Origin of the sequence: Spirillospora sp. NPDC052269 (genome assembly GCF_040679435.1) — a bacterium.
Lineage (GTDB): Bacteria > Actinomycetota > Actinomycetes > Streptosporangiales > Streptosporangiaceae > Spirillospora.
This window is the reverse complement of the sequence record NZ_JBFAUU010000004.1, coordinates 169366-225592: the sequence shown is the minus strand read 5'-3', so window position 1 is coordinate 225592 and position 56227 is coordinate 169366. Positions and strand designations below refer to the sequence as shown.

The window sequence follows — 56227 nt, the reverse complement described above, 5'->3', positions numbered from 1 at the left end:
CTTCTCCCGGTACCTGCGCCGGTCCATTCCGCTGATGGTCGCGGCGGAAACGTCTCGTCCCATGTCCTCGCCTTCTGCCGCGGATATGGTCTTCTGAGGCGAAATGTCCAGATCTGGACTGGGGAAACCCGGACCGGGGTTACGGGCGCGCCGATAATCACGCTCCGCACGGTCACCGCCCGCCGACGTGCCGTGTTGAGGGTGGGCCGCACGCCGCGTGCGCGCGCCGCCGGGACGCCCGGCGACGCGCGTGCCGCGGGACGGCGGGCGACCTCGGGAGACACGGACGGGACGGCGGGACACGGCGCGGCGCGAGGGCCGCCGTGCCACGCTGTGGGAAAGGTGAGGGGGGACACGATGCGGTTGCGGCCACGGTCGATCAGGACGCGGGACACCCTGGTCGCCGCGGTGCTGGCGGCTGTGGTCTCCGGCGCCATCGCGATCGGGGCGGACTTCGGGATCCGGGACACGGTGCGCGCCGCGCTCGTCCAGGACACCGCGCAGTCCGCCCGCCGGACGAGCGCCGCGATCCGCGACGGCTCGCTCGGCTCGCCCATCCCGGACGACTCCGGCGGACGCGTCCTCATCCAGGTCGTCGGCCCCGGCGGCAACGTGCTCGACGCCACACCGGCCGCCGCGCGGTACGGCCGGCTCAGCGACTTCCGTCCGCCGCGCGACGAACGCGTCCGCGACTACATGCACTGCGTCGGCCACGGCCCGGCCCGGCACTGCCAGGTCGTCGAGGCGATCCGCGTCACCACCGCGCCCGACTCGGTCGTCGTGTACGCCGCGACCCCGATGCCGTGGCCGCTGGTGAACGGCGCGCTGGAGGCCCTGCTCATCGTCGCCGTCCTCGCCCTGTCGGCGCTCGTGGCCTGGGTGACCTGGCGGGTCGTCGGCCGGACGCTGCGCCCGGTCGCGCAGATCCGGGCCCAGCTCGCCGAGATCAGCGACAGCGACCTGTCCCGGCGGGTGCCGCAGCCCCCCGGCGAGGACGAGATCGCCGAGCTCGCCGCGACCGCGAACCAGACGCTCGACCGGCTGGAGAACGCCGTGGACCGGCAGCGCCAGTTCGCCTCGGACGCCTCGCACGAGCTGCGCACCCCCATCACGGGCCTGCGCGCCAACCTCGAGGACGCCGCGATGCACCCCGAGGACACCGACCTCAAGGCCGTGGTCGCGTCGGCGCTGCGCGACACCGACCGGCTGGAGAACATCGTCACCGACCTGCTGCTGCTCGCCCGGATCGGCACCGGCAACGCGGCCCGCGAGGCCGTCGACCTCGGCGACATGGCCCGCCGCGAGCTCGCCCGCCGTGAGGGCGGCCCGCGCGTCGTCGGCGCCCCGCGCCTGGTCGCCGACCTCGCGCCGGACGTGCGGGCACGTGGCGTCCGGATGCAGTTCGACCGGCTGCTCTGCAACCTGCTGGACAACGCCGAGCGCTACGCGGACGGCACGGTCGCGGTCTCGGTCAGCTCGTCCGGCGGGTTCGCGCTGCTGACCGTCCAGGACGACGGCGCGGGCGTCCCGGCGGACGACCGGGAGCGCGTCTTCGAGCGCTTCACCCGCCTGGACAGCGCCCGCAGCCGCCATGCCGGCGGCACCGGCCTGGGCCTGGCCATCGCCCGCGAGATCGCCCGCTCCCACGGCGGAACCCTCACCATCGAGGACTCCGTCCGCGGCGCCCGGCTCGTCCTGCGGCTCCCGCTCGACCCCGGGAACGCATGAAGGGACCGCCTGCGCTGTCGCGCGGGCGGTCCCTTCAAGAACAGGGGCGCGGCCTTAGGAAGCCTGCACAGCCTGGATCTCGAGCGTGATGTCGACCTTGTCACCGAGGAGGGCCTTGTCGCCGCCCAGCGGGACGTTGAACTCGATGCCCCAGTCCTTGCGGTTGATCGTGGTGGTGGCGGAGAAACCGGCGCGCGTGCCGCCCCACGGGTCCTGGCCGATGCCGTGGAAGTCGACGTCCAGGGTGACCGGCTTGGCGACGCCCTTGATCGTCAGGGTGCCCTCGACCTTGTAGTCGCCGCCGTCGGCGCGGACGCCGGTGGTGGCGAAGGTCATGGCCGGGTGGTTCTCGACGTCGAGCACGTCGGCGGTGCGGACGTGGGCGTCGCGGTCGGCGTTGCGGGTGTCGATCGAAGCGAGCTTGATCTCGGCCGTGGCGGTCGAGGCGGCGATGTCGTCGGCGACCTCGACGGCGCCCGAGAACTCGGTGAAGGAGCCGCGGACCTTGGTCATCAGGTGCCGGATCGCGAAGGTGACCTCGGAGTGCGCGGGGTCGATGTTCCAGGTGCCGGCGGTCAGGCCCAGCTCAGTGGCGGCGAGGGTCATGGCGTTCTCCTACGGGTAGTTCTTGAAACTTCAACGAACTGACTCCACGGACATTAGTTGAGACTTCAAGCAGTGTCAAGTCCGGTCCGTGCGCGATCTCGAGGCGCGGAAACATACAGGACCACCTGTTTGTTCCTTCGCTAGGCTGGGGGGCATGTCGTCACCCGTCCGCCCACGTCGTACGCAGGAGGAACGCACTGCCGCCACCCGCGCGGCGCTGCTCGACGCGACCGTCGCCTGCCTGGTCGAGTACGGCTACCACGGCACCACCACGACCCGCGTGGTGGAACGCGCCGGAGTCTCACGGGGCGCTCAAGTACATCATTTCCCCACGAAGGACGCTCTAGTCCTGGCGGCGGTCGAGCATCTGGCCCGCAAGCGCGCCGACCGCTTCCTCGCCGAGGACCTCGACCGCCTCCGCGCCTCGGCGGACCCCCTGGGCGACGCCCTCGACCTGCTCTGGCGCGCCTTCCAGGGCCCGCTCTTCGAGGCGTCCATGGAACTGTGGGTCGCCGCCCGCACCGACCCCGGCCTGCGCGAACACGTCGCCGAGTTCGAACGCCTGATCACCGCGGGCATCCTCGACATCAGCCGCGCCGTCTTCGGCGACCAGGTCGACGACCCGGACGTCCAGGGCAACCTCTACGTCGCCCTCGAGACCATCCGCGGCCTCTGCCTCCTCAACTTCGTCCACCCCACGACCCCGGAACGCCAGGAGGCCCGCTGGCTCCGCTCCAAATCCCGCCTCCGCCGCATGGTCGCCCTGGACCACTGACCCCGGCACTCCGCGTGTGATCCAGACCACCGGCGACGGCGCCGCCGGTGTCGCTATCTTCACTCCATGCGCGGCGATTCCGGACAGGTACTGGCCGACCGCTACCGGATCCTCGGGCTGATCGGCCGCGGCGGCATGGGCCGCGTCTGGCGCGCGCACGACACCGAGCTCGACCGCGAGGTGGCCGTCAAGGAACTGCTCCTGCCCGAGGGCGTCGACGACGAGGGCCGCCGCGAGTGGTACGCCCGGACGGCGCGGGAGGCGCGCGCCGCCGCCCGCCTGCACCATCCCGGCATCGTCACCGTGCACGACCGGGTGCTCGACTCCGACGGGCGGCCGTGGATCATCATGGAGCTCGTCCGCGGCCGGTCCCTCTCCGACCTGGTGCGCGCCGACGGGCCGCTCCCGGCGCGGCGGGTGGCCGCGATCGGGCGGCAGATGCTCGACGCGCTGACCGCCGCGCACGCGCACGGCATCGTGCACCGCGACGTCAAGCCGGCGAACGTCCTGCTGTCCGGCGACCGCGCCGTCCTCACCGACTTCGGGATCGCCGCGCTGGCCGGTGACGTCGCCGTCACGCGGACGGGCGCGACGCCCGGCACGCCCGGCTACATGGCGCCGGAGCAGGTCCGCGGCGAGCCCGCCACGCCCGGCTCCGACCTGTGGTCGCTCGGCGCCACGCTGTACGCCGCGGTGGAGGGCCGGCCGCCGTTCACCGGGGCCACGCCCGGCGCGATCTTCGTGTCGGTGGCCACGGAGGAACCGCCGGAGCCGGTCCGTGCCGGGCCGCTGACGCCCGTCATCGCCGGGCTGCTCGCCAAGGACCCGTCCGCGCGCAGCGACCCCGCAACGGTGGCCGCCGCCCTGACCGCCATCGCCGACGGCCGCGAACCCCCGCCCCCGTCCGTGCAGCCCACCTGGCCGGTGGCCGCACCCGGCCCACCCACGCCGGGCCCGCCCACGCCGGGCCCGCCCACGCCGGGCCCGTCCGTGCCGGGTCCACCGGCGCCCGGCCCGCCCGTGCCGGATCCCCTGGCTGTCCGCCCGACCACCCCGTACAGCCCCACCCCGGACGCCTTCGCGCCGCCGGGTGGCCCGTCCGGACGGCTCCGCCGCCGTGCGCCGCTCCTGCGTGTGGCCGCCGCCGCTGGCGCGGTGGTGCTCGTGGCGGGCGGCGTCACCGTCGCGCTGACCCTGCGCGGCTCCGGCGACACGCCGCCGCGGCGACAGCCGACCAAGGCGGCAGCGGTCGCGCCGAAGGACCTGATCCTCGGTTCGCAGGGCGTCCTCGATCTGACGTACCTGCCGGACAGCCGCGAGCTGATCTCGGTCAGCATCAGTGCGCCGAGCCGCCTGTGGGACGTCACCACCGGCCGCGTGCTCGCCAACGTGGACGACATCGTGCACGGTTCGGGCGAGTTCGCCGCCGCGTCCCCCGACGGACGCACCGTCGCCATGGACAAGGGCAGCTCGGTCGGCCTGTGGGACGTGCGCACCCAGCGCGTCACCCGCACGTTCCCCCTCCCCGGCGGCGACAAGTCGGGCATCCCCTCCACCGCCGCGTTCAGTCCCGAGGGCGACACGCTCGCCATCGGGACCTACTCCAACGACAAGGGCCCGCACAACGTCATGCTGTGGAACGTCGGGCAGAACGGCGTCGAGCGGACCTTCGACAACGGCGGCACCACCGGAATCTCACACGTCGTCTACAGCCCGGACGGCACCCAGCTGGCCACCGCCGACCTCACCCAGGTCAGACTGTGGGACCTGACCGGCGCGGGCCGCCTCATCGGCACGCTCGGCGGCGTCGACGGCGTGGTCGCGGACATCAAGTTCAGCCCGGACGGCACCGAGCTGGCCGTCAACACCACCGGCTTGGGCATCCGCCTGTGGAACCTCAAGACCCGGACGCTCACCAACGCGTTCAACGGCGGCGGCACGGACGACTCCAACCAGATGGCGTTCAGCCCGGACGGCGCGCTCCTGGCGGGACGCGACGCCGGAGACCACGACGTCGTCGACCTGTGGAACACCAAGACGGGCGCCATCGTCCGCAAGCTGAATGGCCACACCAAGGAGGTGCGCGCGGTGGCCTACGCCCCGGACGGCTCGTCCGTGGCCGCGGCCAGTACCGACGGAACCATTCGCGTCTGGCGCGTGTGACGCCTGGGTCCCGTTCGCTATCTTCGCTCCATGCGCGGTGAATCCGGGGAGTTGCTTGCGGGCCGCTACCGGATCCTCGGGCTGATCGGCCGCGGCGGTATGGGCAGCGTGTGGCGCGCGTACGACACCGAGCTCGGCCGCGAGGTCGCCGTCAAGGAACTGCGGCTCTCGGACGAGATCGACGACGCCGAGAGACAGCAGTGGTACGCCCGCGCCGAGCGCGAGGCCCGCGCCGCCGCCCGCCTCCGCCACCCCGGCATCGTCGCCCTGCACGACCGCGTGACCGGCGAGGACGGTCGTCCGTGGCTGGTGATGGAGCTGGTCGCGGGCCGTTCGCTGGACGCCGTGATCCGCGACGACGGCCCGCTGCCGCCGGAACGGGTCGCCGCGATCGGACGGCAGGTCCTCGACGCCCTGACCACCGCGCATGCGCACGGCATCGTCCACCGGGACGTCAAGCCGGCGAACGTGCTGCTCGACGGCGACCGCGCGATCCTCACCGACTTCGGCATCGCCGCGCTGGACGGCGACGCCACGCTCACGAAGTCCGGCGTCCTGCTGGGCACGCCCGCGTACATGGCCCCAGAACAGGTCCGCGGCCTCCCGGCCACCGCCGCCTCGGACCTGTGGTCCCTGGGTGCCACCCTGTACGCCGCCGTGGAAGGCCGCCCCCCGTTCGAAGGCCCCACCCACGGCGCCATCTTCGTCGCCATCGCCACCGAGCCCCCACCCCATCCCGCGAAGGCGGGCCCCCTCACCGAGACCATTACCTCGCTCCTCCAGAAGGCCCCAGAGGCCCGTCCCACAGCAGAATCCGTCCGCCTCCTCCTCACGCCCCCACCGCCCGCGCCCGCGCAGCTCACAGTCGCCCCCGCCGCAGCGTCCGCACCGACCACATCCTCAGCGCCCCCACCGCCGCCGCCCGTGCCCGTGCCACCGCCTGGGTTCACGTCGTCCGCTCCCTCTACCGAACCCCTGCACGAGACGCTCGTTGGCCCTCCCGAGCCCCGGCCCCGGTCGCTGGGGCGGCGGGGACCGATCGTGGGGATCGTGGCGGGGGCCGTTGTGGCGCTGGTGGTGGGCGGCGCGTTCACCGTGCGGGGACTCACCGCGAGCGGGTCCCCGTCGCCCTCGCCGTCCCGCTCTCCGGCCGCCCTCCCGTCCGACCGCGTTCTCGACACCGACTCCGTCGGCGTCTGGGGTGTGGCGTTCAGCCCGGACGGAAAGACCCTGGCCAGCGCCGACGACGATGCCCTGCACCTCTGGGACACCGGCACCGGGGCCCAGGTCGCGACCCTCGCGCAGAAGAGCGGCAGCCCCAGCAAGTCGCGCCACGTGGTGGCGTTCAGCCCCGACGGCAGGACTCTGGCCTCCGAAGGCGCCGACAATCAGATCCAGCTCTGGGACGTCGCCGCCCGCCGCGTCGCGACCACCCTCCCCGACCCCGACGGCTCCAACGCCGAATCCGCAGCCTTCAGTCCGGACGGCCGATACCTCGCCGTCGGCGTCTTCACGTTCGGCGAGAACGCCGCGATCATCCCCCACCTCCGTGTCTGGGACGTCACCTCCCGCCGACTCCTCTTCAGCGCCCGCGACAGCTCCGGCGGCTACATCAACGGCCCGGCCTTCAGTCCGGACGGCCGCACGGTCGCGTTCGCTGATCGTTCCCACGTCCGCCTCTGGGACGTCGCCCGGCAGAAGCTCACCGGCACCATCGATACCCGCCGCGACATCTCCTCCGTCGCCTTCAGCCCCGACGGCCGCACCATCGCCGCGACCGGCCCCAAGGTCCACGCCGGCACCTGGGACGTCACCACCGGCAAGCTTCGCCAGGACCTGCCCGGAGGCGTCAGCGGCAAGATCGCCTACAGTCGCGACGGCCGCTACCTGGCCACCTCCGCCGAGGAAGGCGGCTCCACGGTCCAGCTCTGGGACCCGAACACGGGCAAGGCCATGCGCTCTTTCGGCGCCACCAGCGGCTTCTCCGTGGCGATAAGTCCTGACGCCAAGCTGGTGGCCGGCGGTGATGACACCGGCAAAGTCCACCTCTGGCGCCTGTAACCCGCCACCCCGACGGAGGAGCCCACATGGCCGCCGAGGCAACCCTGCCCGCCGCATACCGCGCGGACGTGGAGACGCTGTGGGACTACCATCAGATGCACCACGTCGCCCGTCCCTCCGATGTCGGCATTGGCCTCGGCAGCCATGATCTCGGCGTGGCCACGTTCGCGGCCGAGTTGTACCACCGGGGCATGTTCCCCCGCATCGTGTTCACCGGGGCCAACGCCCCGACGACGGTCGAGCGCTTCCCCCGAGGCGAGGCCGTCCACTATCGCGAACACGCCCTCGAACTGGGCGTTCCCGACGAGGTGATCCACGTCGAGCCACGCGCCACCAACACCGGCCAGAACATCGAGTTCACCCGCGGGTTGCTCGCGGCCCAAGACATCGAGGTCGGCTCGGCCATCCTGATCTCCCGGCCCTACCAGCAGCGCCGTGCGTACTCCACTGCCAAGAAGCTGTGGCCGGAGCTGGAGATCATCTGCGCCTCCCGTCCGCTTCCCCTCGACGAGTACGTCGAGAGCATCGGGGACGCGAACCGCGTCATCAACATGCTCGTAGGTGACACGCAGCGGATCGTGGAGTACCCGAAGCGAGGCTTCGCCATCCCCCAGGACATGCCGGACGACGTCGAAGCCGCCTACCAACACCTCGTCGAAGCGGGCTTCACCAGCAGACTCATCTGACGGGCGGGTTGTCCGTATTGGGCAAGAGATCATGGAGATGAAGGAGGCCCCACCTTCGCCTGTTTGGGGTGAAGGTGGGGCCTCGTCGTGCGGGGTTGCTTATGCTGAGGCCTCGAGGGGCCAGCCTGGTTGGATCAGGCTGGGCCCTCCCTTATGAGACCAACAGGGCGGGTGCCGGGGACACGCTCTCCAGAGACGCATCCAGATCCAGGTCGACCCAGACCGTGTGGCCGAAGTCGCTGTTGCCGTGGACGCCGAGGGCGATCGCGAGCTCGTACAGCATCCGCAGACCGCGCCCGCTCTCGGTGGCTGAGTTGCAGTTCTCCTCGGGCAGGACGGTCGGGATGCCGTGCCCGCCCATGTCGGTCACAGCGACGTAGACGGGGTTGGCGTGGACGAGCTCGAGCCCGAACCAACCACCTTCGCCTTCTCCCGAACGCGAGTGCCGAACCGCGTTGGCAGCCAGCTCACTGACCGCCAACGTGACCACGTCCACGCACGGAGCCTCGGCGAACATCGCCTCAGCGAGCTTGCGCGCCGCCGTGACCTGATCCGCGCGGCCCGCATACACCCGCCGCCACCGCATCTGCGGCGGCGACCACAGCCAATCGGCGGCCGCGCCGCCGGACCACTTTCCGTTCTTCACCTTTGTGTACCTCCTGGGTCGCCGTCGACTGCCGGGATCCGTCAGTGCCGATTCGGTCACTCACAGCGAACACCTGCGGAACAGGGATGTCAGGAGGAAACTGGAGGAGGTGGCAGGAGGACCCGCAGGTGGCAGCATTTGAGGACCTCACAATGAGCGAAGATGACGCCAGGCCTGCATGGGCCAGGGAGATTCGCGAACGGCGACTACGGGTGTGCTGGTCGCAGAATGACCTTGCTCGTGAGCTGGAGCGCGTCGCCGACGAAAGGACGCGGGCCCAGCTCCCGGCCCGTAGCTCGATCATTCGGGAGATCCGGTTCCACGAATCGGGACAACACCGGCCGGGCCCCGTTTACGCCGAGCTGTACCGACGAGTCTGGGGACGCCAACCCGAAGCAGGTGACGTTCCAGACTCCGAACTGCCCGGCGACCACCTCTCCCTGGCCTGGGCGGTTGGGAGGTTGAACCAGCGCATGGAACGCCGGACTCTCTTGCAGTTGGCCACGACCACGGCCGTCGGGGCCGCTCTTGATCCCATGCAGCGGCTGATGAAGGCGTTGTCGGGTCAGCACCGTCCAGACGACATGACGATCGCGCACCTCGAAGCACGAACGCGCGGGTTCCATCGCCTTGAGGAGCATTACCCGGCCAAGGCCCTCTACCCGTCGCTTCTCGTCCACCTCAACGAGATCAGCGCCCTGTTGGAGAGCGGACTTCCTGAGCTGCAGCGCCGACGCCTCGCCAGCAGCGCGGGCGAGAGCGCCATCCTCGCGTCGTGGTTCGCCTGGGAGATGAAGGACCCACGCCAGGCCGCAGCGAGCGCCCAACTCGCCAATATGGCCGCGAGACGGGCCGGAGACGATGCCGTGGCGGCATGCATGACCGGCTACCGCACCTACATGACGGGCGGCAAAGGCGACCGCAGCGCCCGACTCGCCTTGAACGCCCTTGAGCGCCTCGGTGATGCGGATCCCGCAACCCGGGCCTGGCTTCTCGCACGGCACGCTGAGGAGACGGCACTACTCGGTGACAAGGCCGCCGCTCTGAGCTCGATCCGCGAGGCCGAAGACGTCTACGCCGCCGCTGACCCCAACACGCGACCCTGGACGTTCTTCCTCGACCCAGCCCGCTTCGCGTCCATGAGCCTGACCGTCTACTCCCGGCTACGCCGCGAGGACGACACGATCAAGGCGATGGACGACATCAACGTCCATCTGGGGCCGGCGACCGAGGTCAAGAAGCTCTGCGTGGTGAACGCTGAGCTCGCGCTCGGCCGCTATCGCCTGGGCGACGTGGGAGAGGCGGTCACGTTCGCGCGGTCGGCGTTGGACGCCACGACGGCGATGAGTGCTCCACTCGGCTGGGAACGGCTCGACCACGTCGCGGCGGAGCTCGGCCCCTCCCGGACCAGGACGGCCCGGGATTTCCGTGACGAGTATGCGGCGGTCAGGCCGAAGGCTGCTCAGCCGTCTGTTCTTTGATCCAGCCGAGGTAGTCCGACAGGCCTCCTTCGATCGGCACGGCCACGATCTCCGGCACGTCATAGGAGTGGGCGTCCTTGACGACCCTCACCAGGTCGTCCAGGCGGTCCTTGGTGGTCTTCATGAGGATCAGGTACTCCTCGTCGTGCTGGATCTCGCCCTCCCACCAGTAGGTGGACGCGATCGGGCCGCTGATCTGGCCGCAGGCGGCCACCCGGCTCTCGACGGCCGTTTTGACGATCTTCTCTGCCTCGTCGCGGGTTCCGGCGGTCACGTGGACCTCAAGGGGAAGCGTCATGGCACCGAGAGTACGCCGCGCGCCTCCCGCGGAACGATCACCTCCTCTCGTCTCCTCTTGGCGTGCTTCGAGCCACGGATTTCACTGGGTGTCAGCTCTCATGCACCCGTCGTAGTGCCAGCAGCATTCAACGCCCCCTCCGGACGGTGAGACGTCCGGGCATCCGTAAGAGGACCTCCCACATGCCAGTCAGTCCTTCTGTCCTGTTCGGGGGCCACCGCAGCAAGTGGAAGGAGCAGCCCATGAACGGCTCGTGTGAGGCGTGTCGTCAGGAGTGCACGGGGCCAGGTAGCTGCCCGTGCCACTGCCACAACCAGTAGACGCCCCCGGCGCTGCGACAACGGCCTCTCAGAAGGAGTCACGTTGACCGAACTGTTCGAACCGACCACGGCACAGCTCGACAGGCTGTGGCTCGACCTGACACGCAGATGCCAGCTCGCCTGCGTCCACTGTCTCAACGACTCCAGCAGGGACGGGGACCATGGCGACATGACCAGGGAGGACTGGTTCGAGGCCATCGATCAGGCCACCGAGATGGGCGTCCGCACCGTGCAGCTCTTCGGCGGGGAACCCACCCTGCACCCGCACGCGGCCGAGTTGGCTCGCCGCGTGCTGAAGCGCGGCTTGGAGCTGGAGATCTACACCAACATGGTGGCCGTTCACGGCCCCTGGTGGGAGCTCTTCGGGCACCCGAACGTGACGGTGCTGACCTCGTACTACTCCGCCGACCCGGTCCAGCACGAACTGATCACCGGGAAGCGGACGCACAGGCTGACGCACACCAACATCCGCAAGGCCGTCGAACTCGGAGTGCGTCTCAAGGTCGGGATCGTGGAAGTCAACGTCGACCAGGACGCACCCGCAGCCCAGCGGGAACTGGAGGAGCTGGGCGTCACCGCGATCAACGTCGACCGAACCCGTGAGTTCGGGCGTGGTCGCGCGGAGAGCACCCCCGACATGGCTAACCTGTGCGGCACCTGCGGGAACGGCCGACATGCCAGCGTGAGCCCCACGGGTCAGGTTTCCGCCTGCGTGTTCTCCACCGAGTGGAGCGTGGGAAACGTCCACCACCACAGCCTTGCCAGGATCCTCGGCGGTGAGTCTTTCCAGCGGCTCACCGCCGAGATCCGAAACGCATCCGAGCGGAATGGTCCGTGTGACCCTGACGTGGAGTGCAACCCCGGAACCCCTGGCAGCGAATGCAGCCCGAAAGCGTGACGGAGAGTAGATGAAGGACCTTCCCGGGCCGGACTTCACGGCTCTGATCAGCACCCACGTCGGCCAGGTCGAGGACATGCGTCGCACCACTAAGGGGAGCATGTCGGACCTGACCGCGATCGTGAACGCCGAGAACGGCCGATTCTTCGTCAAGGCGATACGAAACCGGCCGGGTGGACGTCGCGACTCCCTGGTCCGGGAAGGACTCATCAACGCTTTCGTCCGCTCTGTTACCCCCGACCTGCTGTGGGAGGCCGAGGACGACGAGTGGTTCGTCCTCGGATTCGAATACGCCGAGGCACGTCATGCCGACTTCTCGCCCGGTTCCTCGGACCTTCCGGTGGTGGTCGACCTGTTGGATCGAGTCACTGATCTGAGGACGCCAGAGATCGCTCGCGAGTGGCCGGAGACTCGGTGGGACAGGTTCGCGCCCTTTGAGGAGAGAGCCCTGTTCGCGGGTGAAGACCTGTTGCACACCGACATCCACCCCAACAACTTCCTCCTTGGGGACGACGGATGTTGGCTCGTGGACTGGGCTTGGCCGACAACCGGCGCCGGGTTCATCGACTCGGCTCTCCTGGTGGTTCAGCTGATCGCCACGGACCACACACCCGCTTCGGCCGAGTCCTGGGCATCTCGGTGCAGGGCCTGGCAGAAGGCGGTGCCCGCGGCGGTGGACGCCTTCGCCTCCGCGAACCTGCGGATGCTGCGGGCCAGCGCCGAGCGTTCTCCTGAGGCCACATGGCGCAAGGCGATGGCCGACGCCGCTCAGGCGTGGACTGACCACCGTGGACTGACCGTGGAGCCCCTCACCTTCGGAGCGTGACGGTGATCTCCAGGGCAAGCGGGCTGTGAGGCGATCTCATGCGGGGCCCGTGATGTCGGGATCGGAGGATCGCGGCCTGGGCCGCTGGGGGGCGGCCCGGACCGCTGGGGGGCGGCCCGGACCGCTGGGGGATCAGTGGGGTTGCTTGTAGAGGGTGACTACTGCGGCGCCGCCTAGGCCGATGTTGTGTTGGAGGGCGGCCGTCGCGTTCTCTACTTGGCGGGCTTCGGCTTTGCCTCGGAGTTGCCAGGTGAGTTCGGCGCACTGGGCCAGGCCGGTGGCGCCGAGGGGGTGGCCCTTGGAGATGAGGCCGCCGGACGGGTTGACGACCCAGCGGCCGCCGTAGGTGTTGTCGCCGCTGTCGACGAGCTTGCCGCCCTCGCCTTCGGCGGCGAGGCCGAGGGCTTCGTAGGTGATGAGCTCGTTGGTGCTGAAGCAGTCGTGCAGCTCGATGACCTGGATGTCCGTGGCCGAGAGTTCCGCTTCGGCGTAGGCCCGCTGGGCCGCCAGCGCTGACATCTCGGCGCCGATGATCTTGATGGCGGACTGGGAGTCGAACGTGGCGCGGGTGTCGGTGACCATGGACTGGCCGGCGATCTCGACGGCGCGGTCCCAGAGGTCGTGCTCGTCCACGAAGCGCTCGGACGCGATGACCGCGGCGCCCGAGCCGTCCGAGGTCGGGGAGCACTGGAGCTTGGTCAGCGGGTCGTAGACCATGCGGGCGGACGTGATGTCGTCGAGCGAGTACTCGTCCTGGAACTGGGCGTACGGGTTGTTGACCGAGTGCTTGTGGTTCTTCCAGCCGATCCGGGCGAACTGGTCGGCGGTCGTCCCGTACTTCTGCATGTGCTCGCGTCCGGCGGCGCCGAACATGTACGGCGCGATGGGCTCGCCGCCCCACTCGAACAGGGGGAACAATTCCTTCAGGTGGTTGAGCATGGGCTGCTCGCGGTCCTCGAAGGTGGAGCCGAGGGAGCCCTTCTGCATCTTCTCGAAGCCGAGGGCGAGGGCGCAGTCGACGACGCCCGACTTCACGGCCTGGCGGGCGAGGAAGAGCGCGGTCGAGCCGGTCGAGCAGTTGTTGTTGACGTTCACGACCGGGATGCCGGTGATGCCCAGTTCGTAGACGGCGCGCTGGCCGGACGTGGACTCGCCGTACACGTAGCCGACGTACGCCTGCTCGATCAGGTCGTAGGAGATCCCGGCGTCCTCGAGGGCCTTGGTCCCGGACTCGCGCGCCATGTCGGGGTAGTCCCACTCGCGGCTGCCGGGCTTCTCGAACTTGGTCATGCCGACGCCCACGACGAAGGTCCTGTCGGTCACGGTGCCCGCCTCTCCTCAGGATGGCTCGGACGCTAGGGCCTGTCTAAGAAACAGTCAAGCTTGTATGTTTCTATCCGGACCGCTTCGCCGCACCACCACCCGGAGGACGGACGGATGTCTCGCAGCTTCAACCTGGCCGACCTGTTCGAGATCGTCGCGGCGGCGGTGCCGGACAAGACCGCGCTCGTCTCCGGCGCGCGGAGGCTGACGTACCGGGAGCTGGACGAACGCGCGAACCGGTTCGCGCACCATCTGGCCGCGCAAGGCGTGGGTCCCGGCGACACGGTCTCGCTGCTCTCCTACAACCGCGCCGAGTGGCTGGAGGCGCAGATCGGCGTGTACAAGCTGCGCGCCGTCCCGGTGAACGTCAACTACCGGTACACCGCCGGCGAGCTCGCGCACGTGATCGGCGACTCGAACTCGGTCGCGCTGGTCGGTGAGCGGTCGCTGATCGCCCGGCTCGGCGACGCGCGCGGGAAACTGGCCGACCTGCGGCACGTCCTCGTCGTCGAGGACGGCTCGGACGACGCCCTCCCCGACGCCGTCGAGTACGAGGCCGCGCTCGCGGAGGCGTCACCCGCGGGCGACTTCGGCGAGCGGTCGGCCGACGACCTCTACCTGCTCTACACGGGCGGGACGACCGGCATGCCCAAGGGCGTGATGTGGCGGCACGAGGACATCTTCATGGCCGCCATGGGAGGCGGGAACGCCATGGGCGATCCCATCCCCACGCCCGAGACGCTGGCCGCGAAGGTCCTGGACGGCGGCCTGAACACGCTGGTCTGCGCGCCGCTGATGCACGGCGCGGGCATGTGGGTGGCCTGGGCCGCGCTGACCACCGGGTCAACGCTCGTCCTCTGGACGGGCCGCAGCTTCGACGCGGCGAAGGTGCTCGCCCTCGCGGCCGAGGAGAAGGCCGTCACGCTGAACGCGGTCGGGGACGTGATGCTCCGTCCGCTGACCACCGAGCTGGAGGCCCACCCCGGACGGCACGACCTGTCCGCGCTGCTCGTCCTCGCGACGGGCGGCGCGGTGACCTCGCCGGACGTCAAGGCGCGGCTGCACGAACTCGTCCCGTCGCTGCTGCTGATCCTCGACGCGTTCGGCGGCTCGGAGACGGGCGCGGCGGGGCAGGCGGCCGACCTGTCCGACGACGGGCACGCGCGGTTCGTGCCGCGCGCGGACGACACCGCCGTCCTGGACCACCTCCTGCGGCCCGTCCGGCCGGGCTCCGGGGAGATCGGCCAGCTCGCGCGGCGCGGGCACATCCCGCTCGGCTACTGGAACGACGAGGCCAAGACGGCGAAGACGTTCGTCACCGACGAGAACGGCGTGCGCTGGGCGCTCCAGGGCGACATGGCCCGGATCGACGCGGACGGCACGGTCGTGCTGCTCGGACGCGGCTCCCTGGTGATCAACACGGGCGGCGAGAAGGTGTTCGTGGAGGAGGTCGAGGCGGCGCTGAAGACGCACCCGGCCGTGTACGACGCGCTGGTCGTCGGCGTCCCGGACGAGCGGCTCGGCTCCCGCGTCGCCGCCGTCGTCTCGCTCGCGCCCGGCGCGTCCGCGACGCCCGACGAGCTGGTCGCGCACACCCGGACAACGCTCGCCGGATTCAAGGCGCCCCGCGACCTCAGGATCGTGGACGAGGTGCGGCGTTCGCCGGCCGGCAAGGCCGACTACCGCTGGGCCAAGGGCCTCTACCAGTAAGGAACCCCTCGATGACCGAAATGAACCAGGCCGAGCTGGGCGTCTGGAGCGCTCCGTTCGACTTCGCCGTCGACCGCGACCGGACGGTCGAGTACGCCGCCGCGACCAACGACCCGAACCCGCGGTACGTCTCGGGCGAGCTGGCCCCGCCGGTGTTCGCGATCGTCCCGGTGTTCGAGGGCATGATCGACCCGTTGTTCAAGGTCGTCCCGGACACCCTGATCCCGTTCGTCGTGCACGGCGAGCAGGACATGGTGTTCCACCGCCCGATCGAGCCCGGCATGAAGCTCGTCTCGCGGGCGAAGGTCACCGGGTACTCGTCCAAGGGCTCCGGGACGACGGTCTCGCTCAAGCTGGAGACCCGCGCGGACGACGGCGAACTGGTCAACGAGCAGTGGATGGTGTCGTTCTTCCGCGGCTTCCAGGCCGGGGAGACGGTCGGCGAGCAGGCCCCCGCGCACCGCTTCCCCGAGGAGTTGCGCGCCGCCGGGCCGGTCGCCGAGGTCACCCAGCACGTGGACGACGACCAGACGTTCCGCTACTCCAAGGCGTCCGGCGACCCGATGCCGATCCACCTGGACGAGGAGTTCGCGAAGAGCGCCGGCCTGCCCGGGATCATCGCGCACGGCCTGTGCACGATGGCGTTCACGTCCCGCGCGGTGATCGAGTCGGTGGCGGACGGCGACCCGGCCCGGCTGAAGCGCCTCGCGGTCCGCTTCTCCAAGGTCGTCCTCCCAGGTCAGGACGTCACGACCCGGATCTACGACCGCGGCGACGGGACGTTCGCGTTCGAGACCACGTCCAGTTCCGGCGATGTCGTCATCAAGGACGGCCTGGCCGAGATCGCCTGATCGTCCCGGTTCGGGGGCGGTCTGTCGGATCGTCCCCCTACGCTTCTCCGCGTGACGAAGATCGTTGACTATGGGGCGTTCGCGGAGCGGCTGAAGGCCGCGCCGAACCGCTGGGACCTGCTGCGCGAGTTCCAGGAAGAGTGGGGCTACGTGGTCAAGCCGGGCGCGGACCCCAGGGAACGCTGGCCCGAGGGAAGGTACGAGCGGTACCTGCTCGCACGGGGTGGAAAGACCGACACGGACGAGTTCGAGGGCGTCGACTTCGCCCTGCCCATCCCGGCGGCGCTGGACGAGTGGTGGGAGCTGCCGTACAACTCCTTCACCCCCGACTCCCAGCTCCACTGGGCGCACCCCTGGATGGGCACCGTGTACCCGCCGACCGCCTGGGCCGAGCCCGCCGAGGAGGGCGACATGGGCCCGATCCCGGACGACTCGGACCTGGTCCCGCCGGGCGCCGACCGCCGCGTCTGCGTGTTCATGACCGAGGGCGTGTACGCCGTCGAGTGGGGCTACCCGGCCGCCGAGGCGCACGAGCCCGACCCGCGCGTACTGGCCGCCGTCGGCTGGGACGAGAGGGAGTGGGTCCCCCAGGCGCGGTCGCTCTCGGAGTTCTTCCTCCAACTGGCCGTCCAGCGGCTGCCCATCGCGCTCGGCTGGTCGACGCAGATCTACGCCGAGGACGTCAGCCGCGACGACCTTCCCGAACTGGTCGCCAGGATCGAGGCCGAACTGCCGGCGCTCGGTTTCGAGCCGTGGCGTGAACTCGGCATGGACACGATCGTCCGCGGTGGCCCGGACGTGCTCGTCCACCTCGCCTACGGCGCGTGCGGCGGCTTCTTCCTCTCCGGCCGCACGCCCCAGGCCCTGCTCGCCCTGACCGCCCGCCTCGGCCTCGAACGCACCGAAGACGAGCTCGACGGTCCGGAGGACTACGAGCTCGACGCCCCGGAGGAGTCCTAGCCGTTCGAGACCCCGCTCGGCTCCGGCGATGTCGTCGGCCTGGCCGAGGTCGCCTGATCGCATCGGTTCGGGGGCGGTCTGTCGGACCGTCCCCCTACGATCTCCGCGTGGCTGAAATCGTTGACTATGGGACGTTCGCGGACCGCCTGAAGGCCGCGCCGAACCGCTGGGACGTGCTGCGCGAGTTCCAGGAGGAGTGGGGCTACGAGGTGAAGCCCGGCTCACCTCGTTGGGACCGCTGGTCCGAGGACGAGCACGAGGCGTACGTCCGCGCACTGCACGGCAAGCCGGACGAGGGCGGGTTCGAGGGCGTCGACCTCGCCCTGCCCATCCCCATCGCGCTGGACGAGTGGTGGGAGCTGCCCTTCAACTCGTTCACCCACGACGCGCAGCACTACGAGACGAACCCGGTGTACCCACCGACCGTGCGTCCTGACCCGTCCGGCTACGGCGTCGCGGGTGCCCTCCAGGACGACTCGGACCTGATCGCCCCGGACGCCGACCACCGTGTCGTCGTGTTCATGGCCGAGAACCAGTACTGCAACGAGTGGGGCTACCTCGCCGTCGAGGCGCACGAACCCGACCCGCGCGTGCTGGTCAGCGTCAGCAAGGACGAGTGGGCGCTCCAGGCCCGGTCGGTCTCGGAGTTCTTCCTCCAACTCGCCGTCCAGCGGCTGCCCCGCGTGCTCGGCTGGTCGGTGGATATCGAGGACGACGACGTCGTCGACGGCGACCTCGACGACCTGCTCGACCGCATCGAGGAGCGGATGCCGGAACTCGACTTCGAGCCCTGGGCCGAACTCCAGCAGGACACGATCGTCTACGGCGGCCCCGACGCGCTGGTCTACGTCGCCGACGGCGAACTCGGCGGCATCGCCATCGCCGGACGCACCCCCCAGGCCGTCCTCGACCAGGCCGGACGCCTTGGTCTCAACCTCGACGAGGACGACCTCTTCGAGCCCGGCGAGTACTAGGCCGTCCGGTTCCGTTGATGACGGTCTGAGCGAGATCAGCTGATCAATCCGTTTCGGGGGCGGTCTGTCGGATCGTCCCCTTACGCTTCTCCGCGTGGCGAAGATCGTTGACTATGGGGCGTTCGCGGAGCGGCTGAAGGCTGCGACGAACCGCTGGGACCTCCTGCGCGAGTTCCAGGAGGAGTGGGGCTACGCGGTGAAGCCGGGTTCGTCCCGCTGGACCCGCCGGCCCGAGGCCGAGCACGAGAAGGACGTGCTCGGCCCGAGCGGAGACACCGACACCGAGGACGCCGAACGCGCCCTGCCGATTCCGGCCACGCTGGACGAGTGGTGGGAGCTCCCCTTCAACTCGTTCACCCACAACCCCCGCCTCTACTGGGCGCACCTCGTGTACCCGCCGAGTGCCGCGTCCGAGCCGGACGGCGATGGCCACCTGGGCCCGATCCCGGACGACTCGGACCTGGTCGCGCCGGACGCCGACCACCGCGTCTGCGTGTTCATGTCCGAGTACCAGGCCTGCAACGAGTGGGGCTACCCGGCCGCCGACGCGCACGAGCCCGACCCGCGCGTACTGGTCGACGTCGCCGTCGGCGAGATCGAGGACGGGCTCGACGGCGAGTGGGTCCTCCAGGCGCGGTCGATCTCGGAGTTCTTCCTCCAGCTGGCCGTCCAGCGGTTGCCGCGCACGCTCGGCTGGTCGACGCAGATCTACGAGGAGGACGTCGTCGGCGATGACGACGGGGCCGAACTGGTCGCCAGGATCGAGGCGGAGCTGCCCGCGCTCGGCTTCGAGCCGTGGCAGGAGCTCGGCCAGGAGGGGATCGTCCGCGGCGGCCCGGACGTGCTCGTCCACCTCGCCAAGGGCGTCCACGGCGGCATCTTCCTCTCGGGCCGCACGCCTCAGGCCCTGCTCGACCTGGCCGCCCGTCTCGGCCTCGAACGCACCGAGGACGACCTCGAACCCCCGGAGGAGTACTAGGCGTGGCGAAGATCGTTGACTACGGGGCGTTCGCGGAGCGGCTGAAGTCCGCGACTTCCCGCTGGGACCTTCTGCGCGAGTTCCAGAGGGAGTGGGGCTACGCGATCGGGCCGGATTCGTTGCTCAAACTGGAGCGCTGGTCCGAGGACGGGTACAAGGAGTACCTGCTGGCACTGGACGGAAAGGTCGACGGGTACAGGGGTGTCGACCTCGCCCTGCCCATCCCGGCGGCGCTGGACGAGTGGTGGGAGCTGCCGTACAACTCCTTCATCCACGACGAACGCCTCTACGCGATGTTCGTCGAGTACCCGCCGACCGTGCATTCCATCCATGCGGACCTTGACGGCGTGGCCGTGGTCCCGATTCCGGACGACTCGGACCTGGTCGCGCCGGACGCCGATCACCGTGTCTGCGTGTTCATGATCGACATGGATGGCTGCAACGAGTGGGGCTACGCGGCCGCCGACGCGCACGAGTCCGACCCGCGCGTTCTGGTCCGCGTCCGCTCGGACGAGCGCCAGTGGGCCTTCCAGTCCCGGTCGATCTCGGAGTTCTTCCTCCAGCTGGCCGTCGATCGGCTGCCCACCGTGTTCGGCTGGTGTACGTCGATCCGCCCTGAAGACGTCGGCGACGACCGCATGGCCGAACTGGTCGCCAGGATCGAGGCCGAACTGCCCTCGCTCGGCTTCGAGCCGTGGCGCGAACTCGGTCGGGAGGGAACCGTCCGCGGCGGCCCGGACGTGCTCGTCAAGATCGTCAAGAACATCAACGGCCAAAGGATCCACTTCACGGGCCGCACGCCCGAGGCCGTGATCGATCTGTTCGCTCGTCTCGGCATGAGATGCACCGAGAACGAGCTTCGCGCCCCGTGGGAGCTTGGCATGGGGGAGGTCGTTGACTATGGGGCGTTCGCGGAGCGGCTGAACTCCGCGACCTCCCGCTGGGACCTTCTGCGTGAGTTCCAGGAGGAGTGGGGCTACGCGGTCGAGCCGGGTTCGTCCCCCGAAATGGAGCGCTGGTCCGAGGACGAGCACAACGAGTACCTGCTGGCACTGGACGGAAAGACGGACGGGTACAGGGGCGTCGACCTCACCCTGCCCGTCCCGGCGGCGTTGGACGAGTGGTGGGAGCTGCCGTTCAACTCCTTGACCCGCGAATCCCGCCTCTACTGCGCGAACCCTGTGTATCCGCCGACCGTGCGGCCCGAGCAGGCCGGCTACGACGCCGTGGGCCCGATCCCGGACGACTCGGACCTGGTCCCGCTGGACGCCGACCATCGCGTCTGCGTGTTCATGATCGACGAAGACCGCTGCACCTCTTGGGGTTACCCGGCCGCCGACGCGCACGAGCCTGACCCGCGCGTGCTGGCCAGCGTCAGCGAGGACGAGGGTCGGTGGGCCCTCCAGGCCCGGTCGATCTCGGAGTTCTTCCTCCAACTGGCCGTCCACCGGCTGTCCAGTGAGGTCGGCTGGGGGATAGGGATCCACCAGAAGGACTTCACGGGCGACGGCGACATGGCCGAACTGGTCGCCAGGATCGAGGCCGAACTGCCGGCACTCGGCTTCGAGCCGTGGCACGAATCCGGTCGCGCCGGGACCGTCCGCGGCGGCCCGGACGTGCTCGCCCGCCTTCCCAAGAACCCCCGCCAGGGCATCCTCCTCTCGGGCCGCACGGCTGAGGCCCTGAGTGACCTGTCCACCCGTCTCGGCCTCGAAAGCACCGAGGACGGGCTCAGGCTTTCGGAGGATTACCAGGCGTCCGAGAGCATGTCCGGTTCCGGTGATGTCGACGGCTTGGCCGATATCGGCTGATCGCACGATTTCAGGGGTGGTCTGTCAGACCGTCTTCCTACGCTTTCCCACGTGGCGAAGATCGTTGACTATGGGACGTTCGCGGACCGTCTGAAGGCCGCGCCGAACCGCTGGGACGTGCTGCGCGAGTTCCACGAGGAGTGGGGCTACGAGGTGAAACCGGGCTCGTCCCCCTGGGAGCGCTGGTCTGAGGACGAGCACAAGAAGTACGTGTGGGCACTGACCGGAAACGGCGACGCCGACGACGAGTTCGAGGGCGTCGACTTCGCCCTGCCCATCCCGGTCGCGCTGGACGAGTGGTGGGAGCTTCCCTTCAACTCGTTCACGCACGACGCGCGGTACTACGAGACGAACCCGGAGTACCCGCCGACCGTGCGGCCCGACCCGTCCGGGTACGGTGTCGCGGGCCCGCTGCCGGACGACTCGGACTTCGTCGCGCCGGACGCCGACCACCGCGTCGTCGTGTTCATGGCCGAGAACCAGTACTGCAACGAGTGGGGATATCTCGCCGTCGAGGCGAACGAACCCGACCCGCGCGTGCTGGTCAGCGTCAGCAGGGACAAGTGGGCGCTCCAGGCCCGGTCGGTCTCGGAGTTCTTCCTCCAACTGACCGTTGAGCGGCTGCCTTTCGAGTTCGGTTGGAGGGCGCACTTCTTCGGCGACAAGGACGTCGAAGGCTCTGAGCTGGACGACCTTGACGGCCTGATCGCCCGGATCCAGGAGCGGATGCCGGAACTGGGCTTCGAGCCCTGGGCAGAGCTCCAGGTGAACGAGATCGTCTACGGCGGGCCGGACGTGCTGGCCTATGTGGGCGACGGCGACATCACCGTCTCCTTCATCGGCCGCACGAGCCAGGCCGTCCTGGACCTGGCCGAACGCCTGGGCGTCAAGCTCACCGCGGAAGACCTGGAAGCACCCGCCGAGCACTGACGGCGAAAAGGTTTGAGCCGTGCGGGACGCTGCTCCGCACGGCTCAAGTACATGACCCTTTTGGAAGGAACTCAGGGCGCGGTCGTCACGCACTCCTGTGAGGGAGCCGGGGCGGCGGGCGCGGTCGGGCGGCGGTGTTCGAGGGCGACGCGCAGTTGCGCGCGGCCACGGTGGATGCGGCTGCGGACGGTGCCGAGCTTGACCCCGAGGGAGGCCGCGATCTCCTCGTAGGTGAGGCCCTCGATGTCGCAGAGCACCACGGCGGCCCGGTACTCGGGCGCGAGCGAGTCGAGCGCGGTCTGGATGTCGGCGTCCAGGTGCCGGTCATCATAGGTCTGCGCGGGCGACAGCTCGCGGCCCTCGAGGCGCTCGTCGGCGTCCTCGGCGAGGGCGTCGAAGCGGATGCGCTGCTTGCGGCGCGCCCGGTCGAGGAACAGGTTGGTGGTGATGCGGTGGAGCCAGCCCTCGAACGTGCCCGGCGTGTAGGACGACAGGGACCTGAACACCCGGACGAACACGTCCTGGGTGAGGTCCTCCGCGTCGTGCCGGTTTCCGGTCAGGCGGTACGCCAACCTGAACACCCTTGTGGAGTGCTGGTCGACGATCTCCTCCCAGGTCGGAGGCGTCCACGCCACTGCGCCTGCGCTCACCGCTACCCCCGTCTGATACGTAATCGTTACGGCACAGCATGCCCGTCGCGGGATAAGAGCGGTGTAAGAACGCGGAGCCCCCTGTGGCCGGGACTTTGCGATCCGCGGCCGGGCGCCGCCGCCGCGTTCGGAAAACAGCCGTCCGACCTGGGCTTTTGCCCTTCAGGTCGGTTCCGGGTCGTCCCTTTGGACAGAGTTCCCTCTGTGACCCATCTCATTGGACGTGGCGTCCACAGCTATTGAGCGGGCGCCCGGTCGCGGGCAATCATCAGGGGCACCCGGTACACCCCCACCCCGAGGACGTGTGGCCATGGCGCGGAGCTACAACCTGGCGGATCTCCTGGAAATCCTGGCCGAGGCGGGCCCGGACAGACCGGCGCTCGTGGCCGGCGACCAGCGCAGGACGTACGCGGAGCTGAACGAACGCGCGAGCCGGGTGGGGCACCATCTCGACGCGGCCGGGATCCGGCCGGGCGAGCACGTCGCGATCCTCGCCTACAACCGCGCCGAGTGGATCGAGACCATGCTCGGCGTCTTCAAGATCCGCGCCGTGCCGATCCCGGTGAACTACCGCTACGTCGCCGCCGAGCTGCGCCACGTCCTGTCCGACTCCGACTCGGTCGCCCTCGTCGGCGAGCGGTCGCTGCTGGCGAAGGTCCGGGACATCCGCGACGACCTACCGGAACTACGGCACGTGGTCGTCTTGGAGGACGGCTCGGACGACGAGTTCCCCGGCGCGGTCGAGTACGAGAAGGCCCTCGGCGAGGTCTCCGGCGACGACGACTTCCCCGAGCGGTCGAGCGACGACCGGTACGTCATGTACACGGGCGGGACGACCGGCTACCCCAAGGGCGTCGAGTGGCGCAGCGAGGACATCTTCTTCGGCGCGCTCGGCGGCGGGAACGTCCTCGGCGACCCCGTGACCAGCCCGGAGGCGCTCGCCGCGAACGCCGAGCAGGGCGCGATGGCGGTGCTCGACTGCGCGCCCGTCATGCACGGCGCGGGCCAGTGGGTGGCGTTCATGGGCCTGTTCAGCGGGGCCAAGGTCGTCCTGTACACCGACCACGCGTTCGACCCGGCGAAGGCGCTGCGGCTGCTCGCCGAGGAGCAGGCGAACGTCATGATGATCGTCGGGGACGTGATGGCCCGCCCGGTCGCCAAGGAGCTGGCGTCCGGCGGGCACGACACCTCGTCGCTGTTCGCCGTCGCGTCCGGCGGCGCGCCGCTCACCGAGGGCGCCAAGGACGAGCTGAAGGCGCACCTGCCGAACATCGTGTTCCTCGACAACTACGGCGCGTCCGAGACCGGCGCGTGCGGGCCGTCCGTCGGCGGCAAGGAGGGCACGGCCCGGTTCCAGATGAAGCCGGGGATCACCGTGCTGGACGACGATCTCAAGCCCGTCCGGCCCGGTGAGATCGGTAAGCTCGCGCGGTCCGGGAACATCCCGCTCGGCTACTACAACGACCCGAAGAAGACCGCGTCCACGTTCTTCACCGACGCCGACGGCGTGCGCTGGTCGGTGCCCGGCGACTTCGCCGAGCTGGAGGAGGACGGCACGATCGTGCTGCTCGGCCGCGGCTCGCTGATGATCAACACGGGCGGCGAGAAGGTGTACCCCGAGGAGGTCGAGGTCGCCCTCAAGGACCACCCGGACGTCTACGACGTCGTCGTGGTCGGCCTGCCGGACGAGCGGTTCGGGCAGCGCGTCGCCGCCGTCGTCGCGCCGCGTTCCGGCACGTCCCCGACGCTGGAGGAGCTGGTCGCGCACGCCCGCGAGCGGCTCGCCGGGTTCAAGCTGCCGCGCGAGCTGAGGCTGGTGGACGAGGTGCAGCGGACGGCCGTCGGGAAGTCCGACTACAAGTGGGCGAAGTCGGTCTTCGCGGACGCCGCGTCGTAGCAGGACCCGAACGCCGCGAGGACGGCGGGCCACGAGCACCGGACGGGTGAGGTGGCGCGGTTGTGCGCCGCGATCCGGCCCCGCAGGACGGGGTCGGACGCGAGCCGCGCCAGCGCCGCCGCCAGTTCGCACGGCGTCCCGGCGAGCAGTCCCTCGCGGCCGGAGGTGACGAAGTCGGCGACGCCGCCGCCCGCCCGCCCCACCACCGGCACCCCCGCGAGCCGCGCCTCCAGCGCCGCGAGCCCGAACGACTCGCGGGACGCCGGGGCGAGGAACACGTCCGCGCCCGCCAGGACCGTCCGGACCTCGGACCGGTCGAGCCGTCCGGTGAGCCGCACCCAGCCGGTCATCCCGTGCCGCCGCAGGTACCGCTCCATGCGCGACCGCGCCGGACCGTCCCCGACGATCGTCGCGCGCAGCGGCGCCGTCGCCGACGCCTCACGCAGGACGCGCAGCAGGTTCACCGGTTCCTTGCGCGGAGCGAGCCGTCCGACCGCGACGACGTGCGGCGTCCCGTCCTCGGTTTCTGGCTCCGGTGGTGCCTCGGCGTTCCAGAGCGAGAGGTCGATGCCGTTCGACACCACGCGGACGGGGAGCCGCCCGTCCACGACCGCGCGGATCGGACGCGCCGCAGCCTCGCTCACCGTCGTCACCACCAGCCCGCTGCCGTGGCGGCGCGCCCATACCGGGACGAGCGTCCGGTAGACGGTCCTGCTGACCGGTCCCCACATGCTGTGGACGGTCAGCACCACCGGAAGGCTCGTCATCCCCAGGCTGTGGACGGCGCGCCACGCGAACGGCGAGACCGCCCCCGCGTGCACGTGGACGACGTCCGGTTTGAGCTTCTCCAGCAGCGGCGCCAGCGACCGCCCGACCGGCAGTTCCCAGGGCAGCGGCGCGACCAGCCGCACCACCGCGAACGGGGTCTCGTCCGGGCCCGCCTCCGAATCCGTGTCCGCCCCGTCTGCCTTGTCCGGCGTGTCCGGCGCGGGCGTGGCGGTGGCGACGGTGACGTCGTGGCCCGCCGCGCCCTGCGCCCGGGCCAGCTCGTCGACCTGCACCTCGATGCCGCCGAGCCGGGGAGGGAAACAGTCGCTGACATGGAGTATCCGCACCCCACGACCGTGCGGTCGGGGCCCGTTCGGCACCCGCGTCGACACGCCCGGCCACCGCCGGGGATGGGCGAGCCTTGACCCGGAGCGGGCACCCCCTTCACACGTCCCGGGAATCTAATAGCCCGTGCGACGAACCTGCGTCTTCTTTCATGCCCACCCGGACGACGAAGCGCTTCTCACGGCGGGCACCATGGCCCGCCTGGCGGCCGAGGGACACCGCGTCGTCCTCGTCGTCGCCACAGCCGGAGAACGGGGCCTGACCGGCGGTCCCGCGCGCGAGGAACAGGAGGCGGCGGCACGGTCCCGGCTCGGGGCCGCCCGGACGGCGGAATTGCATGCCTCGGCGCGTGCGCTGGGCTGTGACCGGGTCGTTCTGCTTGGTTATGAGGATTCGGGGCTGGACGGGGACGCGCCGGGTGGCTTCGCAAGTGCGCATGTGGAGGTCGCCGCCGGCGAGCTTGCCGAGTTACTTCTCCAAGAGGCCGCCGACCTGCTGGTCGTCTACGACCCGGCGGGTGGGTACGGACACCCCGACCACGTCCAGGTGTACAGGGTGGGGACGGAGGCGGCGAAAATGGCCGGGACGCCAGTCGTCCTTGAGGCGACCGTTGACCGGGATCTGTTGTTGCGCGTCCTACGCGGGCTGGCACGGCTACGGCTGCTGCCGCGCTCGGTGGACGTGGCGTCCTTCGCGCGCGCGTACGCGTCCGGCGCGGAGATCACGCACCGCGTCCCGGTGCGCCGGTTCACCTCCGCCAAGCGCTTCTCGATGGCGGCGCACGCGACCCAGACCACCGGCGGCGACAGCGTCCGGACGCTCGCCGCCCTGCTGTGGCTGCCCCGGCCGCTGTTCCGCCGCGTGCTCGGCACCGAGTGGTACGTCCGCCGCGACCTGCCGCCCGGCCGCGTCCTCCGGCACCCGCTGGACGCCTGGCCCGACCCCGCCCCATCCGCCCCCGACCCATCCGACCCTGATCTCACGGACCCGGCGCTCACGGCGGAGCGTTGAGCCGCCCCGCGCGCGCCCTCCTGTCGGTGCTGTCCCTGGCGGGCGCGATCGGGCTGCTGGCCGCCCTGCCGTACCTGGTCGGCGTGGACTGGGAGGTGATCGGCCGCGAGCTGGGACAGCTCTCCCCGTGGGAGCTGGGCGTCCTCACCCTGTTGTGGCTCGCCGGGTTGTGGGCCTACACGTTCGTGCTCACCGCGTCCCTGCCCGGGCTCGCGCACTGGCAGGCGCTCCTGATGAACGCGGTCGGCAGCTCGGTCAGCAACCTGCTGCCCTTCGGCGGCGCGGCGGGCCTCGCGGTCACCTTCGCGATGGCCCGGGGCTGGGGTCACCGCAACGCCTCGATCACGGCGTCCGCGCTGGTCACAGGCGTGTGGAACGTGATGGCGCGGATGCTGCTGCCCGTGGTCGGGATCGTCGCGCTGCTCGTCGCGGGCGAGCTGCCGAACCGCCGGACGGCAGCGATGGCGATCCTGGCCGCCGTCGTCATCCTCGGCGTTCTCGCGGTCCTCGTCCTCGCGCTGCGGTCGGAGAGGGCCGCACACGCCGTGGACTGGCGGCTGCGCGCGCTCGCCCGCCGCCTGCCCGAACGCGCCGGACGCTGGCTGATCAAGGGCGACGGCGCACTGCTGTCCGTCCGGGCCAGGACCGTGGACGTGCTGCGCACCGGCTGGCGCGGCCTGACCTGCGGCATGCTCGCCTACCTGCTGTGCCAGGCCACGCTGCTGTACGGGTGCCTGGTCGCGGTCGGCGCGCACGTGCAGGTCGCCGAGGTGGTCGCGGTGTTCGCGATCAACCGGATGCTCACCACGGCGATCATCACGCCGAGCGGCGCGGGGATCAGTGAGACCGGCACGGCCGCTTTGCTGGTGTCGTTCGGCGTGCCCGCCGGCCCCGCCGCCGCCGCGACGATCCTCTACTCCTTCTACACCTACGCGCTCGAGATCCCGGCGGGCGGCATCGGCTGGCTGGCCTGGGTTCTGTGTCGTCGAGAGACCCCGGATCCGCCTATTGAGACACATCGCGTTCTGGCCCGCAAATGACTCATCGTGAGAGAATCGTTACTCGATGTGGAACATGGCGAGAGGGCTTACGACCGATAACTACCTCATGGGGGGAGAAGGGTTGATACCGCTCGCACGCCGGTATCGCCTGCTCTCGGAGGCGGGACGCGGCGGCATGGGAACGGTCTGGCGCGCGCACGACGAGCTGCTGGACCGGGACGTCGCCGTCAAGGAGGTCCGCCTTCCGGAGCGGCTCACCACCGGCGAGCGCCGCCTCGCCTGCCGGCGGATGGTCGAGGAGGCACGGGCCACCGCCGCGCTCAGGCATCCGGGCGTCGTCCAGATCTTCGACATCGTCATGGAGGACGGCCGTCCCTGGATCATCATGGAGTTCATCCGGGCGCGGTCGCTGCACCAGGTCCTCGCCCAGGACGGCCCGCTGCCCGCGCCGCGCGCGGCCGAGGTCGGCCTGGCGCTGCTGTCGGTCCTGCGCGCCGCGCACGCCGAGGGCATCCTGCACCGCGACGTCAAGCCGTCCAACGTCCTGCTCTGCGAGGACGGGCGGGTGCTGCTCAGCGACTTCGGGCTGGCCGTCCACACCGACGGCGGAATGCGCGGCCGCGGGGACGACACGCTCGTGGCCGGGATCGAGGGCTCACCCGCCTACCTGTCGCCCGAGCGCGTCCGGGGACGGCCGAGCGTCGTCGCGTCCGACCTGTGGTCGCTCGGCGTGACCCTGTACGCGGCGGTCGAGGGCCGCTCGCCGTTCCTGCGCAGCCACGCGCTCGCGTCGATGGTCGCCGTCCTGCTCGGGGAGTACGAGCCGCCGCGCTCCGCGTGGGCGCTCGGCCCGGTGGTCGCCGGCCTGCTCCGCGAGGACCCGGCCGAACGGCTGAACGCCGAGGCCGTCGAGGGCCTGCTGCGCGAGGCCCTGCGCACGTCGCCCCCCGAGACCTCGGGCGCGGCATCCACGGACGAGACGCCCGAGGCGGACGATGCCGCCGGCACGTCCCACGCCGGCGGCGGCTTCCGCAAGTCCCGCAGGCTCCATGCGCCCCACGAGTCCGACGCGTCCGGTGCGGAAGATGCGGCCGGCACGCCTCGCGTTGATGCGGCCGGCACACCCGGCCTCTCCGGCGTGTACCGCTTGTCCTGGGCTTCCGGCGCGGTCGGCGTGTCCGCCGCGACGGCCTCGCCTGAGGAGACCGCGCCGTCCGTCGATGGGGACGCGACGGCGGAGAGCGGCCCGTTCGACCTCGCCGCGAAGATCGACGCGCCCGACGGGACGGAACGGTCCGCGAACCGGAGCGCGACCGGGCGGATGCCCGCGTCGAAGCGGCCGAGGTTCGGGGCGCTGCTCGGCCTCGGGGCCGCGCTGGCCGGGGTCGCGGCGTTGGGCGCCTGGTCGGCCCGCTGGACGTCGGTGAGCAAGAGCGCGTCGTCGGTCGTGCAGCCCTTCCCGGGCGTGTCGGACGAGACGACCGTCTACCACGCGGACGGCGCGTTCAGCGTGGAGGTCCCGACGGACTGGCGCTCCCGCCACATCGCCCACGGCGTCGCCTGGGCCGATCCGTCGACCGGCGAGGGCCTGACCATCGTCCGCGCCCCGGGGGACGCGCTGGCCGGCCTGCGCGCGGACGAGCGGCGCGCGACCGCGGACGGCACCTACTCCGGCTACCACCGGCTGCGGCTCGAGGCCGCGTCGGACCTGGCGCCGGGCGCGGCGGAGTGGGAGTTCACCTGGGACAGGGACGGCGGATCGCACGCCCTGCGCAGCCGGGTCGCCGGGTACGAGTTCTTCTTCTACGCCCACGCCTCGCGCTGGACGCCCGGAGCACGCCTCTACGACCGGATCCTGCGGTCGTTCGATCCGGAGCCCTCCACCGGCGAGTAGTTCCTGAGGAGCGGGTCAGACGGCCTGCTGCATGCGGAGCAGGAACTCGGCGTTGGAGGTCGTGCCCTTCATCCGCTCCAGGAGCAGCTCGATCGCCTGCTGCTTGTCCATGCCGGACATCGCGCGGCGGAGCTTCCAGTTCAGCTCCAGCTCCTCGGGGGACATGAGCAGGTCCTCGCGGCGGGTGCTGGACGCCTCGACGTCGACGGCCGGGAAGACGCGGCGGTCGGCCAGGCTCCGGTCGAGCTTCAGCTCCATGTTGCCGGTGCCCTTGAACTCCTCGAAGAACACCTCGTCCATCCGCGAGCCGGTCTCGACCAGCGCGGTGGCGAGGATCGTGAGCGACCCGCCGTTCTCGATGTTGCGGGCCGCGCCGAAGAACTTCTTCGGCGGGTACAGCGCGTGCGTCGCGACGCCGCCGGCGAGGATCCGGCTGCTGGACGGGGCCGCCAGGTTGTAGACGCGGCCGAGCCGGGTGATCGAGTCGAGCAGCATGACCACGTCGTGGCCCTGCTCGACCAGGCGCTTGGCCCGCTCGACGGCGAGCTCGGCGAGGGCGATGTGCTCCTCGGCGGGCCGGTCGAAGGTCGAGTGCACGACCTCGCCGCCGACGGTGCGCTGGAAGTCGGTGACCTCCTCGGGCCGCTCGTCGATCAGCACGATCATCAGGTGGCACTCGGGGTTGCTGGTCGCGATCGCGTTCGCCAGCGCCTTGAGGATCATGGTCTTGCCGACCTTGGGCGGCGAGACGATCAGGCCGCGCTGGCCCTTGCCGATCGGCGACACCAGGTCGATGACCCGGGTCGACATGGCGCCGGTGTCCAGGCGCAGCCGCTCGTTCGGGAACAGCGGGGTCAGCGTGTTGAACTGGGGGCGATCCGCCGCGGCCTCGGGCAGCAGCCCGTTGACCGACTCGACGGAGGCGAGCGTCGCGTACTTCTCCCGGGCGGACCGGGGCGGACGGGCGGTGCCGACGACGATGTCGCCGGGGCGCAGGTGCGCGTCCCGGACCTGCGACTGGGTGAGGTGCACGTCGTCCGGGCCGGGCAGGTAGCCGCTGGTGCGGACGAACGCGCGGTTGTCCTGGAAGGACAAGATGCCGTGGAACGGCACGACGGGCGCGGGCTGGGCCGCCTCCGCGCCGCCCGCCGCGCCCTGCGCGGTCTGCTCGGCGACGTCGGCGGCGTCGGTGGAGTCCGCGGCGTCGGCCGTGCGGACGGGGGTGCGGGCCGTTGACGCGCGGGCCCGGGTGCGGCGGCGCCGGTCGGCCTGTGCGGGCACGGTGGCGTGTTCTGCCGTGGTGGTAGTGGTCATGCGGGTCCCTTCAGGCGGCCGCCCCGTGGGTGGCGCGTGATCAAGAGGAACGAGTGAGGGAAAGATGATCGGCCTGCCCTGGCAGGCGGAAAGGTCGGCTCCCTGAGAGGCTGCGGGCGGCGGGTGGCCGCGCGGGCTGTCACCGGGCGCTCAGAGGCCCGGGCGGGGAACGTGCGCGCCTCCCGCCCCCGATCACGCTGGACGCGGACCCGAGGCGCCTTCTGACCGGAGACGCTGATTTGACAGTACAGCACATTCCGCGTCCTGTGCATTCCCGGCCTACCGGCGCCGCGGCGGCTTGCTGGACGACCGGGTCCTGCTGGGCGTACTCCGCGACGGCGCGGGCGTGCGGGCGAGGGCGCCCGCGCCGATCATGATCTTGTGGCCTGTCCGGACGTGCCCGTCCCTCATGAGTCGCGGCCTCCTCGGATGGGTTGGGACTTCGATGTCGACGGGCCGAAGGAGGTTCCCACGCGCCTCCGACACCCGGCCGCCGGAGACTGCGCCGGGGCGGCGTCCGGCGCCCCGGGTGGGCTTCCGTACGATGGCGGCGCCGAGGGGCGGAAGGGGTGCGCATGGGCGAAGACGGACGGCTGCGGAGCGCCGTCGCGGACGGCGTGGGCACGATCACGATCGACCGGCCCGCCAAGCGGAACGCGATGTCGGCGCGGATGTGGCGCTTGCTGCCCCTCCTGCTGGACGACCTGGCCGCCGACCCGTCCGTCCGGGTGGTGGTGCTGACGGGCGCGGGCGGCGACTTCTGCGCGGGCGCGGACATCTCCGAGCTCGCCGACATCAACCGGCCCGACAAGAGCCACCTGTCGGTGTACGCGGAGGAGGCCCTGGCGGCGTTCCCGAAGCCGACCATGGCCGCGGTCGAGGGCTTCTGCGTGGGCGGCGGCTGCCAGCTCGCGGCGGCCTGCGACCTGCGGTTCGCCGCCGAGGACGCCCGCTTCGGGATCACCCCGGCCAAGCTCGGCATCGTCTACCCGCTCTCGGCGACCACCCGCCTGGTCCGGCTCGTCGGGCCGGCCGCGGCCAAGTACCTGCTCTACTCGGCCGACCTCGTGGACGCCGCGCACGCCCTGCGGATCGGGCTGCTGAACGAGGTCGTCCCGTCCGGGACGCTCCATGAGCGCGTCGCCGCGTTCACCGCCACGCTCACCGGCCGTTCGCTGCTCACCCAGTGCGCGACCAAGGAGATCGTGGACGGCGTCGTGTCCGACCGCCCGGTGGACGACCTCGTCCAGTCCTGGCTCGACGAGGTGGCCGGGGGAGGCGACGTCACCGAAGGCGTCGCCGCCTTCCTCGAACGCCGCCCACCCCGCTTCACCTGGACTGGCTGACGCGGGGGCTCGCCGGTGACGGGGGTGGCGGTTGTGGCGTGGGTCGGCCCCTGGCAGGGTGTTCGCCATGAAGCCACGTACCGTTCGTACGAGCGTCACGCTGGTCGGGGGAGCCGCGGCCGTGGCCGTGGCCCTCGCCGGGTGCGGGGACACCAAGGCGGGCAAGACGACGTCCGGGACGACGAAGGTGACGAGTTCGCCGGAGGCGTCCGGCGGCACGGGCACGCCGGGCGCGAAGGCCGGACCCGGGACCGTCCCGTCGCATGTGAAGCCAGGGGAGCGGGGCGGGAACGCCGCGCGGTGCACGTCCGCGCAGCTCGAGGCGGGCTGGCGGCCGCGGCCGGGCAAGGCCGGCGAGGTCGTCGCGACGGTCGTCCTCACCAACAAGTCGGCGAAGCCGTGCACGCTCGCGGAAGGGTGGGCGACCTACGGCAAGGGCGCGTCCGGGCAGTACGAGGAGCTGCGCACGACCCGCTCCGGAAAGCCCGGCACGGGGACGATCACGCTGAAGCCGGGCACCTCGGCGTTCGAGGGCGTGCGGTACGAGACGGCGAAGGGCTGCCCGTCCATCGGCGGCCTCGGCGTCCGGGTGCACGGGGGCTGGAACGCCCTGCGCGTGCCCGGCCAGCACGGCCCGATCACGCTCTGCCCGGACTCCTTCACCGCGGGGACGATCCAGCTGGCCATGACCGGCGTCGACTCCCACAAGTAGCGCGGGCCACCCGGACGGTCAGCTGTTGAGGTAGGCGAGCACCGCCAGCACGCGCCGGTTGTCATCGCCTCCGACGACGAGGTCGAGCTTGCCGAAGATGTTGGCGGTGTGCTTGGTGACCGCGCGCTCGGTGACGACGAGCTGCTGCGCGATCGCCGCGTTCGAGCGGCCCTGCGCCATCAGCTCCATCACCTCGCGCTCGCGCGGCGTGAGCCGGCCGAGCGGCGAGTCGTCCCGTCCGCGCGCGACGAGCCGGGCGACGACCTCCGGGTCCATCGCGGTGCCGCCCCCGGCGACGCGCCGGACGGCGTCGACGAACTGCCCGGCGTCGAACACCCGGTCCTTCAGCAGGTAGCCGATGCCGCCCGAGCCGTCCGCGAGGAGTTCGCGGGCGTAGAGCTGCTCGACGTACTGGGAGAGGACCAGGACGGGCAGCCCGGGAACCTGGCGGCGGGCCTCCAGGGCGGCCTGGAGGCCCTCGTCGGTGAAGGTCGGCGGCAGGCGCACGTCGACCACCGCGACGTCCGGACGGTGGTCGAGCAGGGCCTTGAGCAGGGACGGGCCGTTGTCCACGGCGGCCGCGATCTCGAAGTCGTGCGCCTGGAGGAGGCTGACCAGCCCCTCGCGCAGCAGGGCCAGGTCCTCGGCGAGCACGACGCGCAACGGTGTCTCCGTCAGGTGGTGAGGAGCGCGCAGGGCAGCTCCAGGGTGACGATGGTCGGGCCGCCCAGAGGTGAGCTGAGGGCGAGCACACCGTCGAATGTACCGATCCGCCGCTCGATTCCGCGAAGTCCGGTACCTCCGTCGAGGGACGCGCCGCCCTGCCCGTCGTCGGTGACCGAGATCCGCAGCATCCCGGCCTCGTACCGGACGTCCACCCAGGCGTGCCGGGCGCCGGAGTGCTTGGCGACGTTAGTGAGGATCTCCGAGACCGCGAAGTAGGCGGCGGACTCGACCGGCGCGTCGGGACGTCCGGGCAGGTCGACGGCCACCTCGACGGGCAGCGGGTGGTCGAGCGCGAGGGCCTTGACGGCGTCCCCGACGCCCCGGTCGGCGAGCACCGGCGGGTGGATGCCGCGGACGAGGTCGCGCAGCTCGCGCAGGGCCTTGGCGGACGACTCGCGGGTCTCGGCGAGCAGGATCCGGGCGCGGCCCGGGTCCTTGTCCAGCAGGTGCTCGATCGCGCCGAGGCTCATGCCCATCGCGACCAGCCGGGCCTGCGCGCCGTCGTGCAGGTCGCGCTCGATGCGGCGCAGCTCGCGGGCCGAGGTGTCGACGGCGTCCGCGCGGGTCTCGGCGAGGTACTGGACGCGCAGCGCCAGCCGGGACCGCTCGGTCGGGCCGAGCAGTACCTGCGTCCAGCGGCCGTACACGTCCATCAGGCGCGGGCCGAAGTACAGCCCGGCGCCGGCGTAGAAGGTGGCGAGCGCGGCGATCAGCGAGGCGTTGACCGGGTGGTCGGAGAAGCTGCCCTGGACGGGGAGGAAGGTGTACCACTCGTTCCCGCCGTGGGTCTTGATGATCCGGCCGACGAAGGCAGCGACCAGCCAGCCGTAGATCCCGTAGAGGAAGAGCAGGAAGGACAGGAAGGCGGTGAACGCGGAGACGACGGGGTCGATCAGCAGGAACGCCATGTCGCGCCAGGTCGCCGGGTCCTGGATCAGTGCGCTGAACCGCTGCATCGGGCCGCCCTCGGGAACGGGCAGGTAGGGCGGGTCGACCTTCTGGCCCGTCCAGCGGGACACCAGGCCCCGGTAGGCGTTGAGCAGGTCGCGCAGCATCAGCACCGCGGGCGGCACCAGGAAGATGCCGATGCCCAGGCTGACCATCGAGAACGCGATCGTCACCGCGACCGAGGCGAACAGCAGCGGGAACGAGAGCGCCCACAGCCGCATCCCCTGCCAGGGCACCTCCAGGTACCGTCGGAAACCGCCCTCGTGGGCGCCGCCCTTCAATCCGACCTCGCCGCTCACAGGCTCCTCCATCTTTCGTACCGGTCTGCGTCTCATTCTTCGGGGGTAGACCGGGACGCGCAGTGTGCCGAGGACCCGAAGTGGAGGGTGTACTCAGCTACACCCCAGGTCGGCACGTAACGCCATTCTCCAGGAAACCGCCAGTTCATAGCGTTTGTGGTGTCACCCCCCACCTAAGCGCAGGGACCATCATGAAGAGGAACGTCGCGGAGCGGCTGGGCTACTGGAGCGCCCACCACCGCACCATCGCCATCGTCGGATGGCTCGCTTTCGTCGTGCTGGCCTCGGTGCTGGGCGGGATGTCCGGCACCGAGAAGCTGAAGAACTACGAGCAGGGCGTCGGGTCGTCCGCCCGCGCCGAGAAGATCCTGTCGGACGCCGGGGAGAACGACCCGGCCACCGAGATGGTGCTGCTGCACTCCGATGACAGCGGCAGGCTGACCAAGGCCGTCGCGGACGTCCGGGCCCGGGTGCAGGCGTCCGGGCAGATCACCGGCCTGAAGCCGACCCTCACCGGCAAGGACCCGCGGGACCGCCTGGTCGTGTTCGACGTCGCCGGCGACCCGAAGAAGGCCGGGGACCACATCCAGCCGATCCTGGACGCGACGGACGCCGCCAAGCGCGCCAACCCGGACGTGACGATCGGCCAGTTCGGCGGTGCCAGCGCCGACAAGTGGTTCGGCAACGCGGTCGGCAAGGACTTCCAGCGCGCCGAGATCACGGCGCTGCCCCTCGCGCTGGGCATCCTGCTGGTCGCGTTCGGGGCGCTGCTGGCCGCGCTGCTGCCGGTCCTGCTCGCGTTCACCGCGTTCCTCGCCTCGCTCGGCCTGGTGGCCGCGATCAGCCACGTCATGCACGTGGACGACTCGACCAACTCGGTGATGCTGCTGATGGGCCTCGCCGTCGGCGTCGACTACTGCCTGTTCTACCTGCAGCGCGAGCGGCGGGAGCGGTCGCTCGGCCGGGACCGCGAGGCCGCCCTGCGGATCGCCGCCGCCACGTCCGGACGGTCCGTGCTGGTGTCCGGCCTGACCGTCATGGTGGCGATGGCCGGCATGTTCATCACCGGGATGGGCATCTTCGAGAGCTTCGCGCTCGGCACGATCCTGGTCGTCTGCGCCGCGATGCTCGGCTCCGTGACCGTCCTGCCCGCACTGCTGTCCCTGCTCGGCGACAAGGTCGAGTTCGGCCGCGTCCCCTTCCTCAACCGGTCGCGCCGCCGCGGCCGCCGCGCCGCGAACGGGCATGCCGTCCAGGCGCCCCAGGGCGGACGGATCGTCGGCGCGCTGCTGCGCCCCGTCCTCGCCAAGCCCGGCATCGCCGCCGTCCTCGCGACCGGTGTGCTGCTCGTCCTGGCCGCGCCCGCGCTCGGGCTGAAGACGCAGAAGCTCGACCTGAACCAGCAGATGCCCCAGAACGAGCCGATCGCGAAGACCTACACGGCGATCAACAAGGCGTTCCCCGGCAGCCCCGGCCCGGCGATCGTGGTCGTCAAGGCCGACGACGTCAAGGCGGCGCCGGTCCAGGAGGCGATCGCGTCCCTGAAGAAGGAGGCGCTCGCGACCGGGGAGATGAACAACCCGATCGAGGTCAAGGCCTACGGCTCGACGGTCGTGCGGATCGCCGTCCCGCTCGCCGGTGACGGCTCGGACAAGACCTCCCAGCACGCCCTGAGGACTCTGCGCGAGAAGGTCGTCCCGGACACGGTCGGGAAGGCCGGCCAGGCCGAGATCAGCGGCCACCTGGCCTTCTCCGACGACTTCAACGGACGGCTCCGGACCAGCATCCTGCCGGTGTTCCTGTTCGTCATGGGCGTGACGTTCCTGCTGATGCTGGTGTTCTTCCGCTCGCCGGTGATCGCCGTGACCGCGATCGTGCTGAACCTGCTGTCGGTCGGCGCCGCCTACGGCGTCATGGCGGCGGTCTTCCAGCACGGCTGGGGCGCCTCGCTGGTCGCCACGCACCCGGTCGGCGCGCTGGAGTCCTGGATCCCGCTGTTCGTCTTCGTCGTCCTGTTCGGCCTGTCGATGGACTACCACGTGTTCGTGGTCTCCCGGATCCGCGAGGCGCACGACCGGGGCCTGCCGACCACCCCCGCGGTCGCGGACGGCGTGCGCGCCACCGCGGGCGTCGTGACCAGCGCCGCCATCATCATGATCGCGACCTTCGGGATCTTCGGGACGCTGTCCATGCAGGACTTCAAGCAGCTCGGCGTCGGCCTCGCGGTCGCCGTCCTGATCGACGCGACGATCGTCCGCGTGATCCTGCTGCCCGCCGTCATGGCGATGCTCGGCCGCGCCAACTGGTGGGTGCCGCGCTGGCTCGGCTGGCTCCCGCAGGTCTCGCACGGCGAGCCGGAGACCCCGGCGCAGCCCGCCGCGCCCGTCCTGACCCGCTGATCTCTCCCCGATCAGTAAGAAGCCCCTGGCCATCGGCCAGGGGCTTCTTACTGTCGCTAGAGCCTGACGAAGTTCAGGCCGCGCTTCTTCAGCTTGGGGATGACGGTGCTGAGGGCGGCGATCGTCTGCGCGCGGTTGCCGCCGCCGTCGTGGCAGAGCAGGACGTTGCCCGCCTTCGCCGACAGCATCGTCCTGCGGATGTGGCCCACGCCGGGACGGGACCAGTCGGTCGGGTCGACCGCCCAGTCGACCGGCAGCATGCCGTGCTCGGCGATCAGCTCCAGGCTCGCCTTGGACCACGCGCCGCCGGGGGCGCGGAACAGCGTCGGGACGACGCCCGTGACGTCCGCGACGCGGTGGAACGGCTCGATGACCTCCTTGCGGAGGCGCTTTCCGCTCACGCGGTCGAACGGGATCGGGTGCGTCTGGGTGTGGTTGCAGATCTGGTGCCCGGCCTCGACGACCCGGCGGGTCAGCTTCGGGAACTCCTGGATCTGCTCGCCGATCTGGAAGAACGTCGCGTGCACCTGGTGCTCGGCGAGCACGTCGAGGACCTGCGGCGTCCACGTCGGGTGCGGGCCGTCGTCGATGGTCAGCGCGATCGAGTTCGGCGGCGCGGGCGGGCTGACGTCCGTGAAGAGGTCCCGGATGGGCGCCTTGACGAGGGTCAGGCGCTCCTGCGTCCAGGACGCCGGACGCGGCGCGGGTACCGGTTTCGGTTTCGGGGTCGGCGTAGGCTTCAGCTGCTGCGCCGGAGGTCCGGCGTTCGCCGACTGCCGGACGGCGGAGTGCGCCCTGCCGTGCAGCGCGTCGTCCGCTCCCAGCACGGCGAGCCCGGCGGCGCCCAGCAGCGTGAGCGCGGCTCGCCTGGTCGGTCCGCTCGTCCCCGTATCCGCCACATGACCCACGTTAGCGGGGTCTCCGGACCGCAAGGTGCCGGAATCAGGTCACAATAAGTTGAAATGAAATCCCAAGCCGCACAATGACCGGAACGCCGTCCGTCGGGCCCTTGCTCGCGCTGGTCCTCGGCGCGCTCACCGTCGTCGCGGTCGTGCTCGTCCGGATGGGCGGGCTCGGCCTTTCCCGCGACGTCGCGACCGCCGCCGTGCGCGCCGTCGTGCAGCTTTCCGCCGTGTCGCTGCTCATCGCCGGAGTGCTGCGCAGCGGCGCGCTGACCGGGTGTTTCATCGTGGCGATGCTGACCGTCGCGGCCTTCACCTCGGCGCGCCGCATTAGCGGACGCGGCGCGCGCGGGCATGGGCGAGAGCGCGGCGTCCGCGCGATTCGGCATTCCGCGAGTTTGGCCGGCTGGACGGCGTTCACCATCGGTTCAGGTGTCGTTCCCGCGCTGGTCCTGTTGCTGGCGACGGGGCTCGTTCCGTTCCGTCCGATCGCGGTGCTGCCCATCGCGGGCATTCTGATCGGCGGCGCCATGACGGCGACCGCGCTCACCGGACGCCGCGCCCTGGACGACCTGTGGCACCGGCGCGGCGAGTACGAGGGCGGGCTCGCGCTCGGGCTGCTCCAGCGGGACGCGGCGCTGGAGGTGTGCCGTCCGGCGGCGGCGCTGGCGCTCGTCCCGGCGATCGACCAGACCCGGACGGTCGGCCTGGTCACCCTGCCGGGCGCCTTCGTCGGCGTCCTGCTGGGCGGCGCGGACCCGGTCCAGGCGGGCGCCGCCCAGCTGCTCGTCCTCATCGCGCTGCTGGCCGTCGAGTCGGCGTCCGCCCTGCTCACGCTGGAGGTCGTGACGCGCGGCCACTTCGGCGAGGGCCGGTTCCCCGGCTGAAGGACGCAGGCGAGGGCCGGTTCCCCGGCTAGAGGACGCAGGCGAGGGCGTCGATCTCGACCAGCATGTCCGGGTGCGGGAGCTCGACGGAGACCGTGGTCCGGCAGGGCAGCGGGACGTCCCCGGAGTGCTTCTTCACGAACTCCTCGTACGCCTCGTTCATCGCGGCGAAGTCGTCGCGGGTGGAGAGGTAGACGCGGAACATCATGACGTCCTCGACGGACGCGCCGCCCGCCTCGAGGATCGCGCGGATGTTCTCCAGGACGCGAGTGGTCTGCGCCTTCACGTCGCCCTTGTACAGGTAGGCGCCGGTCTCGGGATCCTGCGAGCCCTGGCCGGACACCTGGAGCAGCGGGCCCTTGCGGACGCCCTGCGAGAAGGCCCACGCGGGGGCGGGCGCGCCGTCGGCGCGGACCTCGGTCTTGGCGGTGGTCATGGCGTTTCCTTTCCATCGGGGCGGTTCGCCTCGGGGCGGTGGCCGAAGTCGGCGGAGATGGCCCGCGTCGTCTCCAGCAGGTCGGGCAGCAGGTCGGTGACGCGCTCGGGCGCGACGGGCGCGAGGTCGGGGATCGAGATGGACGCGGCGGCGACGACGCCTCCGGACGCGTCCCGGACCGGGGCCGCGACGCAGTGGATGAAGGTCTCGTGCTCGGCGTCGTCCACGGCGTGGCCGCGCGCCGCGACCCGGTCGAGTTCGGCGAGCAGCGCGTCCGGGCCGGTCAGGGTGTTGGGGGTGAACGGGGTGTACTCGATGGCGGCGGCGACCGCGCGGCGGCGCGCCTCGGGCAGGTCGGCGAGCAGCACCTTGGCGATCGCGGTGGCGTGCAGCGGCATCGGCAGGCCGACCCGCGAGTACATCCGGACGGCGTGCCGGGAGTCGTACTTGTCCAGGTAGACGACCTCGCCGCCCTCGTACACGCCGAGGTGGACGGTCTGCCCGGTGCGGTCGTTCAGCCGCGCCAGGTGCGGGGCCGCGACGCGCCGGACGCCGCGCTGGTCGAGCGCCGCCGCCGACAGCTCGAACAGCTTCGACCCGAGGTGGAAGCGGTGGTCGCCGTCGCGGTGCACGAACCGTTCGTCCTCGAGGACGCGCAGCAGGCGCAGGACGGTCGTCTTGTGGACGCCGAGTTCGGCCGCGAGGTCGTCCAGGGAGCGCGGACCGTCCGCGAGGCCGCGCAGCAGCGCGAGGCCGCGGGCGAGGCTCTGACTCATGGGGTCCCCCGAGTGATGGTGGTGGCCGCCCACTCCACCGGCGTCGCGGCGAGCAGGGCGGCGATCCGGTCGGGCGGGGGCGGCGGTCCGTGGTCGCCGGGCACGACCAGCGCGCCCGCGGCGGCCAGATGGCCGAGCCGCAGCCGTCCGCGCGGGTCGAGCCCGCGCAGCGTACCGGCCAGGAACCCCGCGGCGAAGGCGTCCCCGGCCCCGACCGGCTCCACCACGTCCACGCGCAGCGCGGGCGCGGTCACGAACGTCTCACGGGTGATGGCGGTGGCCTGGTGCCGATCGTCCTTGAGGACGATGACGTCCGGGCCCGGGAGCAGGGCGCGGAGCTTCACCGGGTCCGCGGTGCCGAGGACGGCCTCGGCCTCGTCCGCGCCGAGCAGGACGATGTCGGCGGCGTCCAGGAGCGGACGCAGCGTCGCGGCAGGGGCGGTCTCCGGAGGCCAGAGCGCGGGGCGGAAGTTCAGATCGAAGCTGGTCAGGCAGCCCGGGACGCGTCGTCGCAGCAGTTCGGCGACGAGTGCGTGCGCGCCGTCCGAGAGGGCGGGCGTGATGCCCGACAGGTGGACGAGCGGCGCGTCGCGCAGCACCGGGGCGTCCAGCAGCGCGGGGGAGAGCGCGGACCCGGCCGAGCCCTCGCGGAAGTAGTGCAGGCGGCTGCCGCCCGGCCCGGTCTCCTTGACATACAGGCCGGTCGGGCGGTGCGGGTCGACCTCGACGGCGGACGTGTCGACGCCGGAGGCGGCCAGCTCGGAGAGGACGCGGCGTCCGAAACCGTCGGCTCCGACGCGTCCGACCCAGGCGGACGGGACCCCGAGCGCCGCGAGCCCGCGCGCCACGTTCGCCTCCGCGCCACCGATCGCGTGCCGGAAGTTCTCGACGTGTTCCAGCGGGCCGGGACGGTCCGGCAGGAGCGCGGCCATGGTCTCGCCCACACATGCCACCGGCGACTGCCGCTTCATGTTTCCGCTGCTCCCGGACGTCGTCGTTTCGGCGATCACCGTTGACCCGCTCGTGATCGCGATGCTACAACCGGCAGAACGCATAGTGCAATGCAGGTTGCAAATGATGCAACAGCAGAGGTGGGAGTGGTGATGATCGACGGCGACGCGGTGGCGGCCCTGCGGGACGAACGGCTCGACTGGCGGTTCCAGGCCGTCCCGGCGGCGGCGCACGGTCAGACCGTGGACGAGTACCTGGCGTCCGGGCCCGTCCTCGGCGACCTCGGGACGCCGCTGCTGACGCTCGACGCCGCCGCGCTCGGCCACAACCTCGCGCTGATGGCCGGGTTCGCGGACAAGGCGGGCGTCCAGCTCGCCCCGCACGGCAAGACGACGATGGCGCCGCAGCTCTGGAAGGCGCAGCTCGACGCCGGGTCCTGGGGCATCACGCTCGCGAACCTCCCGCAGCTGCGCGTCGCGCGCGCGTTCGGCGTCCGGCGGCTGCTGCTCGCGAACGCGCTGATCGACCCGGCCGGGCTCGCCTGGATCTCCGCCGAACTCGACCGCGACCCGGAGTTCGAGTTCCTGTGCTGGGCGGACTCGGTCCGGACGGTCGAGCTGATGGACGCCGCGCTCCGCGAGGCCGGCGCGTCCCGTCCGGTGGACGTCTGCGTCGAACTCGGCGCACGCAACGGGCGAACCGGCGCGCGCACGCTGGGTGAGGCGGAGGCCGTGGCCGCCGCGATCAAGGCCGCTCCGACGCTGCGGCTCGCGGGCGTCGGCGGGTACGAGGGCACGCTCGCACACGACGCGTCCGACGCCGCGCTCGACATCGTGGACGGCTACCTGCGCCGCTTCGCCGACCTCTTCGGACGCCTGTCCTTCGAGGTCGACGCGCCGGTCGCGACGGCGGGCGGAAGCGCCTACTTCGACCAGGTCGTGGACGTGCTGGGCGCACTGCCGTCCGCGCGCGTGATCCTGCGCTCCGGCGCGTACCTGATCCACGACGACGGCTTCTACCGGGGCATCTCGCCGCTGGCGCGTGCCGAGGGCGAGCGGTTCCGGTCGGCGATGCACGGCTGGGGACGCGTCATCTCCCGTCCGGAACGCGACCTCGCGCTCGTCGACGCGGGCAAGCGCGACCTGCCGTTCGACGAGGGCCTGCCGGTGCCGCAGCTCGTCCGGGGACGCGGCACCGCCCCGGTCGAGAACGCGCACGTCAGCGCCCTCGCCGACCAGCACGCGTTCCTCCGCGACGCGGATGTCGAGGTCGGCGACATCGTCCGGCTCGGGCTGTCGCATCCGTGCACGGCGATGGACAAATGGCAGCTCATCCCGGTCGTCTCGTCCGCCGACGAGGAGAACCCGGCCGTGGTCGACCTCGTCCGGACCTGGTTCTGACGTGTCCTCCGTGCTCTTCCGGGACGCGACGGTCGTCGACGGCACCGGGGCTCCCGCGTACCGCGCGAACGTCCGCGTCGCCGAGGGCCGCATCACCGAGATCGGCGCTTCGATGGAGTCCGGCGCGTCGCGGGTCGTCGACGCGGACGGGCTCGTCCTCGCGCCCGGGTTCATCGACATGCACGCCCACTCCGACCTCGCGCTGCTCGCCGCGCCCGACCACCTCGCGAAGGTCGCGCAGGGCGTGACCTGCGAGGTCATCGGCCAGGACGGCCTGTCCTACGCGCCCGTCTCGGACGCGACGCTGGCGACCGTCCGGCAGGCCATCGCGGGCTGGAACGGCGACCCGGACGGCTTCGACTGGAACTGGCGCACGGTCGGCGAGTACCTCGACCGCCTCGACGGCGGCATCGCCGTGAACGCCGCCTACCTCGTCCCGCAGGGCGGCGTCCGGCTGCTCGCCATGGGCTGGGACGCCCGCGAGCCGACCCGCGCCGAACTCGATCGGCAGCGCGACCTCGTCGCGACGGGGATGCGCGAGGGCGCGGTCGGCATGTCCAGCGGCCTGACCTACGTGCCGGGGATGTACGCGTCCGACGCCGAACTCGTCGCGTTGTGCCAGGTCGTCGCGGGTCTCGGCGGCTACTACTCGCCACATCACCGCTCGTACGGCGCGGGCGCGCTGGACGCGTACGCCGCGATGGTCGAGGTCTCGCGCCGCTCCGGCTGCCCGCTGCACCTCGCCCACGCCACGATGAACTTCGGCGTGAACAAGGGCCGCGCGGGCGAGCTGCTCGCGCTCCTGGACGAGGCCATCGCGGACGGCTGCGACATCACCCTCGACACCTATCCCTACCTGCCCGGATCCACCACGCTCGCCGCCCTGCTCCCCAGCCGCGCCGCCGAGGGCGGGCCCGCCGCCGCCCTGGCCCGCCTCGCCGACCCGGCGTCCGCCGCGCTCATCCGGCAGGTCATGGAGGAGGACGGATCGGACGGCTGCCATGGCGTCCCCGTCGAGTGGGACACCATCGAGATCTCCGGCTCGCGCGTCCCCGCCACGGTCGGACGCACCGTCGCCGCCCTCGCCACGTCCTCCGGCCGGCCGCCCTTCGACGTGTTCCGCGAGCTGCTGGCCGCCGACGACTTCGGGACGACGATCCTCCAGCACGTCGGGCACGAGGAGAACGTCCGCGCGATCATGCGGCACCCCGCGCACACCGGCGGCAGCGACGGCCTCCTCCCGCTGACACCCGGCGCGAAACCGCACCCCCGCGCCTACGGGACGTTCCCCCGGTACCTCGCCCGGTACGTCCGTGACCTGGGCGTTCTCAGCCTGGAGGAGTGCGTCGCGCACCTGACCGGACGTCCCGCGCAGCGGCTCCGGCTGCGCGAGCGCGGCCTCGTCCGCACCGGCTACCACGCCGACCTCGTCCTGTTCGACCCCGCCGCCGTCCGGGACACCGCCACCTTCGAGGCCCCCCGGACCGTCCCCGAAGGCATCACGCACGTGCTGGTCAACGGCGTCCCCGTCCTCGATGACGGGCGCCCGACCGGCGCACTCCCCGGCCACGCCCTGCGACGCGGACGGGACACGACGCCCACCCCCTGAGAGGCACACCCCCCATGGTCCATTGGCTCCGTCACGAGACGGGCGGCCTGTTGCTGCTGTGCGCGCTGGCCATCGCCCTGCTGCTCGTGCTCATCATCAAGGTCAGACTCGAACCGTTCATCTCCCTGCTGGTGTCCGGCCTCGCCCTCGCGCTCGCCGCCGGGCTGCCCGTCTCCCAGATCGTCGGGACGGCCCTCAGCTCCAAGACGTCCCTGCTGGAGACCGGCTTCGGCGGCATCCTCGGGCATATCGCCCCGATCATCGGGTTGGGGACGATCCTCGGCGCGATCCTGGAGGCGTCCGGCGGAGCCGACGTCCTCACCCGGAAACTCCTGAGCGTCTTCGGCGAGAAGCGCGCCCCGCTCGTCATGGGCCTGGTCGGCCTCATTTTTGGTGTGCCCGTCTTCTTCGACATCGGCATTTTCGTGCTGGCGCCGCTCGTCTACATCACCGCACGTCGTGGTGGGCGTTCGCTCGTCCTGTACGCGATGCCGATGCTGGCGGGCCTGTCCATGACGCACGCGTTCCTGCCGCCGCACCCGGGGCCGGTCGCCGCGTCCGGACTGCTGGGCGTGTCCCTCGGCTGGCTGATCATCATGGGCCTGACCTGCGGAATCCCGGCGTTCCTGGTCGCGGGCGTCGCCTGGGGCACCTGGATCGGCAAGCGCGTCCAGGCGTCCGTCCCGGAGGACTACACGGTCGGCGAGGAGGCCCGCGAGGAGGGCGAGGAGCGTCCCGAGCCGGCCCTGGCCCTGGTCGCCCTGATCATTGTCGTGCCGCTCGTCCTGATCCTGCTCGCGACCTTCGGCGACGTCTGGTGGAAGGGCAGTTCGGTCCTCCCGCTGCTCACCTTCCTCGGCACCCCGGCCGTGGCGCTCACCATCGCCGTCCTGCTGGCGAGCTACCTGCTGGGTGTCCGGCGCGGCATCCCGGCGAAGGAACTGTCCGACCTCGCCACCCGCTCACTCCGCCCGGTCGGCATGATCCTCCTGGTGGTCGGCGGCGGCGCGTTCTTCGGCGCGGTCATCTCCGCCACGGGCGTCGGCAAGGCCCTCGCCGCGACCATGTCGGACGCGGGGCTCCCCATAATCGTCCTCGCCTACCTGATCAGCTGCGGCCTGCGCCTCGCACAGGGCTCCGCGACCGTCGCCATCGTGACGACCGGCGGCATCGTCGGCCCGCTCCTCCACGGCGAACACCACTCCCAGGCCCACCTGGCCCTGATCGCCGTCGCCATCTCCGCGGGCTCGATCATCGCCTCGCACGTCAACGACGGCGGCTTCTGGATCGTGTCCCGCTACTTCAACCTCTCCGTCCGCGACACCCTCAAGACCTGGACGGTCCTGGAGACGATCCTCTCGGTCGTCGGCTTCGCCATGGCCGCCACCCTGAGCACCTTCATCTGACCCCGAACGCGACGACGCGGCGAGGCACAGCCCCTCCGCCGCGTCGTCGCACGTCACCTGGCCCGCTTGTGCAGGACGTAGTGGACGATCGTGACGACACCCGACAGATCGTCCAGCGGCCCGATACTGCGCGGCTCGTCGTCCCCGTCGTGCCAGACGTAGGACCACTCGTCGTCCATGAAGTCGACCCGAACCCCGACCGTCGCGCCGACCACCGAAACCCGCAGGTACCGAGTGGGCCCGTCCCCCAGTGCCCGCCACTGCACCCGCAGCCCCGCAACGAGACACGCATCGGCCAGCGCAGTCAGCGCCGCCACCCGCACCACCCGATCCCGCTGCCCGTCCCGAGCCCCCTCCTCCGGCTCCTCGACCGTGCTCCCCGCCGCGTGCCGCCCAACCTGCCGCCGCCGTGAAAGCCGCATGATTCCTCCTGCCATTTCTGTGATCGGACCTACACGATGAGTCACGGCGGGTTAACCTCGCTACGGTTCCCAGAACAGCAGGCAACGAAAGAGATCTTGAAATGCCCTCAACAAGATCATTCGGCAAGGCTGGAAAGCGTGCCCAAGCGCTGGAAAATGGACGTCCCCCACTTGACGCGGCACGGTCGATATGGGACCTCGTCGCGGTCGAACTGCGAAGGCAGATCTACGTCCAGAGCACCTCGCAGGCCCGAGTCGCCGAACTTCTCGGTTGCTCGCGCAGTCACGTCACGCGCCTGGTCGGCGGCACGCGTCACCTGAACCCTCATCACGCGATGATCCTGGACGACACGTGGCGACTCGAAAGGCTCTTCACCCACCTCATCGCCCACGCCCTCGCCCGCCCCGACGACGACTGGCTCACCTCCCTCGCCGCCTACGAAGCGTCCGCCTCCCGCCTCCGCACCTGGGATCTCGGCATCATTCCGGGCCTGTGGCAAACGCCGGACTATGCGCGCGCGACTTTCGAACGTGCTCACGCGGCCGGGCTACTGGATGACGTTGACCGGGCCCTGGAGCGACGGCTGGAGCGGCAGGCGGCTGTGTGGGAAAAGGGTGATATGCCGCGCGTATCCGCACTGCTCTCGTGGGTCGTTCTCTCCTCGCCGGTCGGAGGGACGCGGGTCATGCGCGATCAACTCGCACATCTCCTGGCACTGGCGGAACGTCCCGGTGCCAGTGTGCGGGTTGTAGGACGTCACGTTGGTTGGCACATTGGTCATGACGGTTCCTTCCAACTCCTCACGGTTGGGTCCGATGTCGCATTTGCCGAAGCTCCCGGCATGGTCGGGCACTTGGTGCTGGACCCTGACCGTGTGGAGCGGTACGCGCAGAAGATGGAGGAGATCAACGACCTGGCCTGGCCCGCGGCAGAGACCTATACGGCGATCGAGAAAGCGATGGACGACTACCGGTGATCATTGAATGGCGTAAGGCGAGTCGTAGCACTTCAGAGGGTGGGGCATGCGTGGAGCTCGCCCGGCTGTCCCCCACAACCGTCGGCATCCGTGACAGCAGGGACGTGGCAGGTCCACGCCTCACTCTGAGTCCGTCCGTGGCCCGCCGACTCGCGGGAGCTATCCGCGCGATAGAGGACAACGCGTTCTGAATCCTGGCAGCTTGGAGGGTCTGCATGACTCCGATGTGGCGCAAGGCGAGCCGTAGCAGCACCGAAGGCGGGGCGTGCGTAGAGGTCGCACGCCTCTCCGCCGACACTGTGGGCATCCGCGACAGCAGGGACGCGACGGTCCCGCCTCACCCTGCCCCCGCTGCCGTCCGTCGCCTCGTGGACGCGGTTCGTGTGAGTGAGGACGACACTCTCTGACAAGGGTGGATACGCGCCACCAGCGACTCCTGTTCGGAGCGCGGCCGGATTGGTCATACTCCACGCGTTCTGCGGGCGTCAGTCGATGCCGCCGAAGACGGCGTCCGCGGCTGCACGGGCCAGGTCGGCCTGACCGTACGCCCTGATTCCCATCCGGTTCCAATGGAAGATCACATGCTGAGCGGCTACGGCGCGGATCCCCCGCGTGAGTTGTCCGCTCTCGCGGAGGGCGCGTAGGTGCCGTCCTGCCTGGCCGAATGCCATGCTCCAGGTGGTGATGTCGTCGGTGCGCGGGGTGCCGAGGAGGAGTTCGCGAACGTTGCTGGTGAAGTTCGCCCAGGTTGTGGCGGCGGGCGCTTCCCGGCGCAGGGGCGCGCGCTGGTCGGCGACTCGGGCCCACACGTCACCCTGCTCGCCGAACTCCAGGCCCGCTTCGCGCATGAGGGCGGTGCAGAGGATGAGGGACATCTCTCGGCGGCCGGTCGCGCTGCCGCCGAGGTAGCCGAGAAGGTGATGGCTGTCGGCATGGAACAGCCGGTGCGCGATGTTCATGCTGGCTGTGCCGCCGAAGGCGTGGATCTCTGGCTCGTAGATGTCGCCGGTGCCCTCGACACCCTGGGTGAGGAGGCGGTGAACGGACTGGCCGGTGATGTCGGGGCCCGCAGGGAGGTAGCGGACTCGCCAATGTCCTTTGCGGATGAAGAACCAGGCGCTGATCAGGCCGCCCGCTTCGGCGTCTGGCAGTACACGGCTCAAATGGGTGACGGCCTGGTGCTCGCGTTCGTGTGCGTTGCTACTGGGAAAGGCGAGGTTCACCTGCCGCCAGTTGGTCTCGATCACGGTCGGCCCTTCCAGGAGACGGTCAGCAGAGCAAGAGGGAGGCGTCCCAGGACGTTGTGATGCCTGCGGTCACCAGCTCGACTCCGGCGGTTCCGTCAAGGAGGCCGTTCGGCTCGTCGAGAGCGGCAGCAGCGTGTTGGTGCCGCAGCAGCAGGGGCGTGAGGGAGATCGGGACGGGGGCGTCGGCCGCGATCCGGCGCCCGGTCGCCAGAAGGCCGGCGGTTCCGTGGCAGAGTCCCCTCCCCGTGAGCCGGCCGACCTGATCCGCGTCGCCAGCGCACGCGGTGAACGCGGCCTCGGCCGCGCTTTGGCGGACAGGATCCTCCAGAGCGCGGGCGGCGAGCTGCTGGGCACGGGCAACGCCGGGCGTGCCGTAGCACCAGGATGCGCGCGGTGGGCCCGGCGGCCAGGCGTCGTGCTGGTCGAGCTGGCCAAGCGTGAGGATCTCCGGCCACCACCGGCCGTGCTCGTCTCGACGTTCCCACTGGTCCAGCCAGCTACAGATGCGGGTGATCGCCGAACACTGCCCTGCGACCTCGATTCCGTCGATCAGCGTGAGCGCCAGCAGAGCGAGCGGGCCGGTGATGCCGTGTGCCAACCCGTGGTTGCTGTGCCCGCCGGCCGGGCCGGGCCGGTCGCGGTTAGGGCCGGTCGGGCACCACCAGCCGGGCAGGCCGTCGAGGGGTTCGGTCAGCCGGACCAGGTAGGTCAGGACCTCGCGGAGCAGACTGTGATCGCCGATGCAGCGGAGGGCCACGCCGAGTCCCGTGAGCCCGCGGATCAGGTCGAATTCGCTGTAGGGAGGTCGTTGGTGTCGGTCGATGCGTCGGTGAGCGGCCTCGAGGCGATTGCGCGTCACGGTCGCGGTGCCCTCAGCGGCGATGGCCTTGGCCGGGGCGAGGCCGGGAAGGTCGGCGGAGGCGAGGACGAACGCCAGGGCGGGAGCGCCGTAGTAGAGGCTGGCGCCGCCCGCGGTGCTGACACCGTCGGCGACCGCGGCTTTCAACGCCGTGAACGCCGCGTCCCGGCAGCCGTTCTCGAGGTGAAGCAGAGCAACGCCGACGGCTCCCTCGGCGAGATTCTGGGCGGCGTTCATGAGATTCGGCGGATGAGGGCGCTGTGGGCGACCGCGCGGGCGAGGCGCAGGCAGTGCAGTTCGGATGCCCTGTCGACGCCGATCGCGCGGGCGTGGTGGAGGTGCAGAAGGTCTGCGAGGACCTGGTCGGGGTCCAGACCGTCTCTGTCGATGGCGGCTCGGTAGGTCTTCAGGGCTGCGGTGAGAGGAGGCGGCGGGCCGAAGGCGCGAATGAGGGAGAGCTGAGTGGGGTCCAGGCGCGGGCCGCTGCGATGCGGCACATGTTCGACGAGCCAGGCGGTGCCGTTCCCGGTGAACCCCTCGGCGAGAGCGGCCATTCCGGCGGCCGTGGCCGCGTTCCGGTCGCTGGCCAGGTGTTGGAGGACGGCGCAGGAGTCAGCCGCGAACACCGCTTCGGCCGCCACCAGGGTCGGCCCCTGCCCATGTCGGGCCTCGGGCCGGTAGGTGGCCAGGACGTAGTCGGTGAGGAGGCCCTCCTCGTACAGGCGCTTCGCCCACTGGGCGAGCTCCCGGGCGACGGCGGCGAACTGGCAGGGGGTCGCGAGCGGTATCCGCATCCGTACGTGCGGGGCCGGGGTGGGAAAGCGTAGGAACCACCAGCCCGTCGGGAACTCGGGACGCTCGACGAGAAGGGGCAGGTGTCTGAGGACGTCGTCGCACCTTCCGAACAGCCTGGTGTCCACCCAGCGTGATCGGCCCGGTCGATGCTGGAGCGTGGTGACCGGCCGTGCGGGACGCGGCGCGGAGCGGCGACGCGGCGGCCGGGCGATGAGCGTCAGCAGGAGCTCAGCGGGCCTGCCGTCGATCCACCCGGCCGGGCCGGGGGCCTCGGTGAGGACGACCTGCGGGTGCTGGTCGAGTTGGGCGCGTAGCAGCGCGAGGTGTGCGGGCTCGTCCAGGTCCAGGCGGACTCGCACATCGTCGTCGCCGAGCAGGACATGACGCGGAAGCCGCCGGCCCTCGCGGCGCCGTTCCCATGCGCCATGCCAGAACTGCCATGGAGCGGCGCGGTCGGGCAGGTCGGTCTGCTGGATTCGCCAGCGAGCCGGATGCAGGATGCTGCGGCCCCGTCGGATCCTCGGCAGAAACGCGAGCTTCTGAGCGTGGCCCCAGTCGAACCGGGCGCATGGCGCAGTCCAGGCCGTCCAGATCTCAGTGAGGAAACGGACGATCGGCTGCTGGAGAGACGGAAGCAGCACGCTGTTCAACAGCAGAGGCTCGACCGGCCGGCCCGTGGTGCGGGATGCCAGCCACAACCGCTTGCCGTCGCCGGCCACCGCCAGGTCCTCCAGTGTGCATGCCGGGACGGGATGGAAGTCGCCGGCAGGCAGCACAGGAAGCATTTCGGGGGCGCGAGCGACTGCGGCGAGCCGCGGCTCGAGCGGCGGCGCGGAAAGCTGCACGGCATCAGCACCTGGCAGAGCGGTCGGCAGGCTGGTGTAGACGCTGCGGAACCGTTCCTGTTCAGCGGGGGTGAGGAGGTGGAGGAACCGGGCGGCAGCGACTCCGGCATGCCGGGAACCGCTCAACACCGTGAGCGTGAACGAGCCTTGATCCAGGCTGCGGAGTGTGGGCGCGGCCAGAGCGAATCGCAGCTCCGTGTGAGGGATCGGGGGACGGTCGTCATCGCCGCGCAGCGCCGCGATCAGGTCATCGTGGAGGACGATTTCGGCGCAGCTTTCCAGAGCCGAACGCTGAGCCAGGTCGGCCAACAGCGCGTCGCGGGCGGTGAACACGGGGCGTTCCCGATGGGGTGAGCCCCGGTACCCGGCGGGGAATCCCAGGACGTTCAGGACCTCGCGGAGTGGCACAGCCGCGCCCGGCCCCCACCGCTCGATGAACGCGTCCTGGTAGGCGGCCCAACCCGAGAAGTGCGGTGCCACGGCCACGAGCGTGTCGGCGGCCCGGCACGCCTCATCGATGACGACTGGGGGCAACTGAACCGAGCAGTCGACGCGCCGATCAACCGTGACATGGCCACCAGGCGCGGGCAGAGCGTCTGCGGCGAGGTGACGTGCCAAATGCGGGACAGGGGCGGTCACGGTCATGGACGGCCGAACCTCTGACAGCAGCGCCCGAGCACGCACCAACGCCCGGCACAACCGCTCGGCCTCTTCCTTGCCGTTCGCAAGGCCGGGAGCGACCTTGGAGGCCAGCTCATCGAACGCGATGGGGGAGCGAGCGGTCTCCAACGCCAGCCGCACCGGTTCCGTCAGGCCGATTTCGGTGTCCCACCTGCGACCATCCTCGGACCGGGCGCAGGGGAGCACCCATGCCCCGCCACACCGATACCCCAACGCGTTGGTCACCACCCGCGCCGTCCGCAGCGTCGGAAGGTCATCCTCGGCCGCAGTCACGCACTCGGCGATGGAACGCTCGTCGGGAAGGGGCACGTCGACATGCCGCTCGCTCCAGTGCACCGCCGCATGGGTTCCCAAGGTGGCTGGGGCGACTCCGGCGAACTGGCCGAACGGCGTCCCACGGGTTGTCCACCTCAGCACGTACCGGACGGTGGCCTCGATCAAGCGGCGCAGTCGGCGGGTGTGGAGCGCCTTTCCGGCCAGTGCACGGGTGATCTGGGCTGCGAACTGGGGTGTTGCGCAGGTGACGGCGTCCGCGAACCCCGGCAGCGCCCACGCCTCACGCAGCCAGGCCAGCCAAGCATCTGGCCGGTCGCGGGTCAGGTCCGGCCATGGCGGGACGCAGAGGTCGACGGGGTAGGCGGCGGCCCTGATCAGAGCCGCCTCCGTCGCGTCGAACGTCGCAGAGGCTGGTAGGTCGCGCATCTGAGTTCACCGTTCCCGGGTCGCAAAAGGGCAGACCATGTCAGGGGGAGGGCCCGGCCTTCAGCAGGCCGGGCCCCAGGCGAACGATGGGTGCTGACTGCTGATCAGGTCAGCTTCCGCCGCCCGTGCAGGCGCTCGAGCCGGTGTTGCCCGATCCGCAGCCGTCGTCGGTGCTGGTGGCGTGACCGCTCGCGGCGGGCCCCGCGTCGACCAGACGCACGTCCAGCTGGTAGTCGTGCTCGGTGGTTTCCATCAGGAGATTCCCTTCTCCTCGGAAATGGGGGTGAAGGTCAGGACAAGGCGACTGTGCCGCTTGTCCAGGACCGTCCCGGCCGGCAGGTCACCGTCGGGAGTCTGTGCCGGAAGGACGTGCAGGGCCGGGGGCGGGCAGCCCGCGTCCACCCATGCGCGCATGTGATCGACCATCCGGTTTGTCGCGGCCGCGGCCTCCGGGCCATGGGCGATCGCGCCCAGGTCGAACCGCTGGTCGGACCAGAGCAGTTCCGACCGGTAGCAGAACGCGCCCGGCTCCAGGGTGGCCGGCGTGCCGAACCGCCATGCCGGGGCGACGGCGCCGGACTCAACCGCGGCCTCCTGCGCGGTCAGGATCACGAACTCGTCCGCCTCGTCGACCAGTCGTCGGCTCGCCAGCCACAGATCCAGGTCCGCCAGGACAGTGCGGGGCGGCAGGCTGAGCCCCGCCCATGCCTGCTGACGGGGCTGGAACAGCAACTCGGTGACCACCGCCAGGTCGACCTGCTGGTCCTCGTCCAGCCGAAGGTGGACACCGTCCGTGATGTCGAGGTAACGCACCTCGTGGGCACCGGCACCCTGGACGGACACGAACCCGCACTGGCGGTGGCTGTGACTGACCAGCTCGCGGCCCGCCCGCCGCAGCGCCCACGAGCGGGTCAGCCCGAAGGTGCGCAGGGGCACGACGAGCACGCCGTCGTCGGTGAGCTGCTCCCGCCACGCAAAGGCGATGTCCCAGGCCCCGACGGTGACGATGATCAGGTCGTAGCGGCGGCCCGGCTCGACCAGATGCTCGGCGTCCGCGCACACCACCTTGACATCGTGGTAGCCCGCCGCGGCCAGGCACGCCGAGGCCCGGTCGGTGACCTCCGGGTCGATGTCGACAGTGGTGACCGATCCGGCCGGGCCGACGAGTTCGGCCAGCAGCGAGGCGTTGTAGCCGCCGGACCCGATCTCCAGCACATGCCGGTCCTTCAGGCCGTCGAGCGCGTCCACCGCCTGACTGAGCATCTCGGCGATCAGGAACGGCGCCGAGACCGAGCTGAGGCTCTCATCGCCGCGCCGCTTCGTCACGATCGCGGTGTTCTCGTACGCCTCCGCGATCGGGGTGTTCGGCGCGTACAGCTCCCGCGGGACGGTCCGCAGCGCAGCCTCCACCGAAGGGGGAAGCGTGAACCCCTTCCCCTCCTGGTCAGCGATCAGCCGGTCGACCATGCGCTCACGGAGGTTCGCGCTCTCCAAGGTGTCGACGGTCATGATGCGTCCTCCCGGAATCGTGGCCTGCCGCGGCCTGAGCGGTGCTGGTGTACCGCTCGGCCATGCTGCCCGAACGAGCCGCCGGCCCTCGTGTGAACAGTCGCTCGACTGGGTTGTTTTCTTCTAAGCCGCACGTCAGCGCGACGTGAAGCCCTGCTGTGTGTGGCTCCTGCGGTGGGGTTCGTCCCAACGAAGTGGCCTTGGCAGTAGTGAAGTCCCTTCCACGGCCCCGCTGAAGGGTTCAGGCTGAAGCAAAGGCTGAAAGTGCTGAAAGTTCAGGGAGCCGCTGATGGCAGGCAGCAGCAAGCGCCCACCGAACACCGCCTTGGCCGCGCTCCTCCAGCAGGCGCGATGGAGCAATCGGCAACTCGCGCACGCGGTGAACCGCCTGGGCAGCGAGGTGGGACTGAAGCTGCACTACGACGACACCGCTGTCTGCCACTGGCGGACGGGGACGCTTCCGCGCGCCTCTGTCCGGCCGCTGGTGTGCGAGGCGCTCGCGCGACGCCTGGGGCGTCCGGTCACCCTGTCGTCCGCCGGCCTGGGCCCCACCGAGACCGAGCCTGCTTCCGCCGTGGATATCGTGACAAGACTGGTGGATCTTGGGGGTGCGGACATGGACCCGACTAGGCGATCAGTCCTGGGCCTCGGGCTCTACTCGGCGGCCATGGCCATCCCCGGCTGGCCGGAGGTGTCCAGCCGGTTCGACCGGCTACGCCGCGACCCCCACACCCGCATCGGCCAGGCAGAGGTCGACGCCGTCCGCGCGATGACCGACCACCTGTCCACGCTCGACGACGAGTACGGCGGGAAAACGGTACGGCCCCTGGCGGCAGCGTATTTGGTCAACACCATCGCGCCCTACCTGCGTGCGCATGCCCGCGAGGACATCCGGGGACAGATGCTGTCGGCCGCCGCCGATCACTGCTATCTGACCGGGTACATGGCCATGGATGAGGGCGTCGAAGGAGTCGCTCAGCGCTACTACTACCAGGCACTGGAGCTGGCCGGATGTGCCGGCGACCACCTCACGTACTGCACCACTCTGCGCGGGCTGTCGGTCCAGGCCGTGGACCTGCGCCACAGCAAGCTCGCTCTCGACCTGGCCGACGCGGCAGCGGCGGCGTCGCCCGAGGCCGGTCCGCGGATGCGCGCCTTCCTGGCCGGACAACAAGCGCACGCCGCCGCACAAACCGGCGACCGCACCCGAGCCCTGGCCGATCTCGGGCGGGCCGAAACCGCTCTCGAGCATGCCGAGTCGCAGTCCAAGGCCCTCGGCTCCTACGACCCCGCGGCGATGAGCTACCACGTCTCTCAGGTGTCGTTCGAGCTTGGTGACGTGAGTGAATCCATTGCCGCCTTGGAGCGGTCTCTGCGGATCAGGCCCCCCGAGTACAAGCGGGTACGCGTCCGCAACTACGGGATCCTGGCCGAGCGGAAACTCGCGGTCGGGCGGCTCGAGGAAGCCTGCCAGGACTGGGGGCGGATGTTGGACGACTACCCGGCCGTCCAGTCGGGCTGGTGCGACAAGCACTACCGGACCATGCTGGCCGTCCTGCGGCGCCATCAGCGGAACCCGCACGCACGGGATCTCTATGAGAGGGCCATGACGTCCGCTCGGCGGTGAAGAGAACGCCGCGCGAGAGAGTGAAGCGGGGACGGCCCGGCGACTTCGCCAGGCCGTCCGCGACCTCAAGGACGTGGCGGGCCCGCGCCCGGCCTGACTTCGTCTGCCGTCCGCCGCCTCGTGGATGTGGTCCGCGTGATCGAGGACGACACGTTCTGACCAGGACGGGCAGCCGCGGCCTGTTCTTGGGCTCAGAGGATCGGGAAGGGCGTCAGGGGGTGTAGACGGCCATGACGCTGCCGCAGGTTTCGGTGTGGTCCTTTGCGGGCGCGGTGAGCGGGAAGTCGGTTTCGTCGGCAGAGGTGCTGGTGGGGGCGGTGATCGGGGTGGCGGCCAGCATCTGCTGCGGCGCGTCCGGCCGGTTCGGGCCCCAGGAGATGCAGATGACCTGGACATTGGGGGCGTCGAGCCCTGCCAGCGAGGACATCGGGCGGGTGACGCGCACCTTCGTGAACGGACGGCCCGCCTGGACGACGCGCTCCTGCGCGTCGATCCGCGTGGCCCGCAGTGTTTCGGACGGCAGTCTCGGCGCGAGCACCTGGACCGTGCCGTGCACGGCGACCTTCACCTTTCGGGCGCGGTCGGCTTCGGGGCCGGAGAAGGCGAGGATGTCGAAGCCCAGCGACTTCGGCGGGACGACCAGCCGTCCGCGATCGCTGCCGAAAGCCGTCCTCACCCGGACACTTGGAAGGTCGTCGCCGTTCTCGTCCTGCGCGGTGAACGCCAGGGCGGGCGCGACGGGATTGCCGTTCCGGTTGCCGATGTTCAGCACCTGGTCGACGTAGCCGCCGCCGGATCGCGCCTGGTACCGGAACTCCAGGAAACCGGACTTCTGGACGCCGTCACCGTGGCTCGTGTGT

53 protein-coding genes (2 of these 53 running past the window's edge) are annotated in these 56227 nt (G+C 70.9%); 30 read left to right on the top strand and 23 right to left on the bottom strand.

Translation table 11 applies throughout. The annotated features are described in order from the left end of the window. Positions 1-63, bottom strand: partial view of a glutamate-cysteine ligase family protein gene (locus AB0L06_RS10025; RefSeq protein WP_500230594.1) — the 5' end (the start) only. It extends 1419 nt beyond the left edge of the window; only the first 63 of its 1482 coding nucleotides appear in the window; its start codon is at positions 61-63; its stop codon lies beyond the left edge, outside the window. A 294-nt stretch (positions 64-357) separates the two neighbouring features. On the opposite strand from AB0L06_RS10025, the gene AB0L06_RS10020 reads away from it, so the two are divergent. Then, positions 358-1728, top strand: coding sequence for a sensor histidine kinase (locus tag AB0L06_RS10020; protein WP_500230593.1), 1371 nt, complete (start codon positions 358-360; stop codon positions 1726-1728). A 54-nt stretch (positions 1729-1782) separates the two neighbouring features. Here the strand turns inward: AB0L06_RS10020 and AB0L06_RS10015 are convergent, their stop codons facing one another. Further along, on the bottom strand, positions 1783-2334 hold the full coding sequence (locus AB0L06_RS10015) for a YceI family protein (protein ID WP_500230592.1): 552 nt from the start codon (positions 2332-2334) through the stop codon (positions 1783-1785). Between the two features lie 154 nt (positions 2335-2488). On the opposite strand from AB0L06_RS10015, the gene AB0L06_RS10010 reads away from it, so the two are divergent. The 4 genes from AB0L06_RS10010 (at position 2489) to AB0L06_RS09995 (ending at position 8019) form a co-directional block, all read left to right on the top strand. Beyond that, complete coding sequence (locus AB0L06_RS10010) at positions 2489-3109, top strand: TetR/AcrR family transcriptional regulator (protein WP_500230591.1); 621 nt, start codon at positions 2489-2491, stop codon at positions 3107-3109. Positions 3110-3175: 66 nt separating this feature from the next. Next, a complete protein-coding gene (locus tag AB0L06_RS10005) occupies positions 3176-5272 on the top strand; it encodes a WD40 repeat domain-containing serine/threonine protein kinase (RefSeq protein ID WP_500230590.1) in 2097 nt (698 codons plus the stop codon). Between the two features lie 30 nt (positions 5273-5302). Then, positions 5303-7333: a WD40 repeat domain-containing serine/threonine protein kinase gene (locus AB0L06_RS10000; protein WP_500230589.1), complete on the top strand. Its 2031-nt coding sequence runs from the start codon at positions 5303-5305 to the stop codon at positions 7331-7333. A 26-nt stretch (positions 7334-7359) separates the two neighbouring features. Next, complete coding sequence (locus AB0L06_RS09995) at positions 7360-8019, top strand: YdcF family protein (RefSeq protein WP_500230588.1); 660 nt, start codon at positions 7360-7362, stop codon at positions 8017-8019. Between the two features lie 151 nt (positions 8020-8170). On the opposite strand, the gene AB0L06_RS09990 is transcribed toward AB0L06_RS09995, so the two are convergent. Beyond that, positions 8171-8665 carry an ATP-binding protein gene (locus AB0L06_RS09990; protein ID WP_500230587.1) on the bottom strand — a complete coding sequence of 165 codons (495 nt, stop codon included), beginning with the start codon at positions 8663-8665 and terminating at the stop codon, positions 8171-8173. 152 nt (positions 8666-8817) lie between these two features. Here AB0L06_RS09990 and AB0L06_RS09985 point away from each other — a divergent pair, with 152 nt between their 5' ends. After that, on the top strand, positions 8818-10146 hold the full coding sequence (locus AB0L06_RS09985; RefSeq protein ID WP_500230586.1) for an NsdA family TPR-like regulatory protein: 1329 nt from the start codon (positions 8818-8820) through the stop codon (positions 10144-10146). Here AB0L06_RS09985 and cutA read toward each other — a convergent pair. Further along, on the bottom strand, positions 10112-10444 hold the full coding sequence (gene cutA, locus AB0L06_RS09980; RefSeq protein ID WP_500230585.1) for a divalent-cation tolerance protein CutA: 333 nt from the start codon (positions 10442-10444) through the stop codon (positions 10112-10114). The genes AB0L06_RS09985 and cutA overlap by 35 nt on opposite strands. A gap of 363 nt (positions 10445-10807) precedes the next feature. On the opposite strand from cutA, the gene AB0L06_RS09975 reads away from it, so the two are divergent. Both AB0L06_RS09975 and AB0L06_RS09970 read left to right on the top strand, forming a co-directional pair. Beyond that, positions 10808-11662, top strand: coding sequence for a radical SAM/SPASM domain-containing protein (locus AB0L06_RS09975; RefSeq protein ID WP_500230584.1), 855 nt, complete (start codon positions 10808-10810; stop codon positions 11660-11662). 121 nt (positions 11663-11783) lie between these two features. Beyond that, the gene (locus AB0L06_RS09970; protein WP_500230583.1) at positions 11784-12488 is read left to right on the top strand and encodes a protein kinase family protein; all 705 of its coding nucleotides are present in this window, start codon (positions 11784-11786) and stop codon (positions 12486-12488) included. A gap of 132 nt (positions 12489-12620) precedes the next feature. Here AB0L06_RS09970 and AB0L06_RS09965 read toward each other — a convergent pair whose 3' ends face one another. Next, positions 12621-13811 carry a lipid-transfer protein gene (locus AB0L06_RS09965; RefSeq protein WP_500230582.1) on the bottom strand — a complete coding sequence of 397 codons (1191 nt, stop codon included), beginning with the start codon at positions 13809-13811 and terminating at the stop codon, positions 12621-12623. 114 nt (positions 13812-13925) lie between these two features. Here AB0L06_RS09965 and AB0L06_RS09960 point away from each other — a divergent pair, with 114 nt between their 5' ends. From AB0L06_RS09960 to AB0L06_RS09930, 7 genes are all read left to right on the top strand, one after another. Beyond that, complete coding sequence (locus tag AB0L06_RS09960) at positions 13926-15521, top strand: acyl-CoA synthetase (protein ID WP_500230581.1); 1596 nt, start codon at positions 13926-13928, stop codon at positions 15519-15521. Positions 15522-15532: 11 nt separating this feature from the next. Beyond that, positions 15533-16372: a MaoC/PaaZ C-terminal domain-containing protein gene (locus AB0L06_RS09955; protein ID WP_500230580.1), complete on the top strand. Its 840-nt coding sequence runs from the start codon at positions 15533-15535 to the stop codon at positions 16370-16372. Positions 16373-16423: 51 nt separating this feature from the next. Further along, on the top strand, positions 16424-17332 hold the full coding sequence (locus AB0L06_RS09950; protein WP_500230579.1) for a hypothetical protein: 909 nt from the start codon (positions 16424-16426) through the stop codon (positions 17330-17332). Positions 17333-17439: 107 nt separating this feature from the next. Then, entirely contained in the window at positions 17440-18306 is an 867-nt protein-coding gene (locus AB0L06_RS09945; RefSeq protein ID WP_500230578.1) for a hypothetical protein, read from the top strand. Positions 18307-18400: 94 nt separating this feature from the next. Next, positions 18401-19285 carry a hypothetical protein gene (locus AB0L06_RS09940; RefSeq protein WP_500230577.1) on the top strand — a complete coding sequence of 295 codons (885 nt, stop codon included), beginning with the start codon at positions 18401-18403 and terminating at the stop codon, positions 19283-19285. Between the two features lie 2 nt (positions 19286-19287). Continuing rightward, the gene (locus tag AB0L06_RS09935) at positions 19288-21096 is read left to right on the top strand and encodes a hypothetical protein (protein ID WP_500230576.1); all 1809 of its coding nucleotides are present in this window, start codon (positions 19288-19290) and stop codon (positions 21094-21096) included. Between the two features lie 51 nt (positions 21097-21147). Then, the gene (locus tag AB0L06_RS09930; protein ID WP_500230575.1) at positions 21148-22026 is read left to right on the top strand and encodes a hypothetical protein; all 879 of its coding nucleotides are present in this window, start codon (positions 21148-21150) and stop codon (positions 22024-22026) included. A 71-nt stretch (positions 22027-22097) separates the two neighbouring features. Here AB0L06_RS09930 and sigE read toward each other — a convergent pair whose 3' ends face one another. Continuing rightward, positions 22098-22676 (bottom strand): RNA polymerase sigma factor SigE, encoded by a 579-nt coding sequence (sigE, locus tag AB0L06_RS09925; RefSeq protein ID WP_500230574.1) that lies wholly within the window; start codon positions 22674-22676, stop codon positions 22098-22100. 310 nt (positions 22677-22986) lie between these two features. On the opposite strand from sigE, the gene AB0L06_RS09920 reads away from it, so the two are divergent. Continuing rightward, positions 22987-24573: an acyl-CoA synthetase gene (locus AB0L06_RS09920; protein WP_500230573.1), complete on the top strand. Its 1587-nt coding sequence runs from the start codon at positions 22987-22989 to the stop codon at positions 24571-24573. Here the strand turns inward: AB0L06_RS09920 and AB0L06_RS09915 are convergent. Then, entirely contained in the window at positions 24531-25688 is a 1158-nt protein-coding gene (locus tag AB0L06_RS09915) for a glycosyltransferase family 4 protein (protein WP_500230572.1), read from the bottom strand. The two genes, AB0L06_RS09920 and AB0L06_RS09915, sit on opposite strands and share 43 nt — an antisense overlap. Positions 25689-25812: 124 nt before the next feature. Between AB0L06_RS09915 and AB0L06_RS09910 the strand changes: the two genes are divergently transcribed. The 3 genes from AB0L06_RS09910 to AB0L06_RS09900 are packed head-to-tail and all read left to right on the top strand — an operon-like array spanning position 25813 to position 29592. Next, a complete protein-coding gene (locus tag AB0L06_RS09910) occupies positions 25813-26697 on the top strand; it encodes a PIG-L deacetylase family protein (RefSeq protein WP_500230571.1) in 885 nt (294 codons plus the stop codon). Beyond that, positions 26694-27737, top strand: a complete 1044-nt coding sequence (locus tag AB0L06_RS09905) for a lysylphosphatidylglycerol synthase transmembrane domain-containing protein (protein WP_500230570.1) — start codon at positions 26694-26696, stop codon at positions 27735-27737. Before AB0L06_RS09910 ends, AB0L06_RS09905 begins: the two co-directional genes overlap by 4 nt. Before the next feature lie 25 nt (positions 27738-27762). After that, positions 27763-29592 (top strand): serine/threonine-protein kinase, encoded by a 1830-nt coding sequence (locus AB0L06_RS09900; RefSeq protein WP_500230569.1) that lies wholly within the window; start codon positions 27763-27765, stop codon positions 29590-29592. 15 nt (positions 29593-29607) lie between these two features. Here AB0L06_RS09900 and rho read toward each other — a convergent pair whose 3' ends face one another. Further along, a complete protein-coding gene (gene rho / locus AB0L06_RS09895) occupies positions 29608-30906 on the bottom strand; it encodes a transcription termination factor Rho (protein ID WP_500230568.1) in 1299 nt (432 codons plus the stop codon). Positions 30907-31185: 279 nt separating this feature from the next. After that, positions 31186-31317 (bottom strand): hypothetical protein, encoded by a 132-nt coding sequence (locus AB0L06_RS09890; RefSeq protein WP_500230567.1) that lies wholly within the window; start codon positions 31315-31317, stop codon positions 31186-31188. Between the two features lie 164 nt (positions 31318-31481). Here AB0L06_RS09890 and AB0L06_RS09885 point away from each other — a divergent pair, with 164 nt between their 5' ends. Both AB0L06_RS09885 and AB0L06_RS09880 read left to right on the top strand, forming a co-directional pair. Beyond that, the gene (locus AB0L06_RS09885) at positions 31482-32252 is read left to right on the top strand and encodes an enoyl-CoA hydratase/isomerase family protein (RefSeq protein ID WP_500230566.1); all 771 of its coding nucleotides are present in this window, start codon (positions 31482-31484) and stop codon (positions 32250-32252) included. A 67-nt stretch (positions 32253-32319) separates the two neighbouring features. Next, a complete protein-coding gene (locus AB0L06_RS09880; RefSeq protein WP_500230565.1) occupies positions 32320-32964 on the top strand; it encodes a DUF4232 domain-containing protein in 645 nt (214 codons plus the stop codon). A gap of 18 nt (positions 32965-32982) precedes the next feature. Here the strand turns inward: AB0L06_RS09880 and AB0L06_RS09875 are convergent, their stop codons facing one another. Then, positions 32983-33627 (bottom strand): LuxR C-terminal-related transcriptional regulator, encoded by a 645-nt coding sequence (locus tag AB0L06_RS09875; RefSeq protein WP_500230564.1) that lies wholly within the window; start codon positions 33625-33627, stop codon positions 32983-32985. Between the two features lie 11 nt (positions 33628-33638). Then, on the bottom strand, positions 33639-34937 hold the full coding sequence (locus tag AB0L06_RS09870) for a sensor histidine kinase (protein WP_500230563.1): 1299 nt from the start codon (positions 34935-34937) through the stop codon (positions 33639-33641). Positions 34938-35128: 191 nt separating this feature from the next. Between AB0L06_RS09870 and AB0L06_RS09865 the strand changes: the two genes are divergently transcribed. After that, a complete protein-coding gene (locus AB0L06_RS09865; RefSeq protein WP_500230562.1) occupies positions 35129-37336 on the top strand; it encodes an MMPL family transporter in 2208 nt (735 codons plus the stop codon). Positions 37337-37392: 56 nt separating this feature from the next. Here AB0L06_RS09865 and AB0L06_RS09860 read toward each other — a convergent pair whose 3' ends face one another. Continuing rightward, the gene (locus AB0L06_RS09860; RefSeq protein ID WP_500230561.1) at positions 37393-38235 is read right to left on the bottom strand and encodes a polysaccharide deacetylase family protein; all 843 of its coding nucleotides are present in this window, start codon (positions 38233-38235) and stop codon (positions 37393-37395) included. 110 nt (positions 38236-38345) lie between these two features. Here AB0L06_RS09860 and AB0L06_RS09855 point away from each other — a divergent pair, with 110 nt between their 5' ends. Continuing rightward, on the top strand, positions 38346-39125 hold the full coding sequence (locus AB0L06_RS09855) for an ABC transporter permease (RefSeq protein ID WP_500230560.1): 780 nt from the start codon (positions 38346-38348) through the stop codon (positions 39123-39125). Positions 39126-39153: 28 nt separating this feature from the next. Here AB0L06_RS09855 and AB0L06_RS09850 read toward each other — a convergent pair whose 3' ends face one another. The 3 genes from AB0L06_RS09850 to AB0L06_RS09840 are packed head-to-tail and all read right to left on the bottom strand — an operon-like array spanning position 39154 to position 41308. Further along, a complete protein-coding gene (locus AB0L06_RS09850) occupies positions 39154-39561 on the bottom strand; it encodes a RidA family protein (RefSeq protein WP_500230559.1) in 408 nt (135 codons plus the stop codon). Further along, positions 39558-40337 carry an IclR family transcriptional regulator gene (locus tag AB0L06_RS09845; protein ID WP_500230558.1) on the bottom strand — a complete coding sequence of 260 codons (780 nt, stop codon included), beginning with the start codon at positions 40335-40337 and terminating at the stop codon, positions 39558-39560. Before AB0L06_RS09845 ends, AB0L06_RS09850 begins: the two co-directional genes overlap by 4 nt. Further along, complete coding sequence (locus AB0L06_RS09840; RefSeq protein WP_500230557.1) at positions 40334-41308, bottom strand: sugar kinase; 975 nt, start codon at positions 41306-41308, stop codon at positions 40334-40336. Before AB0L06_RS09840 ends, AB0L06_RS09845 begins: the two co-directional genes overlap by 4 nt. 132 nt (positions 41309-41440) lie before the next feature. Between AB0L06_RS09840 and AB0L06_RS09835 the strand changes: the two genes are divergently transcribed. Genes AB0L06_RS09835 through AB0L06_RS09825 form a run of 3 tightly spaced genes read left to right on the top strand, consistent with a single transcriptional unit; the run spans position 41441 to position 45703 of the window. Then, positions 41441-42688, top strand: coding sequence for an alanine racemase (locus AB0L06_RS09835; protein ID WP_500230556.1), 1248 nt, complete (start codon positions 41441-41443; stop codon positions 42686-42688). A gap of 1 nt (position 42689) precedes the next feature. Further along, entirely contained in the window at positions 42690-44297 is a 1608-nt protein-coding gene (locus tag AB0L06_RS09830; protein WP_500230555.1) for an N-acyl-D-amino-acid deacylase family protein, read from the top strand. Positions 44298-44311: 14 nt separating this feature from the next. Beyond that, complete coding sequence (locus AB0L06_RS09825; RefSeq protein WP_500230554.1) at positions 44312-45703, top strand: GntP family permease; 1392 nt, start codon at positions 44312-44314, stop codon at positions 45701-45703. A 53-nt stretch (positions 45704-45756) separates the two neighbouring features. Here the strand turns inward: AB0L06_RS09825 and AB0L06_RS09820 are convergent, their stop codons facing one another. Both AB0L06_RS09820 and AB0L06_RS09815 read right to left on the bottom strand, forming a co-directional pair. After that, the gene (locus AB0L06_RS09820; protein WP_500230553.1) at positions 45757-46125 is read right to left on the bottom strand and encodes a hypothetical protein; all 369 of its coding nucleotides are present in this window, start codon (positions 46123-46125) and stop codon (positions 45757-45759) included. A gap of 116 nt (positions 46126-46241) precedes the next feature. Then, positions 46242-46454, bottom strand: coding sequence for a hypothetical protein (locus AB0L06_RS09815; RefSeq protein WP_500230552.1), 213 nt, complete (start codon positions 46452-46454; stop codon positions 46242-46244). Positions 46455-46460: 6 nt separating this feature from the next. On the opposite strand from AB0L06_RS09815, the gene AB0L06_RS09810 reads away from it, so the two are divergent. Genes AB0L06_RS09810 through AB0L06_RS09800 form a run of 3 tightly spaced genes read left to right on the top strand, consistent with a single transcriptional unit; the run spans position 46461 to position 47509 of the window. Then, positions 46461-47102, top strand: a complete 642-nt coding sequence (locus AB0L06_RS09810) for a DUF5753 domain-containing protein (protein WP_500230551.1) — start codon at positions 46461-46463, stop codon at positions 47100-47102. After that, the gene (locus AB0L06_RS09805; protein ID WP_500230550.1) at positions 47099-47293 is read left to right on the top strand and encodes a DUF397 domain-containing protein; all 195 of its coding nucleotides are present in this window, start codon (positions 47099-47101) and stop codon (positions 47291-47293) included. Before AB0L06_RS09810 ends, AB0L06_RS09805 begins: the two co-directional genes overlap by 4 nt. A 24-nt stretch (positions 47294-47317) precedes the next feature. Next, positions 47318-47509 carry a DUF397 domain-containing protein gene (locus AB0L06_RS09800; RefSeq protein ID WP_500230549.1) on the top strand — a complete coding sequence of 64 codons (192 nt, stop codon included), beginning with the start codon at positions 47318-47320 and terminating at the stop codon, positions 47507-47509. Between the two features lie 78 nt (positions 47510-47587). On the opposite strand, the gene AB0L06_RS09795 is transcribed toward AB0L06_RS09800, so the two are convergent. The 5 genes from AB0L06_RS09795 to fxlM form a co-directional block, all read right to left on the bottom strand. Then, positions 47588-48349: a thiopeptide-type bacteriocin biosynthesis protein gene (locus AB0L06_RS09795; RefSeq protein ID WP_500230548.1), complete on the bottom strand. Its 762-nt coding sequence runs from the start codon at positions 48347-48349 to the stop codon at positions 47588-47590. Between the two features lie 22 nt (positions 48350-48371). Next, positions 48372-49445 carry a lanthionine synthetase C family protein gene (locus tag AB0L06_RS09790; RefSeq protein ID WP_500230547.1) on the bottom strand — a complete coding sequence of 358 codons (1074 nt, stop codon included), beginning with the start codon at positions 49443-49445 and terminating at the stop codon, positions 48372-48374. Beyond that, the gene (locus AB0L06_RS09785) at positions 49442-52231 is read right to left on the bottom strand and encodes a lantibiotic dehydratase (protein WP_500230546.1); all 2790 of its coding nucleotides are present in this window, start codon (positions 52229-52231) and stop codon (positions 49442-49444) included. The genes AB0L06_RS09790 and AB0L06_RS09785 overlap by 4 nt, the downstream gene beginning before the upstream one ends. 109 nt (positions 52232-52340) lie before the next feature. Further along, on the bottom strand, positions 52341-52484 hold the full coding sequence (locus tag AB0L06_RS09780) for an FxLD family lanthipeptide (protein ID WP_500230545.1): 144 nt from the start codon (positions 52482-52484) through the stop codon (positions 52341-52343). Next, the gene (gene fxlM / locus AB0L06_RS09775; protein ID WP_500230544.1) at positions 52484-53740 is read right to left on the bottom strand and encodes a methyltransferase, FxLD system; all 1257 of its coding nucleotides are present in this window, start codon (positions 53738-53740) and stop codon (positions 52484-52486) included. Before fxlM ends, AB0L06_RS09780 begins: the two co-directional genes overlap by 1 nt. A 289-nt stretch (positions 53741-54029) precedes the next feature. Between fxlM and AB0L06_RS09770 the strand changes: the two genes are divergently transcribed. After that, positions 54030-55367, top strand: coding sequence for an NsdA family TPR-like regulatory protein (locus AB0L06_RS09770; RefSeq protein WP_500230543.1), 1338 nt, complete (start codon positions 54030-54032; stop codon positions 55365-55367). Positions 55368-55578: 211 nt separating this feature from the next. On the opposite strand, the gene AB0L06_RS09765 is transcribed toward AB0L06_RS09770, so the two are convergent. Next, positions 55579-56227 carry the 3' portion of a hypothetical protein gene (locus AB0L06_RS09765; RefSeq protein WP_500230542.1) on the bottom strand. 536 nt of this gene lie beyond the right edge of the window, so 649 of the gene's 1185 nt are visible here — the last part of the coding sequence; its start codon lies off the right edge, out of view; the stop codon is at positions 55579-55581.

What these genes read in the sequence shown, in the direction of transcription:
- AB0L06_RS10020 (WP_500230593.1), top strand. Translation starts at nt 358, where the DNA reads ATGCGGTTGCGGCCACGGTCGATCAGGACGCGGGACACCCTGGTCGCC.
- AB0L06_RS10015 (WP_500230592.1), bottom strand. Translation starts at nt 2,334, where the DNA reads ATGACCCTCGCCGCCACTGAGCTGGGCCTGACCGCCGGCACCTGGAAC.
- AB0L06_RS10010 (WP_500230591.1), top strand. Translation starts at nt 2,489, where the DNA reads ATGTCGTCACCCGTCCGCCCACGTCGTACGCAGGAGGAACGCACTGCC.
- AB0L06_RS10005 (WP_500230590.1), top strand. Translation starts at nt 3,176, where the DNA reads ATGCGCGGCGATTCCGGACAGGTACTGGCCGACCGCTACCGGATCCTC.
- AB0L06_RS10000 (WP_500230589.1), top strand. Translation starts at nt 5,303, where the DNA reads ATGCGCGGTGAATCCGGGGAGTTGCTTGCGGGCCGCTACCGGATCCTC.
- AB0L06_RS09995 (WP_500230588.1), top strand. Translation starts at nt 7,360, where the DNA reads ATGGCCGCCGAGGCAACCCTGCCCGCCGCATACCGCGCGGACGTGGAG.
- AB0L06_RS09985 (WP_500230586.1), top strand. Translation starts at nt 8,818, where the DNA reads ATGAGCGAAGATGACGCCAGGCCTGCATGGGCCAGGGAGATTCGCGAA.
- cutA (WP_500230585.1), bottom strand. Translation starts at nt 10,444, where the DNA reads ATGACGCTTCCCCTTGAGGTCCACGTGACCGCCGGAACCCGCGACGAG.
- AB0L06_RS09960 (WP_500230581.1), top strand. Translation starts at nt 13,926, where the DNA reads ATGTCTCGCAGCTTCAACCTGGCCGACCTGTTCGAGATCGTCGCGGCG.
- AB0L06_RS09955 (WP_500230580.1), top strand. Translation starts at nt 15,533, where the DNA reads ATGACCGAAATGAACCAGGCCGAGCTGGGCGTCTGGAGCGCTCCGTTC.
- AB0L06_RS09920 (WP_500230573.1), top strand. Translation starts at nt 22,987, where the DNA reads ATGGCGCGGAGCTACAACCTGGCGGATCTCCTGGAAATCCTGGCCGAG.
- AB0L06_RS09900 (WP_500230569.1), top strand. Translation starts at nt 27,763, where the DNA reads ATGTGGAACATGGCGAGAGGGCTTACGACCGATAACTACCTCATGGGG.
- rho (WP_500230568.1), bottom strand. Translation starts at nt 30,906, where the DNA reads ATGACCACTACCACCACGGCAGAACACGCCACCGTGCCCGCACAGGCC.
- AB0L06_RS09890 (WP_500230567.1), bottom strand. Translation starts at nt 31,317, where the DNA reads ATGAGGGACGGGCACGTCCGGACAGGCCACAAGATCATGATCGGCGCG.
- AB0L06_RS09885 (WP_500230566.1), top strand. Translation starts at nt 31,482, where the DNA reads ATGGGCGAAGACGGACGGCTGCGGAGCGCCGTCGCGGACGGCGTGGGC.
- AB0L06_RS09880 (WP_500230565.1), top strand. Translation starts at nt 32,320, where the DNA reads ATGAAGCCACGTACCGTTCGTACGAGCGTCACGCTGGTCGGGGGAGCC.
- AB0L06_RS09865 (WP_500230562.1), top strand. Translation starts at nt 35,129, where the DNA reads ATGAAGAGGAACGTCGCGGAGCGGCTGGGCTACTGGAGCGCCCACCAC.
- AB0L06_RS09850 (WP_500230559.1), bottom strand. Translation starts at nt 39,561, where the DNA reads ATGACCACCGCCAAGACCGAGGTCCGCGCCGACGGCGCGCCCGCCCCC.
- AB0L06_RS09845 (WP_500230558.1), bottom strand. Translation starts at nt 40,337, where the DNA reads ATGAGTCAGAGCCTCGCCCGCGGCCTCGCGCTGCTGCGCGGCCTCGCG.
- AB0L06_RS09840 (WP_500230557.1), bottom strand. Translation starts at nt 41,308, where the DNA reads ATGAAGCGGCAGTCGCCGGTGGCATGTGTGGGCGAGACCATGGCCGCG.
- AB0L06_RS09835 (WP_500230556.1), top strand. Translation starts at nt 41,441, where the DNA reads ATGATCGACGGCGACGCGGTGGCGGCCCTGCGGGACGAACGGCTCGAC.
- AB0L06_RS09825 (WP_500230554.1), top strand. Translation starts at nt 44,312, where the DNA reads ATGGTCCATTGGCTCCGTCACGAGACGGGCGGCCTGTTGCTGCTGTGC.
- AB0L06_RS09820 (WP_500230553.1), bottom strand. Translation starts at nt 46,125, where the DNA reads ATGCGGCTTTCACGGCGGCGGCAGGTTGGGCGGCACGCGGCGGGGAGC.
- AB0L06_RS09815 (WP_500230552.1), bottom strand. Translation starts at nt 46,454, where the DNA reads ATGAGGGTTCAGGTGACGCGTGCCGCCGACCAGGCGCGTGACGTGACT.
- AB0L06_RS09810 (WP_500230551.1), top strand. Translation starts at nt 46,461, where the DNA reads ATGATCCTGGACGACACGTGGCGACTCGAAAGGCTCTTCACCCACCTC.
- AB0L06_RS09800 (WP_500230549.1), top strand. Translation starts at nt 47,318, where the DNA reads ATGACTCCGATGTGGCGCAAGGCGAGCCGTAGCAGCACCGAAGGCGGG.
- AB0L06_RS09790 (WP_500230547.1), bottom strand. Translation starts at nt 49,445, where the DNA reads ATGAACGCCGCCCAGAATCTCGCCGAGGGAGCCGTCGGCGTTGCTCTG.
- AB0L06_RS09785 (WP_500230546.1), bottom strand. Translation starts at nt 52,231, where the DNA reads ATGCGCGACCTACCAGCCTCTGCGACGTTCGACGCGACGGAGGCGGCT.
- AB0L06_RS09780 (WP_500230545.1), bottom strand. Translation starts at nt 52,484, where the DNA reads ATGGAAACCACCGAGCACGACTACCAGCTGGACGTGCGTCTGGTCGAC.
- fxlM (WP_500230544.1), bottom strand. Translation starts at nt 53,740, where the DNA reads ATGACCGTCGACACCTTGGAGAGCGCGAACCTCCGTGAGCGCATGGTC.
- AB0L06_RS09770 (WP_500230543.1), top strand. Translation starts at nt 54,030, where the DNA reads ATGGCAGGCAGCAGCAAGCGCCCACCGAACACCGCCTTGGCCGCGCTC.